We start from the raw sequence: 57,671 nt of genomic DNA on the forward strand, positions 1-57,671 counted from the left end.
GAATCTAGCCCAGATATAATCTGACAGGCACCGAGTCGAAAAGTGGGTAACTGTCAGATCAGGTCTGAATTAGTACAAGTAATGCCAACAACAAAACACTATTAATCTACAAACATCATTCGAATAAGGAATCAATTAAAAATCAATATACTGATGTTATCGAAGTTGATAACACCTCTATTTTAATAAACTTTGTTTCTGAGGGAGTTGGGGTTGGTGTCATTCCAAACTATCTTGTTAAAAGTAACTATATAGACAAAAACATCCGAATATCGCAAACTTTTGATATAGAACGTTCCATGTATATTGCCTACCCTTATCAAAACCCTTTGCCAAGAAAGCTAGCTGAGATATCTACTTTTATTCGGTCTGAGTTATCACAAGTATTGAAGAGTGAGTCATTTTAGGGCGGTTGTTCAGATTTAGAATTTTGCGTTGTCTACTCAACTAGGCCTAACGCTAATTTTTGTAACATATTATTTCAGCGGCATTTATTAACCCCCCATCTTTATGCTTGCTATCACAATGTGGGATGCTCTTCCGCTTTGTTATCAAGGTTTTGCGTGGAATAAATCACGTGGGGTAAATGATAGATTGACTTACATTAAAATTTTCATCAAAAGCAACTTTATATAAAATTGATTTCATACCAATCTATGTGTATCTTCTACCCATATCCCCACAATAACCAAGGAGAATGCCATGGATAAGCTACTCGCGTCTGCATTAGAAATTAAGCAGCGAACTATGGTGACTGGCTTTTTTGCTAGAAATGGATTCAAAATCGCTATGACCGATTTTGATGATGTCACTTTTGAGCGAGAAGGCGTGCAAGTTAACGTACATTTTGATCTGCAGTCAAACGCGGAGTCTGCATCTGTTTTATCTCATGAGGCATCAATCATTCCTGGCTAAAAACTTTTATTATCACCGATACACCAAGCCGAACATAAACGTTCGGCTTGTTAGTGACAAAAAATGATGAGTGCGAACAAGAGTTGTCGATCACTCGTCTAAATAGACGATTAATAAATCAGCTTCAACCTCGTTCACAACCTTTGGTATCGATGAAAAAAAGCGACTCAATAAGTTGTGATGATGACCACATACAACTAAGTCTATCCCCTCTTTTTTGACGATTCCCGATAGTTTTATATGAAGATCGCCGATTACTACCATGGTCTCGTTTACTGGATATAAGCATTTATCAGCGAGCTCTTGCAGCCTTCTTTCCAATTCTTGCTCTTCCTTCGCTTCCATGACTATGCGATCAACATCTACGTAAACAAATGAGAGTTTGCTGCTTGAGTTATCTGCTTGCATTATTGCTTTTTCGATAACGGCTTGGCTAGATTGAGATAAGTCGACAGCAACCAAAACGTGCTTATAACCCATCATTCCTCCCTAGGTTAGTTTTTGTTCTCATATTAAGTCTAGTCCACATAGAGCGAACACAACATCAAAACTACTGCTACATGATAGTTAAAGGAGTTTAGTGTAAAACAGGCAAATAGTTTTCATTACAACCTTGTTGCTTCCTCTCATCCAAAGATCAACGATGTTTTTCCAATTTCTTCTCTAATTATCGGACTATTTAACAGGAAGGATGCCAGGAAACGTTACGTTGTAATGCGCGTTACTGCTCTTGATTTCTACTACTCTTGAGGATTCATATTACCCACTTCAACGTCGCCTAGTTTAGTAAAACTACTTTAGATTAAGCATATTCAATATGTAACGCTCCGCTCAAATCCAGGAGACGTATTTCGGCTAAAAAAGCAGATCAATAAGATGAATTTCGATTCATCTATTACATATGTCTGCGAGTGCTTACTGTTCTTATATCGCTTATTTAATAACTCTAGTTTAATTATCGTTATAAGTTACGGTGTCTCTTTTTTCTTTTTTTAGCATAATCTTCTGTCTGAGAACGAAGCTCTCTTGGGCTTTGTAATTAAATTACAAGATCAATCGCGACCAATATGGTTGGCAGATTAAAAGACCGAGGTAAACAATTGATATAATAGAGTTTAACTTATAAGTTCTTTAAAAAATGCCTAACTACCTGCACTGTGTAAGCCAAGGTTAATATGATGAGGTAAAATTTTACTAACCCGCTATTTAGTTTTAAAGGTAATTGCACAAGATTACAATCATAGAGGTATAGTAAATTTTAGTTACAGCGTAACCAGGGTGGTGTTTGGGAGTGTAAAGGAATAGAAAATAGAAAGGCAAAAAAACAGGGCGTATGCCCTGTCCATGAATTGATTAGTTTTGTTGCTGTTGTTTTTCTGCGTACTCAGAACGAATCCGTTCGGCAACAATTTTGATAGCTTCTGCAGTACTTGTGCCCTTCGCCATCAATTCTTGAATTCTCTCTACAGCTTGTTGTTGTTCTTGGTGAGATAGAGGGGGTAAATCGTCAAACATAAAAAGCTCCTCATTTTGAGGAGCTGACTATAACGATTCAATTAATAGGTAGCAAGGAAATTAATGGATGCACCCATAGCGTTCTCGTTTGTGTACTGAGCTGCGATATCCAATTCGAACAACTTAAGTGGAGACAACCCGATACCAGCAGTAATGGTTCCTTCGTCCTTACTTCGAGCTAAGTTCTTCATATACCCTGCTCGTAATGCCATTTGACGCAAAATATCAAATTCAATACCAGCTCGAATCATTTGCGTATTATCATCAAAGGATGAAAAACGTTTTTCTTCGTTAAGATCGTAGTCAACACTCATCGTAAAGTAATCGGCAACAATCCCTGCCCCAACGGTGTATACAGGACGCATGCTATATTCGTATGATTTTATCGTATCGCTGCCATATTGGAATGATTTTGTTTTAACGTCTCTTCCGATCAAATTTTTCGCTGAAATACCGAGACGATATGGGCCAAAGAACCAAAGTGCGCCTGCGTCTAAGTTAAACATCGTTTCCGCGGTCTCATTTTCACGTAAGTCTTTAGTATCAAAATTCTGAAAACTCGTGGCGTATGAGTACGTGTATATACGCTGAAGTTTAGGAGTAACACCAAAAGAAAGGTGTTGGTTCATGAAATTAGTGTATTTAGCAAGTGAAATACCAGCTTCAGCCACGCCAATAGAAACACCTTGTACATAGCTATCATCTAATGGATTAGTACCTGAGGTATCAACATTTGGTTGTACGAATGATTCAGTGTATAGCTTACCGTATGCAGTTGCAGATAAGAATTTGTTGGGGATACCAATGGCAACGACACCACCAAGATCAAAGTCTGTCTTTTTCCCATCGATAGCATCCATCGATTTTTTGATTTCATCGACGTCTGTTAATTTGCTGATGCGTTCGATCTCATCAACTAGATCATATTGATCATCGTAGCTGCCACCAAAACTTGGCACGATCATGCCTGCATCGTCATTTCGACGATAAATCGCAGTAAGAGCGGGGTTGAAAAAAGGCGCAGTTAGATAAGTTGCTGATACGGTACCAACACCACCCATTGCATCACTACGAGCCTCTATCGCATAAGTAGCAGCAGAGGCAGCATTAGCGAAAAGAATAGTAGCAACAGAAGTGGCAAGAATTTTATATTTGTTTTTCATACTACACTTGTGATTTTAGTTCGTCCTGAACCTTTATCGGCACAAGTAGTATTTCTTTAACTATTCTTCCTGGGAAAGATCATAGGTTCGGCTAATAGTTTGAGCCTGCTCAACAATTATATCGCCCTGCCAACGGCGACTATTGATACTTACCGCCAATACGTATCTATCGTTTGGGACACCCGCTAGCTCCAATGAATTTGGATAGTTAGACTCGTAAGTCTTTTTCCACATTTGCTCGTACTGGCCATCAATGTAGTCATACAAACCGACTTCAAGTTGCGGTAATGGACAATGGGGATTACGAAGTGCGCTCTTTTCTACTTTCCAATTCTCTTTAGATGTCCAACGAACATATTGAGAAGAGTTTGAATCTCCAAGTATTACCCAAGTTCGATACTCTTGTTTATCAGTAGAAACAACGGTTAAGTGATATAAACCAGCTTCAAGCTTACCGGTTAAGTTATAGCGTTTCGAGTAACTACGCTCGTTGGCAAGTTCTGTCCCGTTCGGCTGTTGTTCATAGCTGAATGAACTGTCCGCGGATATAGAATCATCCACCCATCGATTAAATGAAATATTTTCGATGTCAGTTGTAGCTCTTAGCTTGATTACCAATCTAAATGTATCTCGCCCAGGGCTTTGAATAGTCTGACGAATAACGTTCACACCACTTATCCAATCAGGCAGCGTTACACCAGTGAGAGCCTTGCCACAGTTTTTAGATAGTGACTGACCAAGAAGATCATTAAGGTGAGGAGTCAAATCTTTACTTGGTTCCGTTTGCCAGAGTTCAACAAGAGAGTTGAACATACCCGCAAGATCATCTTCAAGTAAGTGTTGATGTGCCTGTGTTAAAGGCGTGTTAGTTTGAAACCAGTCCATTGCATGGACTGGTTTCACTAACGCTAATGAGAGAACTACAGGGAGTAGTATTTTCATTACGACTTATGCTTTCATCTTGTAGCCAACACCACGAAGTGTTTCAATTTCCAGTCCTGGCAGTTTTTGACGAAGCTGTAGTACATGTGTATCAACCGTACGTGTTGTCGGGAAGTGATTGTAACCCCAAACGTGGTCAAGTAGCTCATCACGAGTAAACACGCGACCTAAGTTTGACGCCAAAAATAGCAGCAAATCAAACTCTGTTCGAGTAAGCGTAATTAGCTCGTCTTTATAAGTCACTTCACGAGTCGAGCGGTCAATCTCTAAGTCTTTTGTAATCACTTTATCAGCGTTGCTTTGTTCTGCTGAATCCGGTGCTCGTAGCTGTGCACGGATTCTCGCAAAAAGCTCCGCCTCAGCAAAAGGCTTTGTTAAGTAGTCGTTCGCGCCGGAATCAAGGCCTGCAACTTTATCTTTTACGGTAACAAGTGCCGTTAACAAGATAACTGGTACGTCTTTAATCTGTTTCCATTCTGGGAGACATTGTACAGAGTCACCATCTGGGAGTTGGCGATCGAGAATTACCAAGTCAGCTTTTTTCCATTGTGGCTCTACGTCTGCAATACGCTCCACATGTAAACACTCATATCCTGCTTGTTCCAGGCTTACTAACAGGCCGTCAGCCAAGTTTTTATCGTCCTCAACGAGAAGCAGTGTCTGTTTCACAAGGTATCTCCAATATAAAAGTTGTAGGTGGTCCCATTAAGGACATTTTTCCGCCCATGCGGCCTACCATAGATTCAACGATTGTTAATCCAAGTCCTAACCCGCTCTTACTTACGAACGGTTTCTTCAAATTTGCCCAATCTTTAGCCGTTAGGCCTCCTGCATCTCGGACTTGGAATACTATTTTTTCTTCACTAGTTGAGACATCCAATTCAACCGGTGCGACACCGTACTTAAGCGCATTACGAAGCAAGTTATCGATACAAGTTCCTAACCAGTACACATTAACTTTAGCAGCCACATCTTCATTGATGTTAAAAAGCACGGCACTATCAAATTCTTCTTCGATCTTAAATTCTAACCAATCTGCAACGGATGGTACCCAGTCTGTTGCAAGCATTTGGTTATCAGATTGCAAATAATCTTTACTTGCTTCTGCCAATTGACGCAGGCGGCGCGTATCTTCACACAATCTGCGGAATTCGTCATACACACTTTCAGGCAAATGCTCGAACTCTCGACGAAAGCCTTCAACCGTTAGTGACAGAGATGCAATCGGTGTTCTGAGCTCATGCGTTAAAATTTGCAACACGAGCATTCTACTACGTAGTTCTTCTCGCTTGCTATTCCAACGGTACACCGCCCAACCAATCACCAAAAGAATATTGGCGATTACCAGTATGATCATACTGATCCGCAAAACTTGCGAGTGATCTTCTACATCCCAACAAATATTGCCTCGTTTAACAAAGCAACTTTTGCTTTGAGAGGCTAGAGCGTATGACAGACCCGCATTCGCTACGTTCTCTTGCCAGATATCTTTCTCGAAAACAAAGTAACGGTCACCACGTCTTAGCCAAAGTTCGTTACCTTCAATAAACATGCTCGCGCCTGCAATCAAAGCATTAATGGCGTCGTCATCCATGTTTTTCAAGCTTTCTAGCAACTCATCCCCTTCCTCGTTATCACGCTCTTTTATATGCATGTACTGAGATAGTTTGGGTTTGAGTTCTGGATACTTATCCACATAACGTGCCGCGTACGTCCCACCACCAGGGTGAATGAGACCACTACGCGAGAACCAACGAGGTGTCAGCTGCGTCCCTTTACAAATCGCTCTTGTAAATACTAAAGGCTCAGTAATTAAAGGACTTAATGGTAATTTGCCACGACAAGTATTCGCCAAGCTGTAAAGCTGTTGGATATCTTTTAACGGATAGTCAGACGTTTGCGGCAGAAGCGAATCTGGCGCAAGTAACTTGGTAGGATAATTTGATTGCAGAATACGAATATCGTACGACTTAAGAGCGACTTCATAGTTAAATAGCTCTGTAAACGTATCTATTCTTTCTGGTAGTGAATCGGAAAATGCAGGTGCCGAAAAAAGCGGCAATACAGTTGCAAAACCGAGCAAAAACTTTTTAATCAAACTGTTACCGTCACTTGTTACATTAGCCAAAACTATACATCAATCTACAAGCAATTGACATCTGCTAACAGAAGGATTTGCATTACTATAACATTGAAACGGAACAAAAAAGGGCCAGCGATTGCTGACCCTGTATAGTTTTAAATCAAGAATGGTTAAAGTGCTTTAAAAATAGACTCAACACTTTCTTTCGCATCACCAAATAGCATTGATGTATTTTCTTTGAAGAACAGTGGGTTCTGTACTCCTGCGTAACCAGTATTCATTGAGCGCTTGAATACCACTACGTTTTTCGCTTTCCATACCTCCAATACGGGCATACCAGCGATTGGGCTGTTCGGATCTTCCAGTGCGGCTGGGTTGACCGTATCGTTAGCACCGATAACCAATACGGTATCGGTTTCTGCAAAGTCATCATTGATTTCATCCATTTCAAGAACGATATCATACGGTACTTTTGCTTCAGCGAGTAACACATTCATATGCCCCGGTAGACGACCCGCTACTGGGTGAATCCCAAAGCGAACTTCAATACCTTGTGAACGAAGTACATCAGTAATTTCATGAACAGGGTATTGTGCCTGAGCTACTGCCATGCCATATCCTGGAGTGATGATTACTGATTTTGAGTTCTTCAACATCTCTGCAACTTCTTCAGCCGTTGTTTCACGATATTCGCCCTGCTCTTCGTCACCTGAAATCACTATCTCTTGACCAAAACCACCGGCAATAACACTGATAAACGAACGGTTCATTGCTTTACACATGATGTAAGAAAGAATCGCACCTGATGAACCTACCAAAGCACCTGTTACAATCAATAGATCATTTGCTAGCATGAAACCTGCTGCCGCTGCTGCCCAACCTGAGTATGAGTTCAACATAGAGACAACAACTGGCATATCAGCACCACCGATTGAAGCGACTAAATGGTAGCCGAATGCGAACGCGATCAAAGTCATCACAATAAGAGCGAACATGCTGCCATCTGCTTTTACGAAGTAGATCATAAGAAGCGTAGAAATAACAACCGCTGCGAGGTTCATTTTGTGCTTATGAGGCAGGTTAAGTGGCGACGAAGAAATCACACCACGCAGCTTACCAAATGCGACAATTGAACCGGTGAAAGTTACGGCACCGATGAACACACCCAAGAATACTTCTACAAGGTGGATAACATGCTCAGCATGTGTTGCTGCTTCTGGCGCATCTAGGTAACTGTTGTAGCCAACTAAAACCGCAGCTAAACCTACAAAGCTGTGTAGAATCGCAACCAGTTCTGGCATCTCGGTCATTTCTACTTTCTTCGCATAGAAAATACCGATCGCACCACCTATCGCCATCGCGATAATGATCCAACCAAAACCTTGCGCATCTGGGCTAAAGATCGTCGCTATTAGCGCGATCGTCATACCAGCGATACCGTAGTAGTTACCATTACGAGCAGACTCTTGCTTTGAAAGCCCCGCCAAACTCATGATGAAAAATAATGCAGCAACAATGTAAGCTGCTTGTACTAATCCTGCAGACATTGTGACTCCTATTTATCTTTGCGGAACATTTCAAGCATACGCTTGGTGACGGTGAAACCACCGAAGATATTGATACTCGCGATCAATACGGCAATAAAAGATAGGAATGAAACGACGCCATTACCTTGTCCAATTTGCAGTAATGCACCAACGACAATAATGCCAGAGATAGCATTCGTTACTGACATTAGTGGAGTATGAAGTGCATGGGTAACATTCCATACTACGTAGTATCCGACAACACACGCTAGAACAAATACAGTAAAGTGAGAAAGAAACGCTGCCGGAGCAACCGATGCTACCCATGCAAAGGCTCCAACAGCCGCTGCCACACCAATAATTTTCTTCGTTGGAGACGTAGGTTCTTCTACTTTAGGCTCTGGCTTTACAGGCTGTTCTTGTTTCACTTGCGGCTGAGCTGAAACCTGAATTGGTGGCGCTGGCCAAGTAACTTCACCTGCTTTCACCACGGTAACGCCACGGATAACAACATCTTCAAAATCAATATTGATGTTGCCATCTTTCTCTTTACAAAGCAGTTTTAGAAGGTTGACAAGGTTTGTCGCGTAAAGCTGAGAAGATTGTGTTGGCAAACGACCAACCATGTCAGTGTAACCAACAATTTTTACGCCGTTATCCGTCATGATAACTTGGTCTTTCACTGTATATTCACAGTTACCGCCATTAGCAGCTGCCAAGTCGACAATTACACTGCCCGCTTTCATGCTGTCGACCATTTCTTTGGTGATCAACTTCGGCGCAGGTTTACCAGGGATGAGCGCGGTCGTAATAATGATGTCAACATCTTTAGCTTGCTCTGCGTATAACTCTGCCGCTTTTTTGTTGAAGTCATCAGACATTTCTTTTGCGTAGCCATCCCCAGAGCCTGACTCTTCTTGAAAGTCAACGGTTAGGAACTCAGCGCCCATCGATTCAACTTGCTCTTTTACTTCTGGGCGGACGTCAAACGCACGGACAATGGCACCTAAGCTACCTGCAGCACCGATAGCCGCCAAGCCAGCGACGCCAGCACCCGCAACCAATACTTTCGCTGGAGGTACTTTACCGGCAGCCGTAATTTGACCTGTAAAGAAACGACCAAACTCATGAGCTGCCTCAACCACTGCACGATAACCAGCGATATTAGCCATCGAAGATAGCGCGTCTAAGGCTTGTGCACGTGAGATACGAGGAACGGAATCCATGGCAAGAACGTTAATGTTCTTACTGGAAAGTTGTTCCATCAACTCAGCATTTTGAGCCGGCCAAATAAAGCTAACCAGTGTTGCTCCATCTTGCAGTAACGCAATTTCGTCAATGCCTTGCTCATCATCCACAATTGGCGCATTAACTTTTAAAATAAGGCCAGATGCCCAAACTTCTTCACTAGAAACGATTTTCGCACCAGCTGCTTCATAAGCGGCATCATCGAAACTCGCTAGCACCCCCGCTTGGGATTCAATCGCGACATCGAATCCCAATTTTATTAACTGCTCAACCGACTTCGGCGATGCAGCCACTCGCGATTCACCCGCGAGTATCTCTTTAGGTACACCGATTTGCAAAACGCATACTCCTTGTATACATATCAATAAATTAGTCCCAAAACAGAGCGTCGCTCTACTCTAATTCTTTTTTATTTCTATCTGTTTACCACGCAAGACAATTGCAAACGAAAGATGATGTTTGGGGACACCCATTTGCACAATAACACCTTGACTAACAGCCCTGTTATTATTCTGTTTGTATCGAACGCGTCTCATTACTTCAAGTGTTTTGTAATTTAAATACTAAATTTCATTACATATAACGCTAAGTAATGAATGATTGTCACTCTGTGCACGAAAAATAACAACGCAACACCGTACTAGACTGAGGTCTAACCAGGTAACGATTAAATACTGACTTAACAGAGATTTAAGCGTTAAAAAGAAAGAGCCACTAGCATATACACTAACGGCTCTTTTTAAGATGACTGGAATCAAATTGCAGTAAATTGCTAGTCGAAGATTTTATCGCCCATTTGATCAATAAACATTTGAGATTTCTTCAACATAAGGTCATTGGCATCTTGCTCTGAGCCAAGCAAATCGGAGCGAATAAACCGATGTGTTTTCACTTCATCATTGTCATGCTTTTCTATTCGACCAGCGATGCGATATTGTCCGCCCTCTGAAAGGCTCTCTGGGTAAATAAGGAAACCTTTATATTCAACTGGTTCGATATTTTTGGCTTCAACCGTTTTCTCACTACCACCAAACAAACGCGAAAAAAATCCCACGATTCCTCCTTGGGTCAGCTCACTAGTCAACTGAGCGACTCTTACTTAATATTAACGTTAAGGATCGGTTTTTCATACCAATCCAACTCTTTGTCATCATCATAACTAGTATGGGAAAAAATTACAGGCACATCATACTCTCGGTTCTTACGCCTGTCTTCTTTCACCATTTCTGCGGCGTTTTTCACCGCTATATCCGCGCTTTGCTTAAACTGGCCTAATTTTTGTTCAGGAAGTGAAGACAAAAAATCAATATCATGACGGATATAGACAGGCTTGAGCTGGATAAGCGCAAGGCAAGCAATATCGGCTAACTGTTCGTTGTCATACTGTTCTAAAAATTCGGGCAAACTGAGAACCTGGCCTACTAAGGTTTCCATGTAATTGTGCACATCTGAGCTTATCTGCATCTGTAAATCTCCTTTTTCCTATGAAATGAGTATAGCAACGACTTGTTTATAACAACTTATTGATTGCTCTTAATTTAATCAATCTCTCTCTTTTTGCCGTAATGTCTTCCAAAATACTTGGGAAAAGGAACAAATAGACGTATTCTTGCTAGTTCTCAAAGTTCGAAATTCAATAACGGATAAATATCCATATTGATAAAACGATTTACCTAATCAATTATATAGTCAACTATTTTCAGGCAGTTTGTAATAGATGTCCTCATCGTCAATGACTTCATCAGGCTTCAGATTCTTATTCCCTTTTTTGCTACTGGGCATAGTGAGTTCGGGCATGGACAGCATTATTCAGATGACTCAGGCAAACTGGGGCATTGCCGCAAACTTGCCGTACATACTATTAGGTTGTGCGCTACTCCTTTGTTATTCATTTAAGCAAGGCAGAGAGTCCATGGTGTGCTTGGCAATGTTGCTAGCCTATTTCGTGATACAGCACCGCCTACAAGTCCCGCTTCAAAGTGGTACCGCTTTACTTGAGCTAACCATTTTAACCACGTTACTTCCTGTCTCGTTTCTTACGGTATTTTTGTTTAGTAAAGAAGGTTTTGACTCTAGAGCCATGTTGACTTACATCTTGATGTTAGCAATGTTCGTTCTTTGGTCTTATCTAACGCTAGCATATTACGTTGAAGGAGGGTTTGAACAATGGACAAGCGGTATTTTATTTATTGTACCTACGGTCTCTAAACTGCCTTTAATTCTTGTTTTATATTGCGTGGGTATTGTCTGTTTTCTTGGAATCCTTGTTTTAAAGAAGAATGAAATTATTCATGCGATGACCTACTCTGCCATGGTATTGGCGTCTGCGACGTTCATTTTCTTTGATGTGCAGTACATATCAAGCACCATGTTTACGCTAACAGGGCTGCTTATCATTATTTATGCCGCTTCCGCTAGCCATCAACTGGCTTTCACCGATAGCCTAACGCTGATTCCAAGCAGACGTGCACTTGATCTCGATCTAAAACACATGGGTAAGAAGTTCACGATCGCAATGCTTGATGTTGACCATTTTAAAAAGTTTAACGACACCTACGGTCACGATACTGGTGATGACGTTCTAAAAATGGTCGCTTCGCGCCTCACTAAAACCCCAGGCGGCGCAAAAGTTTATCGATTTGGCGGAGAAGAATTTACCATCGTTTTTAAAGGCAAATACGCTGACGAATGTAAGAACTTTTTGGAAGAAGCTCGCAAATCGATTGCAGAATACGAGATGATATTACGCGATGAAGAATCTCGCCCTGAGAACCATAAACAAGGACAAAAACGTCGTGGTAGCAACAGTTCGAAAAGAAAGTCGGTTTTTGTTACCGCAAGTTTCGGAGTTGCTGATAGCCGGAATGGGCAAGCTCCTCTGGACGTTATTAAATCAGCGGACGAAGCACTTTACAAAGCGAAAAAGGCCGGACGTAACTGCATAAAGCTTCGTTAGACCCTCACCAATCGTGAAAGTTAACAAGCTTGTCTGGGTTTAAAACAAAACCGAACTTCCCCATCAGCATAATAACTGCACTCATCGTTGCCACTATCCCGATGTTATCTATCTAATCAAAGGTATAAGGTATACGCCCGATTGCGACATTCCGTTCGCACTGTTTGCCTATCTTACTTTGAGTTAACTTTAAAAGAATTACCAAAACGTGACAACGCAACAAAAAAGTGGCATTCATAAGACTTTGTTTTAAAAAGAATTAACTACAGTATGTGTGTTTCTTCCCAAAGATTTTGATGTATATAGTGCTTTATCAACGGTTGCATACAAGTCTGATTGCACTTCTTTCCCTGTTGGTTGAAAAACAAAAACGCCCTGTGACACTGTCACTCTATTTGACACACTAGAATACTCATGTGGGTAATCGAGAAAATACATAGCCTCTTGTATACGCTCGGCTTCTCTTTCTGCTGTTTGAGTGTCGGTACACCCTAGCAACACAACAAACTCTTCTCCACCATATCGACCTACATATTCCCCAGAGCGACAAAACGTCGCCTTTAGTTGATTCGCAATCGCTTGCAAGCAACGGTCGCCTTCAATATGACCGTAATTATCATTAAACGGTTTAAAAAAATCGACGTCCAATAGAATCAAAGCCATTGGCATATTGTGACGGCCATGCCATGCAACCATCGATTCCAACTTATGGTCGATATAACGGCGGTTATAGAGTTTGGTTAGGCCATCTTCATTCGCTTGCTGAGTCAAAAGTTGATTAACTTGCTCTAATTGAGCTGTCGCTTGCTTAAGCTCTCGTCTCATATGAGCAATACGCTGCATTGCGATAAGTTTAGAGTTCAGTACCAGTTTATCTACCGGCTTAATTAAATAATCATCACCGCCCGCGTCTATGGCTTTAGCAATCATTTCTGGCTCTTCGTGACTACTCAAGAAAATAATTGGGATCCAATCCGGAAACGTTTCTCTTATATGAAGAGAGACTTCAAAACCGTTCATATCTGGCATTGATATATCGAGTAACACCAGTTCCGGATCAAAACTCTCGTAGGTATTTAACGCCTCTAGTCCACTACCTACGGCTTTTACAATATGTCCAAGTTGCTTTAGACGAATAGCCAACTGCATCCTGTCTAGCTGAACATCGTCAACCAGAAGGATTCGCATCGATGTCCCTGTCGGTTGCATAACGCGTTCCATTTTTAATTATGTCTTTATTAAACATATACCATACTCATAGAGTTGTTGCATTCGACTAATAATTAAGTGCTATATTTTTGTTTGAATATCACGGAATCCATTGCATAAAGCAGTTAGACTGGACGTTACCCTATCTAATCATGGCCTGTGAGCAGAAGTTCAACAAACTCATTCACTTTGGTCATCTTGCGGACTAATGGGTATAGCTATTTGATGCATTTGGTATTAATATTCCCGCCTTTTTGTAATGAGAGACACACCATGTCAGAAGCAACTAACAGCGAAAGCAAAAAAATCGATCTAGCCAGCATTTCTCCAGAGCTACGTAAAGTTATCGAATTTGACGAAGTTCCAGAGCAAATGTTCGAAATGGTTACCTCTATCCATGAAGTGTCTGAAGAAGCGGTACGTGAATCATGGGACGAAATGCCAGCAAGCGCACAGAACATTCTAGACAACTTTGAACAGTTTCATGCTCTAGTTTCTGTAGGCCAAGCATTCGCTGGTATTAATGTGATGGAAGAGTTTCCTACTCTTAATCTGCCAGAAAACATGACAGATGAAGATAAAGAAGAATACCGTGCTCAACTACTTGATAATGTGCTTCACAACTGTGTGAAAGACATGGTTAAGCAACTTAAGAAAGCACGTCGTGACCCACTTCTTAAGCGTGAATTCAAAGAAGTATTCGCGAAGTAATTCCGACATTCTTCTAGTAACAAAGGCCGCACTTTGCGGCCTTTTTTGATCATGAAGCGTAAATCAGTCTAAACGGTTAATGAGGCGCTAGTGCCATATCTTTTTGTGTCACACTGACACCTTTAATTTGTGCAAAAACACGGCTACCAACTTTTAGGTTGAGATCATCAAGGGCCCACGGTGTGATCGTTGCCCACAAATAACATTTCTCGTCTAGCTTGAGTGATACATTAATACTCTGCTTGTCATCGGCTGCATTAAACACCTCGATGGAATCGACAATAGCAGGCAAAATATTTCGAATCGACGTCGCCTTGGACTGCTCGAGCGTGATAGAAACGTCGTTGGCACGCACTTGCAAGCGTATTGGCGTGTCTGGTGTTCCGTCAATCTTTTGCACCCACAGGAATACATTAGGTGCAAGGCTGATACAAGTCAGTGCATAACGTTCATGATGTTCAGCAATCCGGCCTTCAAATAAGCTGCTTTGCTCTGAGAAAGATTGCCATGGGCGCATAGCATGAGAAGCCCACACTTCCTCAAGCTTACCTGAACTCGAAATTTTACCTTGGTCAATAATTGCAAGGTGCTGAGCAAGCCTTAAAATTTCCTGGAGACTGTGTGTGACATAGATAATAGGAATATTTACCTTCTCCGACAACTCCTCAAGAAAAGGCATTACCTCACGCTTTCTTGGCATATCGAGTGAGGCAAGTGGCTCATCCATCAAAAGCAAATTGGGTTTAGATAGCAATGCGCGCGCAATCGCAACACGTTGCTTTTCACCACCAGAAAGTGATACCGGAAAGCGCTTTAGTAACGGTTTGATAGACAAGAGTTCGGTGACTGCATCAAAATACTCGTCATCTTTTTCTTTAACGCCATATAACAAATTGCCTTGAACCGAATAGTGAGGAAACAAACGTGAATCCTGAAACACATAACCAATACCACGCTTGTGCGTTGGTAGGTTGATTCCCTGTTCACTGTCAAACAAAACATGCTCACCAACCGCAACATACCCTTGCCTTGGAGTGACCAATCCGCTGATGATGTTAATCAACGTCGTTTTACCTGCACCAGATCGTCCAAACAAGGCACTAATTCCGTTACAAGGTAACTTAAGTTTGATGTCGAAGTCAGTCTCACCAAGCATTTGTTTAAATTGGACTTTAATCGTCATTGCTTCGCACCCAATCTGCTTGCCGCTTTACGATTTAGCCATTCAGAGATCATTAATGTAGACAAGGCTAACGCGATAGAAATGATACACAGACGAGCCGCCTGCATTTCTGCACCTGGCGTTTCAATAAAGTTGTACATTGCCAGCGGAATCGTTTGGGTCTCACCCGGAATGTTAGAGACGAAACTGATCGTCGCCCCGAATTCGCCAAGACTACGAGCAAATGACAGCATCGTGCCCGTAATAATTCCGGGAATGGTCAGTGGTAACGTGACGGTGAGAAACACTTTTAAAGGAGAAGCGCCTAACGTAGAGGCTGCGTGCTCCAATTTAGGGTCGACGCTATCTAAGCTTAGGCGTACTGAACGAACCATCAAAGGCAAAGCCACGACAAGACAAGCGACTACTGCCCCTTTCCAATTAAAGCTAAAGACTACCCCTAAGTTTTCATAGAGCCACTTTCCAAGGAACCCTTGTCGTCCTAAAGAAATCAACAACAAATAGCCGATTACCACTGGCGGCAATACCAGTGGTAAATGAATTAAGCTATCGAGAATCGATTTACCAAAGAACGTTTTTCGAGAAAGTAGCCAAGCAAGAAAAACGCCGAGAGGAATCAGCCAAAGTACTGCGTACGCGCCTACTTTGAGGCTTAACATTAAGGCTTGGTATTCCAGTTCTGTCACGCTTCGTTCCTATAATTGAAGGCCGGTTTATTGCTGAAAGCCATATTGAGCAAAAACGCGTGCGGCTTCGTCCGATTTTAGGTACTGGAAGAACTGCTCCGACTCAGTAGAATCATTCACAATTGCAGCCGGGTAAACAATAGCCGCATGCGTATCACTCGCAAATTCGCCGACAATTTTGACTTTATCAGTTAACTGAGCATCGGTTTTGTAGACCACACCTAAAGGCGCTTCTCCACGTTCAACCAACGCCAAAGCTAAGCGCACATTCTTTGCTGGTGCGACGTGAGTTTGAACCGCTTTCCATACACCCAGTGTAGTCAATGACTCTTTCGCGTACATACCAGCAGGTACTGACGTCGGATTGCCTAAAGCAAGACGATTTCCATGCAATGCCTTCTCCCATGCCTTTGCATCAGAAAAGTTAAATGAGGTTAATTCTGAAGACTGAGGCGCAATCAACACTAAGCTATTGCGCACTAGATTTGTGACATTGTCACGATAAATGACCTCTTTATCGACCAAATAATCCATCCATTTCGTGTTCGCAGAAATGAATACATCCGCTGGTGCGCCATTGATAATTTGTCGAGCGATAGAAGAAGAACCACCATAAACGGGAGTGATAGAAACGTCATACTTTTCTTCAAAGTTTTGCGCGATCTCGTTAATCGCATTCGTCATAGAAGAGGCTGCATACACTTTTAGGTTCGTTGATGCGTTTGCTGAAAATGAAATGCTTAATACTACCGTAAGGCAAGCATACTGTTTCCATGCTTTCATAGAGATACTCCAATACAAGGCAAGCGAAAGAACAGGTTATTTAAATATAAAGTTCAATCAGTTAATGGGCTATTTAAACAAAAAATCAAGGCGCACATGTTGTTCTATCGCATCTGCGATGCGATTAATGCCTTGCTCCTTTAACTCTTCAAAGTCTTGTTGTTTGATTTGGGTGCCGTTTACCCATTCTGATACCAGGCTTAAGACAGCTGCCTCGTCAAAGAACCCGTGAAGGTAGGTTCCCATGATTTGGCCACACTCGCTGATCGCCCCCTCCGCTTCACCGGAACTGAATGTAAGAGGTTGCAGGCCCCGTACTTCACTTCGCCCTACGTGGATTTCATAACCCTTTACATTGGCTGTTTTGCCGTTAAGAGAAAGCTGTGCTTGTGTGTTTGTAAGCTGTTTGCTGTTAGTTAGCGTCGTAGTGATATCAAGCAAGCCAAGTCCTTCGCTTTGACCTGGTTGGCCTTCGACGCCGTTTGGATCATCAATCAAGTTTCCAAGCATCTGGTAGCCGCCACAGATACCAATCACTTTTCCACCAAGACGAATATGACGCAAGATATCTTTATCCCACCCCTGGCTTCTTAAATAATCCAGATCGTCTCTGACCGATTTGGTCCCAGGCAAAATAACCAGGTCGGCTTTATCTATTTTTTCGCCTTTACCTACATAACGTAGATTGATGTCTGGATTCAATCGCAGCACATCAAAATCAGTATGATTACTAATCCGGGTTAAAACAGGCACAACAACATTCAGTTTTACCTCAGAGTGCAACTCTTGCTGTGCAGTGATCGCGTCTTCTGCTTCTAAATTCAAACCATGAAGAAAAGGAAGTACACCAAGTACAGATTTACCTGTTTTTTCTTCTAGCCAATCGAGGCCCGATTGCAATAAACGAATATCACCTCGAAAACGGTTGATAACAAATCCTTTTACTCGCGCTTGTTCAGATTCAGAAAGTAACGCAAGTGTTCCGTACAAATGTGCAAACACTCCACCACGATCAATATCAGCGACAATGATCACTGGTACATCAGCGGCCTCAGCAAAACCCATGTTTGCAATATCGCCTTCTCGTAAATTGATTTCAGCAGGACTCCCCGCGCCCTCGATAATGATCGAATCAAATTCTTGAGTCAGACGAGAGAAGGAATCTAACACCGTGTCCATCGCCACTTTCTTGTAATCATGAAAGCCAGCCGCATCCATATTGGAAATCGCCTTACCCTGCAAAATGATTTGAGCACCTGTATCACTGTTAGGTTTAATTAAAACCGGATTCATATGTACGGTTGGCTCAATATTACACGCCTGTGCCTGAACGGCCTGTGCTCGACCTATTTCACCGCCATCTTTGGTTACCGCACTATTTAGTGCCATGTTTTGTGGCTTAAATGGGGCAACATTTATCCCTTTTCTTGCTAATACACGGCATAAACCTGCCACAAGGACACTTTTTCCGGCATCCGAAGTGGTGCCTTGAACCATTAAAGATGGGATCGCTGATTTCATGAACATTTGTAAGGAATAGAGGAAGATGAACAATCATAACGTCATCGTCCCCACTTACTCAAGCAAATGAATAGAATATGAATGTTGAAATCATCATTGGTTCAAACAAGCCCTGTTTTAATGACCCCATCAAAACAAACCGATGAGGATGTAACATGAAAAAGAATACAATTATCGCAACAATCACCGCCTTAGCTATTGCTCCTTCTATCGCGTTCGCGAAAGATAACACTCAAAACCAATCAAACTTGCAGTTTAACGGTCCTGTCACTGTGGAAAAATTGGATGCCTTGCTAAACGACTCCAATATGTTTACTGAAAAAGATGTGGTCGTTGAAGGTAACTTATTGCGTCAAGTTCGCGCGGATAAGTTTGTCTTTAGCGATGGTTCCGGTGAAGTGATGGTCGAACTCGATGACGATATTCAGCTAAATACTCCGATTGATCACACGACTAAAGTCCGTCTGTTTGGCGAATTTGAAGGCGGGAACAAACCAGAGATTGAAGTCGAACAACTCGTGGTCATGTAAAACAAACCCCGATTGCTGTGCATATCAACATGATGTAGTGACGATTACAGCTAAATAGTGACGGCAAGCACTTAAAATGATAGCTTTATCAATCTTGGTCTGCTTTTTGCAGACCATTTTTTTGTTCATTTTAATCATCTTGCCCGGAGACACCATGCTAGGTAAAGCTCTAAAGGTTGCAGCCTTTGGTTTGTGTGCTATTTTGCCACTTTCCGCACATGCAAATAATTTCAACTACAACACGATGGAATTTCGCATGGGCACTAGCCCTGGTACATTTGGTGGCGAGTTCAATACCTACTTTACAGAGAATACCCATTTCATTGCTCGCGCAGACAGTGAGTTTAGCGGAGACTGGGACATTGCTGGTGGTATAGGCTTTAATGGGCCAGCAGGCCAATTTGCAGATATTTATGGCCAAATGTTGGTACACAACATTAAAGAGAACGGCAGTGATAAAGTGGGTGACGAGTGGCGCACGGAAGTGAATATTGGTACTCGTATTTGGTTTATGCAAAATGTTGAGCTACATGGCCGTATCGGCCAAATCATAGATAATGACGATTCGAACACCATTTACAATCTGGGCGCACGATTCCACTCAACTCAGCAACTATCGCTTGGTGCAGATTTCAAAAATAATGGTGTCTATGGCCAGCAAATTGTAATGTCTGCTCGTTTTGCATTTTAGTGGACATGACTATGACTACCAGGGCATCACAAGCAAGCATATGATTCAATAAAAATGGCCTCCAATTTTGGAGGCCATTTTTTGTTAATCACGAATTATTAGCTTCTAGCAGAAACTAGCTGTAATACATCAGTTTTTAGCGGTTTTTTTAGGTTTATCTTGCACATATTTTTTCGATACATCTACAACGGCGATATCTCTAAAAAAGCTTCGACCAAGCAAAATTGGAAACGTCATATGTCCGCGATCGGCTAACGTAAACTCTGTCTTTTCTTTGTGATCCCCAACGGTAATGTAGGCTTTTACCACCGCTCGTTTATCCACCTCTTCTGACGAAGACTGCTTAACTTTAGCCCAGCGCTCAACGGGTACTTTAAATTCTTTGGTGTCTTTGTCACCTAAATCTATCTTAAATTTAACCCAGTCTTTACCATCACGCTCAAACGGAACAATGTCAGTCGCACTAATTGATGATGTTGTCGCACCTGTATCGACTCTAGCCTTGAAAGTCTGGTCAATTTCAGGAACATAAACCCATTCTTCAGAACCAAGAATTAACATGCCATCGGGTGTTTTTGTGACCTTGACTGGCTTCTTAGGCTTTGGTTCCGGCTTTTTCTCAGGTTTCGCTTCTGGTTTGGGCTCCACCTCTGGCTTTGGATCTACATCAGGTTTCACTTCTGGCTCGACTTTAACGGGCTCTTCGACCTTTGGCGACTCTGGCTCAACAGGTTCCTGCGTCGTTTGAGTTGACGTACAAGCAATTAAACTGCCGCTCATCATAAGCGGCAGAATCAGTTTCCAGTTTTTCATCCACACTCCAATTAAGCTTGAGATACTTTCTTAATTGCGTCCGCTACGTATGGAATATGAGTTTCGGTAAGTCCGGCAATGTTAATTCGACCATCGCCAACACCATAAATGCCATAATCTTCACGCAGTTGCGCCATTTGGTTTCCACTAAAGCCTAGCACAGTAAACATGCCTTTGTGACCCTCAATGAAATCAAATTGATCTGTATTATGGTTGTTTCTCAACTCGTTACACAAACTTTGACGAAGGCTAACCAAACGATGTTGCATTTCACTCAATTCTTGCTTCCAAACGGAAGTGAGATTGTCATCTTGCAGAATGGTCTTAACTAAAGCTGCACCATGGTCGGGTGGCATCGTGTAAGTCGAGCGAGCTAGAGTGAGGAGTTTACCTTTTGCATTGGTTACATCATGCATGTTCTTACCAACCACAATCGCTGCACCAGTTCGTTCACGGTACAGACCAAAGTTCTTCGAACATGAAGTAGTAATCAACATCTCTTCAACGTTATCTGCCATAAAACGAAGGCCTTTTGCGTCTTCTTCTAGGCCATCACCGAAGCCTTGGTAAGCAATGTCCACAAATGGGATGAAACCGTTCTTCTGCGACAATTCTGTAATGGCTTGCCAAGCAGAGAAGTCAATATCCGCACCAGTTGGGTTGTGGCAACAACCATGAAGAAGTACCACATCTGAAGGCCCAGCTTTCGCAAGATCATCCATCATTTTTTCGGTGTCTACTTGTTTCGTTTCCGAAGAGAAATAGTGGTAGAACTTAACTTTAAGGCCTGCTGCTTCCATCACTGGCTTGTGGTTTACGTAGCTTGGGTTGGAAATCCAAACCGTCGTATCTGGCTGTGCGATCTTCATTAGATCACCGAGCATACGCAGCGCACCACTTGCACCTGGCGTTTGAATTGCTGCAACACGATCCATTGCAGACGTTCCCGTCAGTAGCAAATCGATCATGCTTTTATTAAATTCTTCGCAACCTGCAAGACCAACATAAGACTTGGTTTTTTGAGTTTCAACAACGACATCCTGCGCCATTTGAATGGCTTTCATAATCGGCGTTTCGCCTGCGCTGTTTTTGTATACGCCAATGCCAAGGTCAACCTTGTTTGGACGTTCATCGTTACGGTATGCAACGGATAGAGATAAAATAGGATCTAATACGGGAGTTGGGAGATTAGAAAACATGAAAGTCATAACCCTTTGAAATTCAAGTACCGAACCTCACGTTAACACCATCGCAAAAAATGACGAAATGATTTTTCACTTATTTCATCAATTAGAGAACAAAATTCTGGATTGCGGTGAGTTTTGTGCGCTCTATCGTTCAGAAAAAGAACGATTCACTCCTCGTTGTACCAATCCACTCTACCGTTTTTTCTAAACTCTCTTGGTGTCATGGTCGACCACGCTTTAAAACGTGTACTAAAGTTAGCGCTGGTCGGATATCCGACTATTTCTCCAATATGCTGAATTGGCCATTCTGTTGAACGAAGTAACCTAGCAGCATATTCCATGCGCATACGCGTTAAATGTGCCATTGGGCTTCGACCAAACTGCTTTTGAGTCAGTCGATGCAAATGAGGCTCCGAACATGGATATAGAGCCGCCACCTGCTCAACGCTCCAATCCTTATGGAGCTGACGTTGGACAAGGTCAAATACACGCCGAAGCCTCAATTGGCTGCGTGATATCGACTCTGAGGGCGGCATGTTTAACATCAGCTCTAACTGAGCCACACTATGCTCACCTACCGCACCACCATAATCGATTGGAAGGTTAATGCTGCGTAGTAACGTTTGGATACATGCATACATCACTTCAGGTGTAGATGAAAGCTGGTAGCGAACATCGCATTCTAATATCGGCCACTCTCTATCAGGAGCAAGAAAAAGCCACGCGATCTGCCAAGGTTCTTCTTCTATGCCAAAACCGTTTTCAACACCTGCGGGTACTGTAATCAACGAGCCCGGTTCCAAATCGTATCGATAAGTCCCACTCTCTAGCCACCCTTTACCACGCACCGTATAGAGCAGCATGTGTTTCTTTTGGTTTTTACGATAAACAGAGAAGAAGTCACGACAAGTGGCAATGCCGCACTGCACAATGCCTCTCTCCTCAAGTGCTAATACTCGACTGTGATCAATAAACTCTTGATAAGTTTTTTCTGAAATCGCGTAGCGTTCTTGTTTATCTTCCATGATTTATTGGCTCACATGTGCGTTAGTAGAGAGTTTTACAAAGGTTTTGGATTCCTTTGAAAAATACACCGCCAAATCATGAGGATAAACTACTCGCATTAATCTTTAAGGAGAAATGCGATGCTCTTAACACGCGAATACATCGATAAAGCATTTTGGCAAAAGCTGATTACGATTGGCCTACCTGTTTCACTTCAGTCCATGCTTTTTGCTTTGCTCGGTGTCGTGGATATTTTCATGGTAAGCCTACTCGGAGAATCTGCAACGGCAGCAGTTGGAGTTGGAAATCGTATCTTTTTCTTCAACCTAGCGGTTGTCTTTGGCCTGTGCGGTGCAGTTACCGTACTTGCTTCTCAATACTACGGCTCAGGAAACCTAGCCGGAATTCGCAGAACGTTGGCGCAATCTTGGTTTATTTCCATTTTGGTGACGCTGCCGTTTATCGTTCTTTATGCGATTTTTGATGAAGAGATCGTCTCTTTTATGTCAGACGATCCTGAATACGTCACTTATGCAAGTGATTATCTTGTGGTTACGGGCTTTAGCCTCATTGCTACGGCGATAGTAGTACCGATTGAAGCGGTATTGCGCTCCGTGGGCCAAACCAAACTGGCAACCAACGTTAGTATCTCCGCCATTGTCGTTAACGTCGCGCTTAATTATGTTTTGATTTTTGGTTTATTTGGTTTCCCTCAATGGGGCGTATTTGGTGCAGCCGTAGGTAGTTTTGTTTCTCGATTTTTCCAAACCGCCGTCTTGATTTATTTTTTCTACAAACGATATGCTTACCTAATTCCGACTAAGTTCGATTGGGTACAAGGCCGCTTAAAACAGTATCGAAAAAAGTACTTTAAGGTTTCTTTACCCATGTTGGTCCACGATGCGCTTTGGACTGGTGGATTGATCGTTTACAGCATCATCTATGGTCAATTGGGCGTTTCAGAACTGGCGATCATCTCATTCTTATCACCGATTGAAGGGGTACTGATTTCAACCTTTATGGGATTTGCGGTCGCTGCATCCGTTCTTCTTGGGAATGATATTGGTGCAAAACATTATGACCGAGTCGAGAAAACGGCGTGGTGGTATGTGTTAACCAGCGCAATCTTAGCCACCTTGCTGTTTTTCCTAGTGTGGTTGAGCTCGCCCATGATTCATCACCTATTGGTACTGAGCCCGTTAACCGATGCAGACATGGCACTTAACGTATGTTTAGTCATGGCGCTAGGTATGATTTTGAGGGTGTTTAACATGGTTGGGATTGGCGGCGTACTAAAGAGTGGCGCTGATATTCGCTATAGCATTTTCATCGACACGTTCGGTCAGTGGGCTATTGGTGTCCCCCTTACTTATTACACAGGCATGGTGTTAGGGCTGCCTTTGCATTTTGTCTTGATGTCTCTGCTCGCGGAAGAGTTAGTGAAAGGCGTACTGACGACTTACCGTATTCAATCTAAACGTTGGATAAATAATATGGTTGAAGATGACCAATCGGTGACATCGTAACCAAAAAGACATTAACGAACTCACACCAAAAGGGCTCACCCGTTATGCACGCGTGAGCCCTTTTTATGTGCGGAGAATGCTTGATTAGATGTCCGTAAAGCGATGAATGATTTGGTTTGAACTGCCACGCCATTCGAGATTGAGGTCTTTCTTGTCTTGTTCAAACTTACCATCAATCAAAACATCGATGTATTGCACCACTTCCCTTTGCGCGTTATTCAGTTCCGTCAGCGTGTAGCCAGTCCAAACCCAAATGTCTTTACCTGGGCACTCCTCTCTCACCCTTTTCACTATCTTCAAAATATGAGGCACATTAGCAGGGTGAAGCGGATCTCCACCCGACAACGACAAGCCACGGCGTTTGATACGCGTGTCGTTTAAGTCAGCGATGATTTTGTCTTCCGCTTCTTGCGTGAAAAGTACACCAGAATCCAAACGTTGCGTCGACTGGTTATAACACCCACGGCACTGATGCACACAACCCGACACAAACAGCGTGCAGCGCGTACCCGGTCCGTTAACAACGTCAATTGGATAGTATTGGTGGTAATTCATAATGCGTCTCTGTGTTATCGCGAAAGAGAAAATCAACCTGTTTAAAGTTGATTTTCAAAGTGTTAAAACGAGTGGTAGTAAACCTTACAGGTGTTTAACTCGGCGCTTCACTTCTTCTTGCTTACCGAAGTTAAACGGGCGTGCATCTGGGCTGCCTAGGTAGCCACAAACTCGACGTGTTACTGATACTTTAGTTGAGTCATGGTTACCACAGCTTGGGCAAGTGAAGCCTTTACTTGTACAGTCAAACTCGCCGTTGTAGCCACACTCGTAGCACTCATCAATTGGCGTGTTTGTACCGTAGTAAGGCACTCGGGTGTAACTGTAGTCCCATACGTTTTCTAGTGCTTCAACGTTACGTTGCATGTTCGGGAACTCGCCGTAACAGATAAAGCCGCCGCTTGAGATTTCTGGGTAAGGCATCTCAAAGTCGATCTTGTCGTATGGGTTCACCTTCTTCTCAACATCTAGGTGGAAGCTGTTGGTGTAGTAACCTTTGTCTGTTACGCCTTCAATTACGCCGAACTCTTTCGCATCGATGCGGCAGAAACGGCTACATAGGTTTTCACTTGGCGTTGCATATAAGCTGAAGCCATAACCTGTTTCGTCAGCCCATTGATTCACAGCATCTTTTAGATGCTTGATGATCGCGACCGCTTTTTCACGCAAAACAGCGTCATCATAAACGTGCGCTTCTGTACCGAATAGCGCGTTAATTGTCTCGTGTACACCGATGTAACCAAGAGAAATAGACGCACGACCGTTTTTGAATATATCTGCGATTGAGTCGTCTGCTTTCAAGCGAACACCACATGCGCCTTCCATGTATAGGATTGGGGCCACACGTGCTTTCACGTTTTCAAGGCGAGAGATACGTGTCTCTAGTGCTTTACGAGCAAGACGTAGGCGGTCATTTAGAAGCTCGTAGAATTTCTCTTCGCTTCCGTTTGCACGGATAGCGATACGAGGAAGGTTCAAGCTCACGACGCCAAGGTTGTTACGACCTTCGTGAATCAGCTCACCGTTTTCTTCGTAAGTACCAAGGAAGCTACGGCAACCCATTGGCGTTTTGAATGAACCGGTTACTTCCACTACTTTGTCGTAGTTAAGAATGTCTGGGTACATACGCTTAGACGCACACTCAAGCGCAAGTTGCTTGATGTCGTAGTTTGGATCTTCTGATTTGTGGTTCAAACCATCTTTGATGCCGAATACAAGTTTAGGGAATACCGCTGTTTTACGGTTCTTGCCTAGACCTGCAATACGATTCTTCAGAATCGATTTCTGGATCAGGCGGGATGCCCAGCTTGTACCAAGACCAAAACCGAACGTAACGAATGGGGTTTGACCGTTCGCTGTATGCAGCGTGTTTACTTCGTATTCTAGAGATTGAAATGCGTCGTAACACTCTTTCTCAGTGCGCGCTTTTGCGAACTCTTCTGGCTCAGCAATGTTCCACTCTTTTGCAATCTCTAGGTGTTTCTCGTAGCTTGTGATTACGTACGGTTCTAGAACCTCATCAATACGGTTGATGGTTGTACCGCCGTAAATGTGGCTCGCGACTTGAGCAATGATTTGTGCTGTTACCGCTGTTGCAGTCGAAATTGATTTTGGCGTATCAATCTCAGCGTTACCCATTTTAAAACCATGCGTCAGCATGCCTTTAAGATCGATAAGCATACAGTTAAACATTGGGAAGAACGGTGCGTAGTCTAAATCGTGGTAGTGAATGTCACCCACTTCGTGCGCTTGAACCACATCGCGAGGAAGAATGTGCGTCTTCGCGTAGTGTTTCGCTACGATACCAGCCAACAAGTCACGTTGAGTCGGAATTACTTTGCCGTCTTTGTTCGCGTTCTCGTTGATTAGATCCAGATTACTTTCTTCAATCAAACCTTCGATTTCGCGAGTTAGTGCACTTTGCTTCTCACGAGCGATGTCGCGATCGTGGCGATATTCAATGTAAGAACGCGCTAGGGCTTTGTAAGGACCTTGCATGAGTTCATTTTCGACTAAGTCTTGAATCTCATGGATGTGAACTTCATCGTGTTCTCTTAACTGTAACTCGACAGCAAGAGCCACATTAAGAGCATAAATAGCGACATCTTTATCTTTGTTTTCCGCTGCTGCTTCAACTGCTGCTTGGATACGATCCCTGTTGAACGGAGCTCTTGATCCGTCGCGTTTGATTACGATTGGTTTCACTTTGTTCTCCTTACCCGAGCATACTCACAGAGTTATCCACAAACACACTATATGGGGTTATTTTTTATTCTGGCAACACAATATATTGTGGCGTATTTAACGAGAAGCACCACTCGAAAACATTGATTTTGATCAATAAAGATTGGCTAGCGAACAAGAAGAAATCGATCTTATTGGCGTTGATCTCAGTTGCGAAGAAAACCATGAAAATTGCAAAATTGGTACTAAATCTACTTGCTATTTTTGGAGGTCTTGTAGGATAAAGGATGGAAAGGAATACGCTAAAAGATAGGAGTGCAACAGGCCAAAATGCGATCACTTTTTGTTACGTTAATATTACTTTTTAGTTCTCTTTCATTTGCTCAAAACTCCATCAATCTAACCAGTTGGAACATAGAATGGTTATCTATAGATGGTGGAAAAGTGTCGAGAACACCACAAGATTTTGAAAAGCTGACCCACTATGTGGATAAAACACAAGCCGACATTTTTGCTTTTCAAGAAGTCGAAAGTGCTGCTGCCATCCAAAAAGCCGTTGGCAATGACTTCACTATTTATCTTTCCGATCGTTCAAACGCCTCCAACCGACACCTTCAGTTTAACGACACCAACCAATACACAGGCTTTGCCGTGCGCAATGGCGTAAGCGTATTAGACAAGCCAGACTTCTCTATCACACGAGGCAACAGCAAGCTTCGCTTCGCGAGCTACCTTGTTTTAAATCCAAACCAAGAAAACGAGACTCACCTACTCTCTGTACATCTGAAAGCGGGTTGCAGTGGCGCGTATCGTAATAACCGCGATTGTAAGATAGTGAAACAACAAGGACAGGCACTAGCTAAGTGGATAAAGGCGCGCGAGGACAACAAACAACATTATGTCGTGCTTGGCGACTTTAACCACAACTTGGGTTATCAAGGAGATTGGTTGTGGGACGTGATATCGGACAATACTAGTGCAAAGCTAGTGACTAAAGACACTAAAGCGGAATGTAAAGTGCGCTCTAATCGTAATCCGAATAAAACCCACCAATTCCGCTCGGTGATAGACCACATCATTGCGAGTGGTGATTTAAAGGCGTCGTCTGGTGTTCAAACCGTTTTCAAAACACAAGATGTACTCGACTATAAACTGAGTGACCATTGCCCGGTTTCTACGACACTCACTTTTTAGCGTTTAAGTACTCTTTTTAACGTTGAAGTACTTTCTTTATTGACGAACCACTCTTTTAGCGGTGAATGACCCAACCAACATTGCCGCTATAAAGAGCAGAACTTGTGTGTTGCCAGTAAAAAGGCTGGCAACCGCAGGACCAGGACACACACCCAGTAAGCCCCAACCAATACCAAACAGTGCTGCACCACCGACTAACTTTTTGTCTATCGTTTTAGAAGTCGGACAGACAACCTCATCACCAAACACAGATTCGCTTCTTGGCTTTATTAATAAAAGATAAGCAGGAACGAACACAACAAGTGCTCCGCCCATAACGAAGGCTAAGCTTGGGTCCCATGAACCGGTAATATCAAGAAAGCCGATCACTTTTGCCGGATCTGCCATACCAGAGACCACCATACCAATACCAAAGAGCACACCAGAAAATGCAACAACGGACATTTGCTTAATACTTTTCATTACGTGAGTTTTCATAACGACACTATTCCTCACGATACTAGCAAGACGGTTAACATGGCTGTGGCCATAAAAGTACACGTCGCGACCACAGAACGGATTGAGAAACGCCCTATTCCACAAATGCCATGGCCACTAGTACAACCATTGCCGATACGCGTACCAACACCGACTAACAAGCCAGCAACGATAACTAAAATAAGATCACCGCTGTACTGATCTGGTACATGCCCGCCAAGAACATAAACAGCAAACAAGCCACCTAATACCATCGCAATTAAAAAAACAATTCGCCAAACGCGGTCTGCGCTCTCAACGGCACCGTTTAAGATCCCACTGATCCCAGCAGTCTTGCCAGTAAATAGCATCAGTGTTATCGCTGATACGCCAACTATTATGCCGCCCAACAGCGACATCCAAGGAACTTCAAACATAGCAACCGCCAAACTAATTACTTACAGAAAACTTGCTTAAAGGCCTCAACCAACGGACCAACTCTTTCATCAGAAATTGAATAAAATACCTGCTGAGAAACTTTTCTAGCTTTAATAATGTCGTGCTTTCTCAATACGGTGAGATGTTGTGAAAAAGCAGATTGGCTTAATGATGAACCTTCAAACAGTTCACCAACCCCTTTCTCGCCTTCAATCAGCTTACACATCACGATTAGGCGCTCTGGATGAGCCATAATTTTAAGCAGCTCACTCGCTTCGGTCGCACTTTGTAGCATACTGTCGCCCATTCTTATGCCTCTTCATTACTACATTACATTTCATTAGATATTACTAATTAATATTATTAAGTCAATGCTAATGTAGATTAAATAACATTAGACTTAGCTAATTTATTTAAGTAAGGTGTAGGCGTTTTCGATCATTCAGCAGGAGAAATCCATGAGCAAAATCGTGATTATTGGTGGGGTTGCTGGCGGTGCATCTGCAGCAGCTCGCGCTCGTCGTCTTAGTGAAGACGCAGAAATCATTATGTTTGAACGCGGTCCATTTGTGTCATTTGCAAACTGTGGCTTACCCTATCACATTGGTGGCGATATCCAAGAGCGCAGCAAACTGCTTCTTCAAACGCCTGAGAGCTTTTTAGCGCGTTTCAATGTTGATGTCCGTGTGATGAACGAAGTGGTTTCTATTAACCGTCAAGACAAAACGGTTACGGTTAACAATTTGCTTGATGGCTCTGAATACCAAGAGAGCTACGACTTTCTTCTACTCAGCCCTGGCGCAGGTCCAGTTGTGCCGCCTATTCCGGGTATTGATAACCCGTTAACGCACTCGCTGCGCAATATTCCAGATATGGATCGCATCATTAAAACGATCGAAACCAACAAAGTTGAACACGCTACGGTCGTTGGTGGTGGTTTTATCGGTTTGGAAATGATGGAAGCCTTCCACCAGCTAGGCATAAAAACCACATTAGTTGAAATGGCGGATCAAGTGATGACGCCCGTTGACCGTGAAATGGCTGGCTTCGCACATGCTGAAATTCGTGAGAAAGGCATCGACCTTAAACTTGGCGTCGCACTTGAGTCGGTGAAATTCGTACCTAACGAGCACGTGGCAAGTTTCGACTCTGGTGAGAGCGAAAAACACCAACATCTAGAAGGTGAATTGGAATTAACACTAAACAATGGTGAAAGACTCACCACCGATATTCTGATTATGGCAATTGGTGTTCGCCCCGAGACCAAATTAGCAAAAGAAGCTGGCTTAGAAATCGGCGCTCTTGGTGGTATTTATACCAATGAATACATGCAAACCAGCGATCCTTCGATCTACGCTGTCGGCGACGCGGTAGAAGAGAAAGACTTCGTGACTGGCGAGCAAACTCTAGTGCCACTTGCGGGCCCGGCAAACCGTCAAGGCCGAATGGCAGCAGACAACATGCTTGGCCGCCAAGAAACTTACCAAGGTACGCAAGGCACGGCGATCTGTAAGATTTTTGATTTAGCCGTCGCTTCTACTGGTAAAAACGAGAAACAGCTGAAACGTGAAAACATCGCTTATGAAAAAGTGTATGTGCATACAGCAAGTCACGCGAGTTACTACCCAGGTGCAGAAACCGTGTCATTCAAAATGCTGTTTGATCCAGTAACAGGTAAAATATTAGGTGCGCAAGCAGTAGGTAAAGACGGTGTTGATAAACGTATCGACGTAATGGCAGTTGCTCAGCGTGCTGGTATGACGGTAGAGCAACTGCAACACCTCGAGCTAACTTACGCGCCACCTTATGGCTCTGCTAAAGATGTAATTAACCAAGCGGCGTTTGTGGCAAATAACATCATCAAAGGCGATGCGACCGCAATTCATTATGATGAAATGGATTCACTGACAGAAGACCAACTGTTACTTGATGTTCGTAATCCTGGTGAATTGGAGTCCGTTGGTTATCTTGAAGGTGCAATTAATATTCCTGTCGATCAACTACGTCGTCGCATGCACGAACTTCCTAAAGACAAAGAGATCGTGATTTACTGTCAAGTTGGGTTACGCGGTAACGTAGCATACCGTCAGCTGGTCAACAATGGTTACAAAGCCCGCAACTTGATTGGTGGATACAGAACTCTCAAATTTGCTCGCTTATAACTTGATAATAAAAAAGAGAAAACCACGTGCTTGGTTTTCTCTTTTTTTGCAGGAAAGAAAGCGTAGATCATTCACCTTCAATTGCCAAACGGACTGCTGCTTGAGCATGGATAGAAGTGGTATCGAGTAGTGTAACATCGGTGTGACTTTGGTTTACAAGTAAGGCAATTTCAGTACACCCGAGAATCACAGCTTCAGCTCCCTGCTCTTTTAGTTTTTCAATAATTTGCAAGTATATCGTCCTTGACTCCTCTTTGATTTCACCTTGGCATAACTCTTTATAAATAATGTTATGTACTTTAGAGCGGTCGTCTTGATCGGGAATGATGACATCAAGCCCATAGAGGTCTGAAAGCCTTCCTTTATAAAAGTCTTGCTCCATTGTGAATTGAGTACCAAGGAGTCCGACCTTTTGAACCCCTTTCTCACGAAGTAACTCAGCAGTCGCGTCTGCGATATGTAGTATGGGGATATTAATACTGGCTTCAATTTGAGGCGCAACTTTGTGCATTGTGTTAGTACAAATAAGAATGAAGTCAGCGCCCCCTTTTTCTATTGAAGATGCAGCATCAGATAGAATGCTTGCCGTTTCTTCCCATTTACCTTGATGTTGAAGCTTCTCTATCTCTGAAAAATTCACGCTATACATACAAATTTTTGCAGAATTTAGGCCGCCTAACGCCTCTTTTACTCCTTCGTTGATCAATTTGTAATAGCTAAGCGTCGACTCCCAGCTCATACCACCTAGAAGGCCGATAGTTTTCATATAACTCTCCAATCGTTATACACCACCGTGTCAGGGGGGTTACAAACAAAATTAACCACTTAAATAAGAAGCATTCAAGCGTATTCACTATTGAGCATTGGGTAACACGAAAATAAAATCATTCCCACAAGGACCGCTACGCGATTCTCATATATCCTCGCAATATCGTTACCGCATTTCCAGAAAGCTTAACGTGCTCAGTGCTTAACAACTCTGTATGGACGACCCCACTTCTCTTGGAGGCTTGGAAGCCTTTCAGTTGCTTTTTGTTGAGCTTTTTAGCCCAGTAAACACATAAAGCGCAATGTGCAGAGCCTGTAACTGGGTCCTCGTTAACACCCACCCAAGGCGCGAAGTATCGAGAGACAAAATCGGCGTCAGTGCTTGATTGAGCAGTGATGACGACGCCACGGCCTTTTTGTTTAAGCAGCGCACCAAAATCAGGGTCGAGCTGTTCAAGCACAAATTCATCATTAATGACGATCAACTGCTTATTATCAAACTGACCGTAGGCGACTACATTGGCGGCATCTAGCCCCAAACCATGAAGTAAGTCTTTGTTAATACTAGCTCGCATATCTAAAGTTGGAGCAGGAAACACCAAATGAATTTCTTCATGATCGAGTTGTGCGGTTAAAACCCCAGATAGCGTAACGAACTCAATCGTATCTCCAGTATTATATAACCCCTGCTCTTTCAGAACGTGTGCCGTTGCAAGTGTGCCGTGTCCACACAAAGTAACTTCCGTCCTCGGTGTAAACCAACGAAGTTGCATTGTACTAAGTGACAGAAATGCCGTTTCAGATAACGACATCTCAGCCGCGATGGCCAACATCGTTTCCTCATCAAGGCTTGACTCTGTGATACAAACACCCGCGGGATTGCCTTTGAAAACCTCTGATGTAAACGAGTCAACCTGAAAAATTTTAACTTCCACGAAGTATCCTTAAGTTCTATCAAACACGTAATTCTGTATCACGTGATTTTTAATATCTGTTGTTTGAGCGAAAAAACCTATGAAATTTTCTACCAACCTTATAGGTCTTGTTGAAAGCGCTAACAAACAGGAGAATGTAGTTAATTATGCAAAACGTAAAAAGCCATCATCAATGTGACTCAATTGGATATCTTATCGGAGTTTTCGGCGTTTCTTTAGTTCTAATATGGATTGGTATTTATAAATTCACACCTACAGAGGCCAAGCTTATACAACCGCTCGTTGAAAATCATTTTCTGATGAGTTGGTTGTATGATGTGATGTCAGTTCAAGCCGTATCAAACATCATTGGCGCAACAGAAATCATTGTCGCTATTGGGCTAATCGTTGGCCTTAAAAACACACGAGTCGCTTATTTTTCTGGCATAGCCGCCGCAATTATTTTTCTTGCGACACTCAGCTTTCTAATTACGACACCGAATACATGGAAAGTGTCTGATGGGGTTTTGGTGACAAACTTCTTTTTAGTAAAAGATATTCTATTTTTAGCCATTGCGATTAGCGTCATAGAACGAAACAAGCCAAACAGAGAATAACTCGAAATAGTTCGAAATCTTGTTTTTCCAGAATGTAGCCTGAAAGGTGTAAACGACTTACAAGTCGAATGGTTCTGTCAATAACTCTAAACAAAGGCTCTTAAATTTAGAATGTTTAAGAGTCTTTGCCTTCTAATGATGCGAAACAACATCCTAGCGTAAAGTGAAAAGAAAAGCCTTTTACTCCACTACTGAGGTTTATTGATACTTTGCCGAAGTAATGAACTCACCAAATGTCTCGCACCATACAACAACCGTATTGTATTCAGAAATTGAAGTGCTTTGAGGAACCTCAACAATGAAGTTATCGAACGTTTTGACATCACCAATTAAGCTCATCTCAGATTTAAGGTCATTAAACTCTTGTTCCGTTTCGACAAACTTAGGAGATAGATAGAGTTTATAGTCTGGTCCGGGAGCGAGTTTTCCTACCAACGTAATGACTTCAGAACTCAAATGAATTTCTCCCTCTCCCCAATGAAAAGCGTCGCTACCTTTGAGTTCCCTCTTAAACACTGCGCTGTATTCTGCGCCTTGCTTACTCTTAGCAACTTGCTCATCAGTCGGTGCAGGTGGTGCAATAAGGATCGGTAAAGTATAGATACCTATCGCAATGCCAATAGAAACTGCCACTAAGTGACTGATTGTTAATTTAATTATATTTTTCAAGGTCATAAGCATCTTCTTATTAGTTTTACTACTTGAAATTAGATTCAAATCGGCCTTATCTGTCTATTATCGAGCAGCATAATGTCATTAACATTATACACAAGCTATGCGCACTAAATGCAGACTGAGCGCAATTAAAAACGGCTGATAATTAATATCAGCCGTTTGCTTATCGGAAATGTCGTTGTGCCAGTTTAGTCACTATTCCGCTTCCACCAAAGCGATCTTATCGGATGTCGATTTTTCCAATTTTATCGCAATAAACTTGGAGGTTGGCGTAAACGTTCTATCCCCATAACTGTCCAAAGGAACCAATGGGTTTGTTTCTGGATAGTAAGCCGCCGCCTGACCTGCTGGTACATCATAGGCAACAAGCGTAAATCCGCTCACACGGCGCTCAACGCCATCTTCCCACAATGACACCATGTCCACTTTGTCGCCCGGTTCAAAACCGAGTTTACGAATATCCGCTTCATTGATAAACAGCACTTCGCGCATACCAAATACTCCACGATAACGGTCATTCAAGCCGTAAAGTGTCGTATTGTATTGGTCGTGTGAGCGCATGGTTTGCAAGATCAAATCTGGCTTTTGGCCTTTTTCGAGTATCGCTTCGCTGATCAACTGCTTCGGCAACTCGCTAGAGCTGAACTGTGCTTTGCCGCTTGGTGTATTCCATCGACGCTCGGCAGCTGGGTTTACCAAGTGGAATCCACCCGGGTGTTTAAGCTTATGGTTAAAGTCGGTAAAGCCCGGAATCGTGTCGGCAATCAAATCGCGAATACGGTCGTAATCTTCAATCGCCCACAACCAATCAATTGGTTTTGCTCCAAGTGTAGCATTGGCAATACCGGCAATAATCGCTGGTTCTGAACGCAAATGCTCCGAACGCGGTTTTAGCTGACCAAATGAAATATGTACCATGCTGAAGGTATCTTCAACCGTCACGCCTTGTGGGCCAGTCGCTTGCTGATCAATCTCAGTACGGCCTAAGCACGGAAGAATAAGCGCATCTTTACCTGTGACAAGGTGAGAACGATTTAACTTCGTCGAAATGTGTACGGTTAAATTACAGTTTCGCATCGCGTTGTGCGTACGTTCTGTGTCTGGGGTTGCTTGTGCAAAGTTGCCGCCCAAACCGATAAATACTTTCGCTTGCCCTTCTTCCATCGCTTTAATGGCTTGCACAGTGTTGTGGCCTTCACCGCGCGGGACGGCAAAGTTAAATCGACTTTCAATGCGATCCAACAACAGCTCTGAAGGTTTTTCATCAATGCCCATCGTACGGTCGCCCTGAACGTTACTGTGACCACGCACTGGTGAAAGACCCGCGCCCGGCTTACCAACGTTACCTCGTAACATTTGCACGTTTGCGACTTCTTTAATGGTTGGTACAGAGTGACGATGCTGAGTCAACCCCATCGCCCAACACATGATCACACGTTCTGCACGTCGATACATGCTCGCCACCATCTCGATTTCACTTAAATCAAGACCCGATTGTTCCGCGATGTGTTCCCAAGACGTTGCATCCACTTCAGCCAAATACTTATCAATACCTGTTGTGTGTTGCTTGATGAATTCACGATCAAATACCGCTTTGCCACCGATTTGCAATGCCTCGCGTTCCCATTGCAACAAGAATTTCGCGATGCCACGAAATACTGCCATGTCTCCGCCCAAAGCAGGACGCAGGTACGCCGTGTTTGTAGGCTCTGAGCCGTTACTCAACATCTCAATCGGCATTTGTGGGTTTTGGAAACGCTCTAACCCACGCTCTTTCAGCGGGTTTAGACAGATAACCTGTGCACCACGTTTTACCGCTTCGCGCAGAGGTTCCAGCATTCGTGGGTGATTCGTGCCTGGGTTTTGACCAATCACGAAAATCGCATCAGCTTCTTCAAAATCATCAAAGATCACCGTGCCCTTACCAACACCAATGGTGTCTTTCATCCCGATTGCACTGGCTTCGTGACACATGTTGGAACAATCTGGGAAGTTGTTGGTACCGAATGCGCGGACAAATAGCTGATACAAAAACGCCGCTTCGTTGCTTGCACGACCAGAGGTATAAAACTCCGCTTGGTGCGGTGAATCCAATTGGTTGAGATGTTTAGCCACAAGAGAAAAAGCCTCATCCCAAGAGACAGGCACATAGTGATCAGATTCGGCATCGTATCGCATTGGGTGCGTGATACGGCCTTGGTATTCCAACCAGTAATCGGTTTGCGTTGAGAGAGAAGAAACGCTGTGATTGGCAAAAAACTCAGGATCAACCAGACGATTGGTCGCCTCCCAGTTTACCGCTTTCGCGCCATTCTCACAGAAATTGACTTTACCGCTATCTGGCGACTCACCCCATGCACATCCCGGGCAGTCGAAACCGCCATTTTGGTTGGTTTTGAGCATAGTGCGAATGTTTTTAACTGCATTTTCACTGCCCCACCAACTTCTGGTTACGGCTTTCAGTGCACCCCAACCACCAGCTGGACCTTTGTATGCTTTTATTTGTTCTTTTTGGCTCACGACTTTACTCCTCGCAGATATACCAGCAAGCAGGGTGCCCGTGAAAACAAGCGCGTTATTTATTGAGATAATGCGGAAGTATTGAAGGGCTTAGTTTCTAATCCATGTATTTTTTAATCCAAATAAGTAACCACTCAACATGCTCTCGCCTGTCCGAGCGTTTACTTATCTAGATTCTTGATATCGGATACCCGCCTACTGTTTCTAAGACTGGTAGATTCAATTTGCATTGCTGCGTCTTGATCTAAATCAAAGATTAAGTCGATATTCAATATGCGTCCAATTGATAATCCTGACCGAGTGATAAACAAAATCTATGACGAATTTTTCCACTGACGGTTATCACATTTTTAATCAATACAATTTATGAGGTTAATCGTTTTACCATTCGATTCCACCTAGTTCGATTAACGAACTCAATAAAATCGGCACTCTTGATAATAGATAATATCTATCACACTATAGATACTTTAAATTTGACCCTAATTAATATCAGGAATAGCCTTGATTCAGATCAATTTTGAGTGTGGTTTTATTCTTGACTTGGTTTTGGTTTTCCATTCCCTAGTTAAAACGCTCCAGCGCTTAAAAAGTACGGTAGTGCTGTGCCCTTTTTAGGGAGTTCCCCCGTACATGTGACTCACAACGCAAGGTTAACAAGCCATTATGGATATCAAACAACTTAAATATCTCATCGCACTTGAACAGACCAAACACTTTGGTCAAGCCGCCGCATTGTGCCACATTACGCAGCCTACCTTGTCCATGAGGATCCGAAGCTTAGAGGAAGAACTCGATCTCGAATTAATCCAAAGAAGTCAACGATTTGAAGGATTTACTGAAGCCGGAGAACGCATTTTGGCTTGGGCAAAAACCGTCTTAGCAGCTCATGATGGATTGCAAGCCGAAGCCGCCAACTGCCGTGGTCAATTGGTCGGCTCTCTTCGGCTTGGAATGGTGCCACTCGCCAGCCAAAACCCTATGCAATTGCTCAAACCATTAGCTCAACAGTTCCCTGAGTTACGCTTTCAAATACTCTCCATGACGACCGAACAGATCATAGACCAACTCAATCGAAATCAACTTGATTTGGGGATGTGTTATGTCGATCAAGTTAACACCGCTTACTTCGATGTTATCGAGCTAGATTCAACCAAACTTGGCGTTTTATTCGATGAGCGTCATTTTGATTTTGCCGAATCTGAAGTGTTATGGGAGTCACTCAATAACATTCCGCTAGGGCTGCTTTCGAAGGGCATGCACTATCGCCACTCCATTGATCTTAGCTTTGTGAGTAAAGGGCTGGTTCCGCAAACCGTCATTGAAAGTAACTCCACCTTTCACTTGATCCAAGCAGTAACCAGTGGCCTTTGTTGCGCCATTATGCCGCTGAATTGTGGATTGGAAGAGTTGAACGATACGCTTCGCATTATCCCTATCGAAGAAGCCGCCGTTCACGCCCCGCTAGGTTTGTTAAAGCGAAAACAAGAACCCTTCTCCGCGCTAACGGATCAGTGCTTCGCAGAAGCAAAAAACATTTTTAATCGATAACAAGAATCCACACGTCAATTTTTGGCATACATAACGGCTTATGAGGTGATTTCATGAGATGTACTACTCAATCTTATTTTGAACTGTCCGATTTCAATCAAGCACCACCTCAACCAAGTGCGTTCAATTACCGAGAATTGATTGATGGCCGCCCAGTGCAACAAATGTCGCTGGCGAGTGAATCCGCCTTAGCTATCAGCTACAACGGCATTAGCCAAGCGGTCATGATGGTGACGCCAGGCCATCTGGAAGACTTCGTGAAAGGATTTAGCCTAAGCACAGGCATCGTCCACGACTTCAAAGAGATCAAAGACATTGAAATTGGTGGCGATCACGAATCTCACTATGCGGAAGTGGAAATCAGCAACCGCGCTTTCTGGGCGCTAAAAACACAACGTCGGAATCTTGCAGGCACAACCGGATGCGGCATTTGTGGCGTCGAGGCTCTGGAACAAGCTTTGCCTGATTTAGCACCGCTGACACCGTCTCTTCCTCCGCGCTCCGATGTATTCGAAGGGCTGCGAGACAAAGTCGCACTGCATCAAGAAGCCGCACGTGAATCTGGCGCGTTACACGCCGCCTTATTTGCAGATTTACAAGGCAACATCAAGTTGTGCCGAGAGGATATCGGCCGCCACAACGCGCTAGATAAGTTGATTGGCGCATTAGCCAACAATCACATCGAGCCTCAAAGTGGCTTCGCTATCATGACAAGCCGTTGCAGCTTGGAGTTGATCCACAAAGCCGTTCGCGCGCGTATCCCCACTCTGGTTTGCTTATCTGCACCTACAGCGTTAACCGTCGAATGGGCAAGAAGAAACCATTTGAACCTAATTCACTTACCAAAACACGGCTCGCCGCGTCTATACAGCCCTGCGCCTTAACACGTCAACCTAGCCGAATTCCTAATATTTCTAACAGAGACCTCCGGGTTTCTGTTGTTTGCTTCTCATTCCCAATTGATACTTAGCGACAAGCCACTATTCTCTCCAACCAAACGTGCTCACCCCTTGTCTGCACTAAGCTTACGCATATTAACCCGCTTGCATTTGAACGCTTTCCAATCCGATAAGAACCCAGTCAAAAACCCATAGATTAGTAAGGATTTTGTGTGACTCTTTTCACGCTTTTCCTCCTTCCTAGGCATTTCTAGGAATTTTTCCTAGCCGATCTAGGCAACCATCTCATGTGCCTCACAAAACCACTCTCTAGAATTCCGCTCAGTCAAAGGTAACAAGAGCGCATAACGGTCTCCGTTGTGTTTCTAAAACAATTACAAGAGAGTTCATCATGTTAAAATTCCTCGAACAGGTGCGGAAGCCGACACTCGATCTTCCTGTCGAAGTTAGAAGAAAGATGTGGTTTAAACCGTTCATCCAATCTTACTTGGTCGTATTTATCGGCTACCTAACCATGTACTTGATTCGTAAGAACTTCAATGTCGCGCAAAACGACATGATCTCAACTTACGGTTTGAGCATGACAGACCTAGGTCTTATTGGCCTTGGCTTCTCCATCACATACGGCATCGGTAAAACCGTTGTGTCTTACTACGCTGACGGTAAGAACACCAAGCAATTCCTCCCTTTTATGCTGATCCTTTCTGGTCTTGCAATGCTTGGTTTCAGCTTCAGCATGGGCGGCGGTAGTGCAAGCCTGTTCTTGATGGTGGCTTTCTACGCTCTGAGTGGTTTCTTCCAAAGTACTGGTGGCCCTTCTAGTTACTCAACCATTACAAAATGGACACCTCGTAACAAACGCGGCTCTTACCTAGGCTTGTGGAACATGTCACACAACGTTGGTGGTGCGGGCGCAGCGGGTGTTGCTCTTTTCGGTGCCAACTACCTATTCGACGGACACGTAATCGGAATGTTCGTGTTCCCTTCTATCATCGCGATCATCGTTGGTTTTATCGGTATGCGCTTTGGTAGCGACTCTCCAGAAGCTTACGGTCTAGGTAAAGTAGAAGAACTTTTCGATGAAGCAGTGAGTGAAGAAGACACCGCCGCTGAAGAAAACCAGATGACCAAAAAAGAAATCTTTGTTGAATACGTTCTTAAAAACAAAGTTATCTGGCTACTTTGCTTTGCCAACATCTTCCTTTACATCGTTCGTATCGGTATCGACCAATGGTCAACGGTATACGCGTACCAAGAACTTGGTCTGTCAAAAGAAACGGCAATCTCTGGCTTTACTCTATTCGAAGTCGGTGCGCTTGTGGGTACTTTGATGTGGGGTTACTTATCTGACTTAGCAAACGGTCGCCGCGCATTGGTTGCTTGTGTGTCTCTTGGTTTGATCATCGTATCGCTTGAGTTCTACCAACACGCCACTAGCGAGTTCATGTACTTAGCCTCACTATTTGTATTGGGCTTCTTGGTGTTTGGTCCGCAACTTCTTATCGGTGTTGCCGCGGTTGGTTTTGTCCCTAAAAAAGCAATCAGTGTGGCTGACGGCGTAAAAGGTACATTCGCTTACCTAATCGGTGACAGCTTCGCGAAACTTGGTCTCGGTATGATTGCAGACGGTACACCTATCTTCGGCTTAACAGGTTGGAAAGGTACCTTCGCAGCTCTAGATACCTCCGCCATGATTTGTATTGTTTTGCTTGCTTTCGTCGCTATCGCGGAAGAGAAGAAGATTCGACACGCGAAGAAGCTTCAACTTGCACAAAACCAAGCCTAACTTCTCTGCGCGCTTTACTTCGGTAAAGCGCGCAAGATCATTAAAATGAGTTGATCAATTCAGTATCATTAAAGGTTTTTCTATTGGCTCCTGTTGGAGCTTATTGTTGTTAGTCGTCTGCTCTATTTGGTTGTAATAATGATTCATGTTGCTCTAGTTGATGATCACGTCATCGTGCGTTCAGGTTTCGCACAATTATTAAATTTAGAAAGTGATATTACCGTTGTCGGTGAATTCGGCTCTGTCGCCGAAGCGCGCAAAGGCTTGCCTGCGGTACACCCTCATGTCGTCATCCTAGATATCTCCATGCCAGATGAAAGCGGCTTAAACTTTCTTAGCGAAATACCAACTGGCATTGCCTGCGTGATGCTTAGCGTGCATGACTCCCCTGCGATGGTGGAAAAATCACTAAAGCTAGGTGCAAAAGGCTATCTTAGTAAACGCTGTAGCCCAGACGAACTTATTCAAGCCGTGAGAACCAGTGCTTCTGGCGGCTGTTACCTCACATCAGATATTGCACTTAAACTTGCAACGCCTAGCGACAACACCACCTCTCTATGCCAACTGACAAAACGTGAAAACGAGGTATGTCAGCTACTTGCGACCGGGTTGGATGTAAAGTCTGTCGCGGCAGAGCTTGGCTTGAGCCACAAGACCGTGCATGTGCATCGTGCGAATGCCATCGACAAACTCGGCGTGAAAAACAACGTTGAGCTCGCCAAACTATTTTCTCAAGAGTCCTTTTAATGCGAGCTTACGCTGTTACCACCATTTGCGGACTATTTGTTATGGCTTGCGCCTGGTTCTGCTTATGGGTGATTGCCTATTACTTTGTCAATGATCCCGAACTGGCGATCTTATTGTTTCCTTTCGCTTTACGATTAGGTGTCACCCTACACACTCGCACCGCTTATTGGCCGACGATTTACCTTTCGGAGTGGGGACTTTCCATCGCACTTGCGATGTTACTGGGTCAACCGCAGTGGCTTACCGTGCTGATTGCGAGCATTGCCAGTATCCCGGTCACTCTGATTGCGAAAAAATACTACTACGGTGACCAAAACCGCCACTTAGCCGTCATGGGCATTGTGATCATCATTACCGCCTTCATCAACGTAATGGCGGTCGGATTTCACGTGCCTTCTGTTTACATGGTATGGCTGGCTAGCATTTCTGGAGGCTTGCTCGTGGTGCCTATGTGCTACCTGTTGTGGAGCTATTTGTTCCAAAGTCGTTGGTCTCCGCTTAGCTCTCTCCTACTTAGTAATGCCGTTGTATTTCAGGTGCGCCATATCGTGCTTTATGCGCTGCTTTTGATCGGCAGTATTTTGGTGCAAACCAGCTTGCCTGAAGAGCTAAAACGATTTGCGCCGTTTTGTATGGCGATTCCAATCATCGTGCTTGCTCTGCGTTACGGCTGGCAAGGTGCCCTACTCGCCACCATGCTCAACAGCATTGCGCTGATTGCGGCTCGCAGCGGCGTATCGAATCTAGAAATCACCGATTTGTTATTATCTCTCTCAGCGCAAACCATCACCGGCATTATGCTCGGCTTAGGGGTTCAGAAACAAAAAGACCTCAATCACAAACTGCGCGGCGAACTTGCACGCAATCAGAATTTGTCTCGCCAGCTTATCAAAGCGGAAGAATCGGTAAGACGCGATATTGCGCGCGAGCTACATGACGAAATTGGACAGAACATCACGGCGATCCGCACACAAGCCAACATCATTAAGCGGGTAAATAACACAGAAACACGCGTAGGTTGCGCAGACATGATTGAAGGGCTTTCGCTCAACGTGTACGACACCACTAAGCGACTGTTAAGCAAGCTAAGACCAAAAATGCTGGATGATTTGGACTTGAAAGAATCCGTCGAGCAACTGACGCGAGAGATGGAATTCGCCAATCATGGAACAACTGTTCAACTGAACTGGCAAGGCAATTACACCAGCCTGAGTGACACACTCAAAGTCACCCTATTCCGTTTATGCCAAGAGTCATTGAATAACGCCGCCAAGTACGCAGGAGCGCAGTTGATCAATATTGAGCTGACAATTGGAGAAGCTGCGGTGTCACTGATGATTCACGATGATGGTGTCGGCTTCAAAGTTCAGGACAGCATGAAAGGCATGGGCGTTCGTGGCATGCAAGAGCGTGTGCACGCGTTAGGTGGAAAAATGGTTATCTACTCCACCAGCGATCAAGTGACTGGCACACAAATCAGCATTACTTTACCTAAGGTGTAACTCAAGATGTTTGGATTTTTACGTTCACCTAAATTTACTCAGCCGAGTCTGAGCAACGAGCAAATCGACCAGCGTTACCGCCATTGGCGTTTGCACATTATGTTGGGGATGTACATTGGCTACGCAGGTTTCTACTTTACCCGTAAGACCTTTAACTACGCCGCACCAGCGATGATTACCGATCTTGGCTTAGATAAAGGCGATTTGGGTCTTATCGGTACGCTTTTCTACATTACTTACGGCTGCTCGAAGTTTATTTCCGGTACGATTTCAGATCGCTCTAACCCTCGTTATTTCATGGGATTAGGATTGATTGCGACAGGTCTGGTCAACATCGCGTTCGGCTTTTCTAGCTCACTCGCAGCTTTCATTACTCTGTGGATCTTAAACGCCTGGTTTCAAGGCTGGGGCTGGCCTTCATGCTCCAAGCTGTTAACCACTTGGTATTCACGCTCCGAGCGTGGCTTCTTATGGGCCATTTGGAACACCGCACACAACGTTGGTGGCGCGCTGATCCCTATTTTGGTGGGCTATTTAACGTTGCACTACAGCTGGCGTGAAGGCTTTATTCTACCCGGCATCATCGGGGTATTACTCGGTCTATTCGTTTGTTGGCGATTGCGCGACAAACCCACAACAATGGGTTTACCAAGTGTCGGCCAATGGCGCAACGACGCATTAGAACTTGCGCAAGAAAATTACGGACGTGGCCTCACCTACCGCGAAATTCTGAAATCGTACGTATTTAACAACAAATACATCTGGCTACTCGCGTTCAGTTATGTGTTGGTTTACATCGTCCGAACCGCAATCAATGACTGGGGAAACCTGTACTTGACCGAGCAGCATCACTATAGCCTGATTAACGCCAACGCTGCTCTGTCGATGTTTGAAATCGGCGGTTTTGTTGGTTCATTGGTTGCGGGTTGGGGCTCAGACAAACTCTTTGGCGGTAACCGTGGGCCAATGAACTTGCTGTTCGCGATTGGGATTTTCTTATCTGTCTCTGCGCTTTGGCTAATGCCTCTGACCAACTTTGCATTCCAAGCAGCGGGATTGTTCTCCATCGGCTTCTTTGTCTTTGGGCCACAAATGCTGATCGGTATGGCGGCAGCTGAGTGCTCTCACAAAGATTCTGCCGGCGCGGCAACAGGATTCGTGGGCTTGTTCGCCTACATGGGCGCAGCATTGTCTGGTTATCCACTGGCGTTAATTCTTGAAGAATATCATTGGACGGGTTTCTTCATCACCATTTCAGTTTGTGCAGCCGTCATTGGCCTTTTGTTGCTGCCATTTTTGCAAGCGCAACCATCACGAAAACCACTCGAACCAAAGCCTCGGTTGTAAATCGACTTATCGCCCTTCGGGCAAATTGGCGAGTGACCTAACCGCGCTCGCCCTCCTTATTTAACGTATCTCTGCTCAATTTTTCTTCCGATTCAGTTCGGAGGGTTAACTATGGGAAAAATTCATGATTTTGAATACTATTTCATCGCATAGCTTCTTTCAAATGAACAACAAAATCCAAAACTACGCTTGGGGAAGCACCTCTTCTATTCACGATTTGTTTGGCTTTTCTAACGAAACGAATGAGCCTCAAGCAGAAGTATGGATGGGTACTCATCCAAACGGCTGCTCTGAAGTTCAGGTTGAGCAAAACACGCTGCCTTTGTCTGAACTGATCAAACAAAACCAACCCGCTTATTTATCAGCAGAAACCGCAGCAAAATTTGGCGACCTGCCCTTTCTGTTTAAAATCTTAGCGGCCGAACACGCACTGTCGATTCAAGTTCACCCAAGCAAGCAAGATGCCGAAATAGGCTTCGAAAAAGAGCAAAGTGCCGGGATCCCACTAAACGCAAGCCATCGTAACTACAAGGATCCAAACCACAAACCTGAGTTGGTGTACGCGCTGACAAGTTACCAAGCCATGAACGGTTTTCGCTCGTATGCCGAGATTATTGAGGCATTTAGCCTTTGCGATATCGATGAGCTACGCGCGCCTCTTGACACATTCAAACGCGAAATCAACTCACAAGGTTTACGAGATTTCTTTGTGCACATTCTGACCATGGAAGGCGAAACAAAAGAGCGAGCACTGAAACAGCTTCTTGCCTGCGCCTCACGTCAATCAGAGCATGGCACTGACAGCGACGTTTTCCAACTCATCTTGGATCTATCCACTCAATACCCCGGCGATGTCGGCTTGTTTGCACCATTGCTGTTGAATGTCATCACGCTGCAACCGGGCGAAGCGATGTTCCTGAGCGCAAGAACGCCACACGCTTACATTAAAGGAACGGGATTAGAGATCATGGCGAACTCAGATAATGTTTTGCGTGCAGGACTCACTCCGAAACATATGGATGTTGAAGAACTGGTTAAATGCACAGATTTTGTGACTAAGCCGTTTAACAGCCTTGTTCTTAAACCCAATGCCAATGGTTGCCAAAGCCTTTATCCGGTCCCAGTGGCAGACTTTAGTTTCAGCATTCTTAACCAACCGAACAATGAAGTGGTTGATGCCAATAGCGCAGAGATTTTGATGGCGATTGATGCCGACCTGACACTCATCAGTGATAACGGTGAGACGTTAACCGCCGCGAAGGGACAATCTGTATTTGTTCCTGCTTACGTTGGCCATTACCGTATTCAAAGTGCGGGACGTGTGGCTCGCGCCTTCAACTAGTTTTTGAACAACCGATTCAAACTAACGTCTGACCCAAGGGACTGGGTTAGACAATTTATTCCTTTCATAGATTGAACCATTCCGCTTTTAAGGCGCTCATGCTTACACCTTGTCGAATCCAAACACCTACAGTCCAGTTTCTCTAAAAGCCATAACCTCCCGGATCTGCCATTTACTGCAACATTCATTGTCAAAACCCATTTATGTCCGGTAAATTCGTCGCTCCAATATCAAATCACTTGGATAATAAAGGCGCTTGCACAGTGGTATTTGTTGCAAAACGTATAATCAACGTTGTAATCAAAGCCTCAATCACTACAATCTCTGGTTCGATTTTTCAGTTAACGTTTGTATGCCGAAGTTAAACCAAGATAACCCTGTTCAAAGCTCCGCCCTTTCCGATATCGAAACCAGCAGTAAGATTCAATCGGCATTAGAACCGAAGTTTCACAAGCCAGAGAAACGTCTCTGCTTAAGCCCTGGCCTGTCGGATAAGCATTTGGCGCGCCGTTGGCAAGTATTGGAACACGTGACCAATAAAGATCATCTCCTTGATCCTTTCACGCAGTCACATTGCGATGCTTACTCCAACAACATCGAGCACTTCATTGGTACTGTTAATGTGCCGGTCGGCATTGCAGGCCCTTTGCGCGTCAACGGCTTGTATGCGAACGATGACTTTTTGGTTCCGCTCGCAACGACAGAAGCCGCGTTAGTCGCTTCCTACAACCGTGGCGCAAATCTTATCACCGCCGCTGGTGGCGCGAGCGCATTGTTACTAAGTGAAGGGGTGAGCCGAACACCAGTATTCGCCTTTAATCACCTTGCTGACGCCGGCCAGTTCGTCAGTTGGGTTGTGACCCAGTTTGACGTATTTCGTCAAATTGCGGAATCCACCACCTCACATGGCAAACTCAAAGACATCAATGTAAATATCGAAGGAAACCATGTTTATTTGGTCTTTGAATACGTGACTGGTGACGCTTCCGGACAAAACATGGTGACCATCGCGACAAACGAAGTGTTCCATCATATTTTGGCGACCAGCCCAATCAAACCAACTCAAGCATTCTTGGATGGCAACTTATCAGGCGACAAAAAACCAAACGCACACACACTGCGCTCGGTACGCGGTAAGAAAGTATCCGCCGAAGTGACCATTCCTGCTGAGTTGGTGGAAAAATATCTGCATACGACGCCGGAGTCTATGGTTCAATTTGGCAAAATGACCACGGTGGGTGGTTTACTCAGCGGGACAATTGGCGTCAACGCGCATTACGCAAATGCCCTTGCCGCGCTTTACATTGCTTGTGGTCAAGATGCCGCTTGCGTTGCAGAGTCTGCCATTGGAATCACTCGTATGGATGTGGACGCTCAAGGCAACTTGTACGCGTGCGTGACCTTGCCAAACATCATGGTGGGAACGGTTGGCGGTGGTACTGGCCTTCCAACGCAAAAAGCATGTTTGGATATTTTGGGTTTGCACGGCAACGGCAATGCGAAAGCGTTAGCCGAAGTCGCAGCTTCGCTTTGTCTGGCTGGCGAACTCTCGATTGTGGGCGCATTTTGTGCCGATCACTTTTCTCGTGCTCACCATAAGCTTGCCCGAAAATAACCTTTGTTGCTTTGTACAAGAGAACATCCGTGTGGTTTTCTCTTGTGCAAACCAATGGACTTTATTTATTGGCTCAATAATTTCTTGAAACTAACTTAAGCCTTAACAAACATACCAATCTCTTGTTAACAGTACTTTAGCTGTCCCCCTTCTATATCCATTGCGATACCTCTGCTTGTTACTCTTCATTGGCCATATTTAATATCAGTATCTTAGAAAAAATAGCATCAAAAAATTCTAGCACTATAGTACCAAATTCATCGTTTGAGTTTTTTGTTCACCACTTATTGCTACTATACTCGCCTATGCAGCTGCTTGATTTTCATAAATTTACTAAACAGCTCAAAAGAGCTTAATAACTCCCGTTAAATGGACTTAAATCGTTACTTCGGGTAAGCGAGTTAACTATGAGACGTCAGAAGCTAAATAAAATCTCTGCTTGGGTACTAGGATTGGCTATCTTATTGCTGAGCCATGTGTCTAATGTATCAGCACAAATACAGCAATCCCCATCCGATCAAACCGTTGCGCGTTTTCTCTATCAAACCTCTTTTGGACCAACACCTGCGTTAATTAATGAGGTTAGGGAAAACGGGTTAGAGGATTGGATACAGAAACAAATCAACCTGCCAGCAACCTACCATCAACCACTTTATCAAACGCCTTTTTCTAAAGGCCTACAGTCAAACCGAGAAAATGCTTGGTATCAAATTGTTGTTACTGCTGAAGATCAGCTTAGGCAGCGAACGGCTTATGCATTGAGTCAGATCGTAGTCGTTTCTCGTTATGGCGGCGTTCTTTCCAGCAAACCTACAGGGTTAGTGAATTACTACGATCTGTTGGTTGAGCATGCGTTTGGCAACTACCGAGACCTGTTGTATGACGTTTCCATCCATCCAGTCATGGGGAGCTATTTGTCTATGCTCGGTAGTGCAAAAGAAAATAGTGCGACAGGAACGCTTCCCGATGAGAACTTTGCTCGAGAGTTAATGCAGTTATTCACTATCGGTTTGTATGAACTCAATTTAGATGGCAGTAAAAAGCTAAACCACGCAACAGGCAAACCTATCCCCACGTACAATCAAACTGATATTCAAGAGCTCGCGCGAGCATTAACTGGATGGAAAAATTCCGACATCGCATTCGTGAAACCGATGCGAGTTATCAGTCAAAGACACGACACCGGCGAGAAGCGATTTCTAGGGAACGTGATCCCACCGGGTCTAACCGCACAAGAAGAGCTTTCAAAAGTGATTGATATGTTGATGTCTCACCCAAATGTTGCTCCATTTGTTTCAAAGTTACTTATCCAACGTTTGGTCAGTTCAAATCCAAGCCCAGAGTACGTCGCGCGTGTTGCTACGATATTTAACAACAATGGGGAAGGAGAAAAAGGCGATCTAACCGCCGTTGTTCGAGCCATATTGCTCGACCCTGAAGCATTAGGGATGACGGATACCCCGCCTATAAAAGTGAAAGAACCGATACTGGTCCTGACTAATTTTCATCGAGCATCAGGTTTTACGGTTAAAGGATCACGTTACGAAGACGCAACAACGATGATGAACATCGCTAATCAAGGGCCGCTTCGTTCTCCTTCCGTGTTTAATTTTTACTCTCCAGACTATCAGCCGTCTAACGAGTTTACGGAGTCTGGTATTAACTCTCCAGAGTATGAACTTCTCAATTGGTCTGTTTATACCGATTTGGTCAACTATATGTTAACCAGCACTCGTAGAGGAGATGGTGATTCCTACCACTTCGATCTTAACGAGTTTTATCTTCTTCTGGACAATCACCGTGCCTTAGTCGAATTGGTTAACGAGCGTTTCTTTGCTGGAACGGCTTCTGCTGAATTGAAAGAGCTCATGCTCACCGCCCTGAATGATTATCGTGGGGACTATGTGCCAACAACAAAACTCGCTCTAGTGATATTTACCGCCATTTCTGGCGACGAATTCTATATTCAGGATTAGGAGTGAATTATGGATATTTCACGACGACATTTTATACAAAGCACGCTATCGATGGGCGCACTAGCCTCTCTTAGTCTGCCAGGTTACTCTCTCGCAGCGCCATCCAATGACTTTCGAGCATTAATATGTGTGTATTTAGCAGGCGGAAACGACGCATTCAACACCATACTGCCATTATCGGAGGCGCACTATCATCAATATTCCAAAGTCAGAGGCCCACTCTCTGTCGCCAAAGAAGACATACTCCCTATCAATTTGAGTGCTGTCGATAGCTCAAATCACCCAGTGAAGCTCGGCTTACACCCAAAGTTAAATGCGTTAACTTCCGTTTTCGAACAAGGCGATGCCAGCATCGTGCTCAATAGTGGCATTCTCAACCATCCCGTCACCAAACAAGCTATTGAGCAAGGTGAAGCATCACTTCCCGAGCAACTGTTTTCTCATAATTCTCAAACAGACGCTTGGTTACTTGGTGGAATGAGCGAGTCTAAAAATCTTGGTTGGGCTGGCAGAATGTTGGATGTATTAAACTCTGAATCAGAAATAACACCGCTATACAGTGTGCATGGCAACTCGCTTTGGTTACGGGCAATGGAACACCGCCAAACCGTCCTGAAAAAAGATCGCGCGGTTCAGCTTACCGCGATTGATAACCCTTTATACAAAGGTATCTATGATCGCCTTCTCTCTCATCAAACTGACAATCCATTTAATGGTCATTTTAATTTGATGGTTGATGAGTCGATGGTAATGAGCAGTGTACTGAGCGAGCAACTCAACCACATTGCTGACGAGCCGCTGTTTACGTCGTCGACGCTCGGCAAGCAGATGCAAACCGTGTACAAATTGATAGCAAGCCAAGATGTCCTGAAGCAGCAACGACAAGTCTTTTTCGTTAAACACTCTGGGTATGACCTACACGATTCGCAACTGGCACGTCATCCAGTGTTACTTGAGGATCTCGCGACAAACCTTTTAGCAATGTATCGTGCGGTCGAACGGTTAGGGCTAAACAAGCAAGTCACCTCCTTCACTATGTCTGACTTCGGTCGACGGATGATGAGCAACGGAAATGGTACCGATCATGGCTGGGGTGGCCATCAACTATTAATTGGAGGCGCGGTAAATGGGAAACAACCTATCGGTACATGGCCGGAACTAATACTGGGCGGAAACGATGATTACTCTCAAGGCCGACTCATACCCAAAATTGCCGCTGATCAAGTTGGTTCAACACTAGCGCAGTGGATGGGCGTGAGTGATAACGCTGCACTGGAATACGTGTTCCCGAACATCCGTAATTTTACCCATTCAAACCTGGGTTTTATGTCGTAAGATATTTTACAGGTAGCTGTAGAACACATCATCAAATAAGGGAGCCTCGCGCTCCCTTACCCATCTTATGTTTGCAGAGTGTCCGTTACACCTCGTCTCGACGGCGTTCGTTGCACAGCTTAATTGCGCGCTCTAACAACTCAAGTGCCGATTGCTTACATTCAGGTAATGCAGCATCACTCTCAGAAATTGGCGTTACACGGTCACCCCATTTCAATACTGCCGCCCCCCATGTCAAACCTGCACCAAACGCAGCAAGAAGCATGTTATCACCAGGGTTAACTCGACCTTGCTCTACCGCTTCACACAATGCAATTGGCACCGTCGCAGCTGAAGTATTGCCATAGTTTTGAATGTTAACAAACGCTTTGTCGTGTGGAATTCCAGACAGGTCACACAAGGTTTGAATAATACGAATATTCGCTTGATGCGGAATCACAACATCGATTTGTTCCGTCGTTAACTGTGATGCTTTCAGTACGGTTTTCGCAGCTAGCCCCATGCCTTTTACTGCACGTTTGAAAATTTCTTGTCCTACAAAGTTGAAATCCCAGTAACCGTTGTCTTCCGCAAAGCGATCCATACAAGTGCCAAACTTTGGTACGGACAGAATATCGCGGCCTTTTGCGTCACAACCGATTTGAGACTGTAGTAAACCCGTTTCTTTTTCCGTTCTTGATAACACAACGGCGCCCGCACCATCACCAAATAGAACCGCGGTATCTCGCATTGCCCAATCGATGTAGAAAGACAATCTTTCCGCACCAATAATGATCGCGTTACGATAGTTACCTGATTGAATCAAACGTGTGCCCGTTTCTAGGCCATAGACAAATCCCGTACATGCGGCATTTAAGTCAAAGGCAGCGGCTGCACGAATACCTAGGTTCTGCTGTACCTTAGACGCGATATTTGGAATCAATGAATCTGGTGAACAAGTCGCCACAATGATTAAATCCACGTCTGTTGCATCGACGCCTGCTCGAGCTAATGCATGTTTAGCAGCAACGGTCGCCATGTCTGACGTGTTTACATGACTAATACGGCGGTTTTCGATACCAGTGCGGGTACGAATCCACTCATCGGAAGTATCGAGGAAAGTGCTAAGATCATCGTTAGAGAGCACGGCTGGCGGAACACATTTCCCCCAACCTGTAATTTCAGCGTAATAATTTGTCATCGCAGACCTATTTATTGTTGTATTTTAATAAAATTTCTTAGAACCTTAGGCTCAAATATAAACCTGCGCTGCGTTATTTCGGCAGGTTAAAAAATAAGTATACAAATAATGAGGCTGACTGGTAAGTCATGTTTTCATCAATACGTAATAAAGGAAGAAGTCATGTCATCGTTTAAAACTCGCTGCCCTTCGTGCGGCGGTCTAAATCGTGTCCCTAATGAGCGCGTTGCCGAATCTGCAACTTGCGGTAAATGTAAAAGTGCACTTTTAGACGGCTCGCCTATCGAAGGTACACAAGATAACTTTTCTGCTCTATTACAAAGTGATATGCCTGTTGTAGTAGATTTTTGGGCCCCATGGTGCAACCCGTGCGTTGGTTTTGCTCCTGTTTTCTCTGATGTTGCTCATGAGCAAGCCGGAACGGCTCGTTTTGTTAAGATTGATACCGAAGCTCAACAACAACTTGCGGCGCAATTTGGTATTCGCAGTATTCCTACCATTATGGTTTTCAAGAATGGTCAACGCGTTGATATGATCAATGGTGCGTTACCTAAAACTCAATTCGATCAATGGTTAAATCAAGTACTTACTAAATAATCTTCCACGCCAACCTTGTTTGTAGGTTGGCGTTTTTATGCAACTTATCAACCTATCTAGTTAACAAATATTATTTGTCGAAACGACTTAAATTTATCATTTTACTTGCCTAACTATTAGCCTCATATTCGCGCCGAATAACCCTTAGATTTCATTTAACTTATAGGCGCAAAACAGTGGAAAACACAGTCGTTCCTGCAGCATCACCACGAGTTACAGTTCCAGTCGTCGCACTGTCTCTTTATGCGGTGGCTTCGGGCTATTTAATGAGCTTGATCCCTCTCATGCTCGGTGAATACAACATCTCAGCAGATTACGCGAGTTGGTTGGCGAGTGTGTTTTATGGCGGCTTATTAACCGGTGCTATTTTTATTGAACGTATCGTACGTCAAGTTGGTCACCGTAACGCGTTTATTGGTTGCTTGGCCGTATTTTCGCTAACTATCGTCACACTACCCGTGTTTGCTAACGGATTGATGTGGCTTGCCGCTCGCTTTATTGCGGGTATCGCGGTTGCTGGTGTTTTTGTCATTGTTGAATCTTGGCTAATGTCTGGAGACGAAGCATCGCGTGCGAGACGTTTGAGCTTGTACATGCTATCGCTTTATGGTGGTTCAGCATTAGGCCAGTTTGGTATTGGCGTGCTTGGCGTAAGTGGCGGCGTTCCGTTTATTGCGATCACGACGTTGATCCTAATGGCGATGCTGGTGCTAATGTTCATTGAGTGTGAGCAGCCAAACAGCCATGAATCAACCGCTTTATCATTTAAGCAAATTGCCAAACTAAACCATGCAGCAATTATTGGTTGTGTTGTTTCAGGTTTGACCTTAGGTGCGATCTACGGATTAATGCCAGTTGAGTTAACTAACCGTAAAATTAGCCATCAAGACATTGGTACATTGATGGCGCTAGTGATTTTAGGTGGCATGCTAGTTCAACCAATGGTGACCGCGTTAAACAAATACATGAGCCGCACAGTGCTAATGGCGTTTTTCTGTATTTTGGGTATTTTTTCGATCGGTATGACCTTTATTTCCTCGTCAGCCGTGGTATTGGCTGCTGCATTATTCTTTTTAGGTGCAGCTACTTTTGCCTTGTACCCGATAGCAATCAACTTAGGTTGCGAAGGACTTGATGAACGCTTTATTGTCTCTGCGACACAAGTCATGCTGTTTAGCTACAGCATCGGCTCTGTTGCTGGTCCTGTTGTCGCTGATAAATTCATGGGCCAAGAACACGGCTTGCTAGGCTACTTGTTTGCCGCTTTGGTTGCGACTGGCGTATACATGCTACTTGCTGCGAGCAAAACCAAGCAGCGTATGGCCGCTGGCCTCTAGCCACGCCGCTTCTACTCAACGAACTCAACGAAAACGAGGGCATGTTGCCCTCGTTTTTTATTCTTCGCATTTTTTTTTAGATAAACGCTTGTGACGGTTTGACGCGTTCGCTGCAGGCTTTTCCGGTACCATGCGCTTTTCATGAAGCAAATGACGAACCGCCAAGATGGGATGTTTCAGTAACATTCTGGGGCCAGAGTAACGCATGACCAAACGCATTTGTTCTTTCGGCTCTGGTTTGTAGCAGTGAATCGGACATTTATTACACGTCGGTTTATTCTCTCCATAAGGACAGCGGTCGAGGCGCACTTCTGTGTATTCAAGCAGCTCACGACATTCTGAGCATAAGTCACGTTTTGTTCCATGATGGTCATGACAGTAAACCTCTACCATGGCTTTTACTGTCTTAAATTCAGTGGCGAGTTTGCCAAGTAAAATATCGCTCATGCGCTATCCAAAAATCACAACATCATTGTGTAAAGTTCTAACGTGCGGCCATTATCATATTGCTGCTCAACTCGTTCAAACTCAAAGCCCAGTTTTTTGAGCAAACTTATACTACGAATATTGTCATTGTTGGTGATGGCAACCAAATTATCGAGTTTCATTTCCTCTCTAGCGTATTCCAGCACTGCGGTTGCAGACTCCGTTCCGTAGCCGTAGCCATAAGCGGAAGGTAAAAATCCATATCCGAGATCATAGTGTTGTAATGTGTCACGTTTAACCAACCCACAAATCCCGATGGGTTGCCCATCTTCTTTCTTCTCTACAACGAGTAAACTCACGCCTTTAATTTGTTGCATGCGTAGCATGTTTTCTTTTATGTAACGCGCCGCTTCATATTCGGTACGAATTTGTTTGTCTCCGACAAAACGGTAGAAGTCTGGGTGGTTATAAAGTTCTAGTATAAATGGTGCATCATCTACACTCACAAGACGCAGTATCAAACGTTCGGTGTACAGTGTTTTCATTTGGGCTCCATTAAAACGCGATAGATGATTGGACATAGGAACGTACTTGAATTTTGCGACCGATACCGGCGCTTATTTAGTTGTAACTTGATAAAAAAGTAACTATCCTGCCTCGCTAAATTAAAGGACCACCACCATGAACCGCAAGAAGAAAATCAATCAGATCTTGAAAGCGAAGCAGAAGAAGCATAACGCTAAGCTACATAAGAGCAATAAGCCGCGTTATATCTCCAAAGCTGAACGCGCGAAAATGGAAGCTGAAGAACAAAACCAAGCTTCAGAACACACGGAAAACGTTGTAGACACAGCGAAGACAGATCAAGCCTAAAAGAAAAGCCGCTTCAAGCGGCTTTTTTGATATTCGGAGATAGTTAGCTTTAGTATTCGACACTGTAGTTCAGTGTGAATGTGCGACCTCTTCCTTTGTAGTCGTACGCTGCTGCATCGTAGTGTGCTGCATAAAGAATCTGCGCACGTTGTCCCCAAGCGGTTGTGTAGTCTTCGTCAAATAGGTTTTGAATACCAAAACCTAACTGCCCGATAGGTAGTGTTACGTTACCAAGAAGATCAAACGTAGTGTATCCATCTAGTTTATTGTTTGCGTCATCTTCGTAATCAAACATCGTCTGGCTTTGTAAACGTACTGAATAGCCATCCTGATAGTAAGCCGCCCACGCGTTCGCTTTTGATGTACTTGCTTTACCCGCACTTAGATCTTCCCACTTACCGTTGGTTTTCAGCTCAGAAACCACATAGTGACCTGATGCACCTAACAAAATATCACGGTTTACCCAGTAGTTAATGTTTGCTTCGGCACCGTATACACGTTGCTCGTCATCAACATTGGTGATTAGGAGCGTCTTCTTGTCATACTTGATTGAGTTATCCGACACCGAGTAGTAACCCGCCGCTTGCAGTGCGACAGTATCCGTATCTAATCGGTAACCAATTTCATAGCTGTCCGTTTTGATGCCCGACATTTTTGAGTCAGATACATTAATGCTATTGTTCAACGCGTAGTGACCATTTGCATCCGCGGCATCGTAGCTACCTTGGCCGTAGTACTTTGCAGGATCAGCGAGTTCGAAACCTTGAGAGAAGTTCGCCCAAAGCTGAGATTCATCGTTAAGCTGATAAATGGTGCCCAAATTAAATAAGCTCACAGAGTAGTCAGTGCTGCCACCTGGTACCGCATCCGCTGATACACCATTACCCGATGCGATCTTCTTTTGTATACTATAGGCAACAAAATCATCAATCTTATTGTCCATGTATTGGTAGCGGTAGCCTGCTTGTACTGACCAATCTTGATTGATTTGGTAATCCCCCTGGACAAACATTGCGTAAGACGCCACATCAACATCAGGGTAACGCCCCACTTCGGCATAGGTTCGATTAATTAAGTTCCCAGAGCTGTTCGCAATGGTTGGATCGAACAGAGCCTGGTTACTTTCAAAACGGTCTAAGTACGCATCGACACCATAAACAAGTTTGAATGACTCCCAGCTTTTAGCTAACGCTAAGCGCCCAGCAAAAACTTCTGTTTTTTGTTGAGAGGCACTTTGGTAATAAGGAGTAAAGGTTTGGTCTTCACTACGGTAAGATAACTCGCCTATCAGTTGATGACCGAATACGCTGTCGTGAGCGTAGTTCGCACTTAAGAGAACTCGCTCTGTACCATGTTCACGGTCGGAATCGAACCCCTCTCGTACATCAACAAATTTATTGTTAACAATGTACAAACCGTATGGCGAATCTTGCTGGCTGTCATAGTATTGTGCGACAAGGTTTAACTTGCTGGCATCGGAGATTTGAATCTCGGTCGATCCCATAACATCGAGCGTTGAATTATACTGCAAAGAGCCCTGTGAAATGTCTGGGGTGACAATGTCGCCATTTGCGTCAAATGCACCTTGTGTCTCGGTGTACACAACCGAACCTCTAGCGGTAATTCGCTCATTACCACCCGAGATAGACTGAGCGAGTTTGTAATCAAAGTCATCGCTGCTATTAAAACCTGTAGTGCCACTCACGTAGGATTCAAACGACAAGTCATCCGAGTACGCTTTCTTGGTGATAATGTTAATAACACCACCAGTAGCGCCTGCCCCATAAATGGAGGTTGCACCAGATAGTACTTCAATTCGCTCGATGTTGAATGGGTCTATTGCGTCTAACTGACGACTAATCGGGCGAGAAGACTGTAACGAGACACCATCAATCATTACCAACATTGCTCTACCGCGAAGGTTCTGACCATAGTTAGTTCGACCACCGGTGCCGACGTCTAAAGAAGGGATGGTTGCAGAAAGAATATCACCCAGTGTCTTGCCCGCACGATATTGCTGAGCAATCTCTTCTTGGCCAACAAACCAAACCGTTCCTGGAATATCGGAGATCGATTTCGGCATCACACTGCCTACAACAACCAATTGCTCATCGCTCGGAGTCGATGTTTGTTGAAGATCTTCTGCTGCTATTGAGCTAACTGCGTATCCACTGCTCATCGCAAGTACGATGAGATTGAAAGAAAACGTCCTTTTCATCATTGTATTTATCTTTTTGTTGTCAACAAGAGCATGCAATGATACTTATTCTCACTCTCAAATCGAGCACTGTTACACAAGTTAAATAAATGTTAATTAAGAACCTTCTTGCTCATAAGCTGTCGATTTTCCTCTAAACGAGGACAATCTGCACAAAGCTTTCTGCCTTCACACTTATAGACTAAACAACAACTTTTTCTTACTAACTTTAGCGGCTGATCAGATTCCGTCTCATGAAGTGAGCGGCTATTATCAACATCCAAA

54 protein-coding genes and 1 pseudogene (1 of these 55 running past the window's edge) are annotated in these 57,671 nt (G+C 44.0%); 23 read left to right on the forward strand and 32 right to left on the reverse strand.

Going from position 1 to position 57,671, the window contains the following annotated elements; all coding sequences use genetic code 11:
• Positions 1–77 precede the first annotated feature (77 nt).
• Together R7F07_RS10605 and R7F07_RS10610 are read left to right on the forward strand one after the other, a co-directional pair.
• Positions 78–407 (forward strand): annotated as a pseudogene (locus tag R7F07_RS10605) (LysR substrate-binding domain-containing protein); the annotation flags it as partial.
• A gap of 295 nt (positions 408–702) precedes the next feature.
• A complete protein-coding gene (locus R7F07_RS10610) occupies positions 703–915 on the forward strand; it encodes a hypothetical protein (RefSeq protein WP_005376260.1) in 213 nt (70 codons plus the stop codon).
• Positions 916–1,005: 90 nt separating this feature from the next.
• Here R7F07_RS10610 and R7F07_RS10615 read toward each other — a convergent pair whose 3' ends face one another.
• From R7F07_RS10615 to R7F07_RS10660, 10 genes are all read right to left on the reverse strand, one after another.
• On the reverse strand, positions 1,006–1,395 hold the full coding sequence (locus R7F07_RS10615; RefSeq protein ID WP_017634770.1) for a universal stress protein: 390 nt from the start codon (positions 1,393–1,395) through the stop codon (positions 1,006–1,008).
• Between the two features lie 873 nt (positions 1,396–2,268).
• A complete protein-coding gene (locus R7F07_RS10620; RefSeq protein ID WP_005376257.1) occupies positions 2,269–2,430 on the reverse strand; it encodes a YoaH family protein in 162 nt (53 codons plus the stop codon).
• Positions 2,431–2,471: 41 nt separating this feature from the next.
• Positions 2,472–3,593: a conjugal transfer protein TraF gene (locus R7F07_RS10625; protein WP_053349901.1), complete on the reverse strand. Its 1,122-nt coding sequence runs from the start codon at positions 3,591–3,593 to the stop codon at positions 2,472–2,474.
• Positions 3,594–3,653: 60 nt separating this feature from the next.
• Positions 3,654–4,535 carry a DUF2861 family protein gene (locus R7F07_RS10630; protein ID WP_053303637.1) on the reverse strand — a complete coding sequence of 294 codons (882 nt, stop codon included), beginning with the start codon at positions 4,533–4,535 and terminating at the stop codon, positions 3,654–3,656.
• A 6-nt stretch (positions 4,536–4,541) separates the two neighbouring features.
• A complete protein-coding gene (gene vxrB, locus R7F07_RS10635) occupies positions 4,542–5,204 on the reverse strand; it encodes a response regulator transcription factor VxrB (protein WP_005376251.1) in 663 nt (220 codons plus the stop codon).
• Positions 5,179–6,633: a sensor histidine kinase VxrA gene (gene vxrA / locus R7F07_RS10640; protein ID WP_025767766.1), complete on the reverse strand. Its 1,455-nt coding sequence runs from the start codon at positions 6,631–6,633 to the stop codon at positions 5,179–5,181. The genes vxrB and vxrA overlap by 26 nt, the downstream gene beginning before the upstream one ends.
• A 155-nt stretch (positions 6,634–6,788) precedes the next feature.
• A complete protein-coding gene (gene pntB, locus R7F07_RS10645) occupies positions 6,789–8,165 on the reverse strand; it encodes a Re/Si-specific NAD(P)(+) transhydrogenase subunit beta (protein WP_206969441.1) in 1,377 nt (458 codons plus the stop codon).
• Between the two features lie 8 nt (positions 8,166–8,173).
• A complete protein-coding gene (locus R7F07_RS10650; RefSeq protein ID WP_054579595.1) occupies positions 8,174–9,730 on the reverse strand; it encodes a Re/Si-specific NAD(P)(+) transhydrogenase subunit alpha in 1,557 nt (518 codons plus the stop codon).
• Between the two features lie 434 nt (positions 9,731–10,164).
• Entirely contained in the window at positions 10,165–10,446 is a 282-nt protein-coding gene (locus R7F07_RS10655) for an HlyU family transcriptional regulator (protein WP_005376244.1), read from the reverse strand.
• Between the two features lie 41 nt (positions 10,447–10,487).
• Complete coding sequence (locus R7F07_RS10660) at positions 10,488–10,856, reverse strand: late competence development ComFB family protein (RefSeq protein ID WP_053303639.1); 369 nt, start codon at positions 10,854–10,856, stop codon at positions 10,488–10,490.
• A gap of 253 nt (positions 10,857–11,109) precedes the next feature.
• On the opposite strand from R7F07_RS10660, the gene R7F07_RS10665 reads away from it, so the two are divergent.
• Positions 11,110–12,348: a GGDEF domain-containing protein gene (locus R7F07_RS10665; RefSeq protein WP_031777241.1), complete on the forward strand. Its 1,239-nt coding sequence runs from the start codon at positions 11,110–11,112 to the stop codon at positions 12,346–12,348.
• Between the two features lie 249 nt (positions 12,349–12,597).
• Here R7F07_RS10665 and R7F07_RS10670 read toward each other — a convergent pair whose 3' ends face one another.
• Positions 12,598–13,557: a diguanylate cyclase gene (locus R7F07_RS10670; RefSeq protein WP_017634619.1), complete on the reverse strand. Its 960-nt coding sequence runs from the start codon at positions 13,555–13,557 to the stop codon at positions 12,598–12,600.
• A 273-nt stretch (positions 13,558–13,830) separates the two neighbouring features.
• On the opposite strand from R7F07_RS10670, the gene R7F07_RS10675 reads away from it, so the two are divergent.
• Entirely contained in the window at positions 13,831–14,268 is a 438-nt protein-coding gene (locus tag R7F07_RS10675; protein ID WP_005376232.1) for a DUF3069 domain-containing protein, read from the forward strand.
• Between the two features lie 76 nt (positions 14,269–14,344).
• Here the strand turns inward: R7F07_RS10675 and modC are convergent, their stop codons facing one another.
• From modC to R7F07_RS10695, 4 genes are all read right to left on the reverse strand, one after another.
• Complete coding sequence (gene modC / locus R7F07_RS10680) at positions 14,345–15,451, reverse strand: molybdenum ABC transporter ATP-binding protein ModC (protein ID WP_017634620.1); 1,107 nt, start codon at positions 15,449–15,451, stop codon at positions 14,345–14,347.
• Positions 15,448–16,137, reverse strand: coding sequence for a molybdate ABC transporter permease subunit (modB, locus tag R7F07_RS10685; protein ID WP_017634621.1), 690 nt, complete (start codon positions 16,135–16,137; stop codon positions 15,448–15,450). The genes modC and modB overlap by 4 nt, the downstream gene beginning before the upstream one ends.
• 27 nt (positions 16,138–16,164) lie before the next feature.
• Positions 16,165–16,920 (reverse strand): molybdate ABC transporter substrate-binding protein, encoded by a 756-nt coding sequence (modA, locus tag R7F07_RS10690; protein WP_115386648.1) that lies wholly within the window; start codon positions 16,918–16,920, stop codon positions 16,165–16,167.
• Positions 16,921–16,989: 69 nt separating this feature from the next.
• Positions 16,990–18,441, reverse strand: a complete 1,452-nt coding sequence (locus tag R7F07_RS10695) for a cobyric acid synthase (protein ID WP_115386931.1) — start codon at positions 18,439–18,441, stop codon at positions 16,990–16,992.
• Between the two features lie 155 nt (positions 18,442–18,596).
• On the opposite strand from R7F07_RS10695, the gene R7F07_RS10700 reads away from it, so the two are divergent.
• Positions 18,597–18,971, forward strand: coding sequence for a YgiW/YdeI family stress tolerance OB fold protein (locus R7F07_RS10700; protein ID WP_115386649.1), 375 nt, complete (start codon positions 18,597–18,599; stop codon positions 18,969–18,971).
• A 154-nt stretch (positions 18,972–19,125) separates the two neighbouring features.
• A complete protein-coding gene (locus R7F07_RS10705; RefSeq protein ID WP_017634623.1) occupies positions 19,126–19,662 on the forward strand; it encodes a hypothetical protein in 537 nt (178 codons plus the stop codon).
• 129 nt (positions 19,663–19,791) lie between these two features.
• On the opposite strand, the gene R7F07_RS10710 is transcribed toward R7F07_RS10705, so the two are convergent.
• The 3 genes from R7F07_RS10710 to R7F07_RS10720 form a co-directional block, all read right to left on the reverse strand.
• Positions 19,792–20,475, reverse strand: a complete 684-nt coding sequence (locus R7F07_RS10710; protein ID WP_005388032.1) for an ATP-dependent zinc protease — start codon at positions 20,473–20,475, stop codon at positions 19,792–19,794.
• An 11-nt stretch (positions 20,476–20,486) separates the two neighbouring features.
• Positions 20,487–21,674, reverse strand: a complete 1,188-nt coding sequence (locus R7F07_RS10715) for an aromatic amino acid transaminase (protein WP_047101084.1) — start codon at positions 21,672–21,674, stop codon at positions 20,487–20,489.
• 155 nt (positions 21,675–21,829) lie between these two features.
• Complete coding sequence (locus R7F07_RS10720) at positions 21,830–22,687, reverse strand: AraC family transcriptional regulator (RefSeq protein WP_025767758.1); 858 nt, start codon at positions 22,685–22,687, stop codon at positions 21,830–21,832.
• A gap of 120 nt (positions 22,688–22,807) precedes the next feature.
• Between R7F07_RS10720 and R7F07_RS10725 the strand changes: the two genes are divergently transcribed.
• Positions 22,808–24,193, forward strand: coding sequence for an MATE family efflux transporter (locus tag R7F07_RS10725; protein WP_115386651.1), 1,386 nt, complete (start codon positions 22,808–22,810; stop codon positions 24,191–24,193).
• A gap of 84 nt (positions 24,194–24,277) precedes the next feature.
• Here the strand turns inward: R7F07_RS10725 and nrdG are convergent, their stop codons facing one another.
• Together nrdG and nrdD are read right to left on the reverse strand one after the other, a co-directional pair.
• On the reverse strand, positions 24,278–24,748 hold the full coding sequence (gene nrdG / locus R7F07_RS10730) for an anaerobic ribonucleoside-triphosphate reductase-activating protein (RefSeq protein WP_017634628.1): 471 nt from the start codon (positions 24,746–24,748) through the stop codon (positions 24,278–24,280).
• A gap of 84 nt (positions 24,749–24,832) precedes the next feature.
• Complete coding sequence (gene nrdD, locus R7F07_RS10735) at positions 24,833–26,953, reverse strand: anaerobic ribonucleoside-triphosphate reductase (protein ID WP_005388026.1); 2,121 nt, start codon at positions 26,951–26,953, stop codon at positions 24,833–24,835.
• Positions 26,954–27,262: 309 nt separating this feature from the next.
• On the opposite strand from nrdD, the gene R7F07_RS10740 reads away from it, so the two are divergent.
• Entirely contained in the window at positions 27,263–28,126 is an 864-nt protein-coding gene (locus R7F07_RS10740) for an endonuclease/exonuclease/phosphatase family protein (RefSeq protein ID WP_025767757.1), read from the forward strand.
• Between the two features lie 36 nt (positions 28,127–28,162).
• Here R7F07_RS10740 and R7F07_RS10745 read toward each other — a convergent pair whose 3' ends face one another.
• Genes R7F07_RS10745 through R7F07_RS10755 form a run of 3 tightly spaced genes read right to left on the reverse strand, consistent with a single transcriptional unit; the run spans position 28,163 to position 29,327 of the window.
• Positions 28,163–28,603, reverse strand: coding sequence for a YeeE/YedE family protein (locus R7F07_RS10745; protein ID WP_017820171.1), 441 nt, complete (start codon positions 28,601–28,603; stop codon positions 28,163–28,165).
• Positions 28,604–28,617: 14 nt separating this feature from the next.
• Positions 28,618–29,031: a YeeE/YedE family protein gene (locus R7F07_RS10750; RefSeq protein WP_373417491.1), complete on the reverse strand. Its 414-nt coding sequence runs from the start codon at positions 29,029–29,031 to the stop codon at positions 28,618–28,620.
• A 5-nt stretch (positions 29,032–29,036) separates the two neighbouring features.
• Positions 29,037–29,327 carry an ArsR/SmtB family transcription factor gene (locus R7F07_RS10755; protein WP_005376206.1) on the reverse strand — a complete coding sequence of 97 codons (291 nt, stop codon included), beginning with the start codon at positions 29,325–29,327 and terminating at the stop codon, positions 29,037–29,039.
• 151 nt (positions 29,328–29,478) lie between these two features.
• On the opposite strand from R7F07_RS10755, the gene R7F07_RS10760 reads away from it, so the two are divergent.
• On the forward strand, positions 29,479–31,182 hold the full coding sequence (locus tag R7F07_RS10760) for an FAD-dependent oxidoreductase (protein ID WP_017820173.1): 1,704 nt from the start codon (positions 29,479–29,481) through the stop codon (positions 31,180–31,182).
• A gap of 67 nt (positions 31,183–31,249) precedes the next feature.
• On the opposite strand, the gene R7F07_RS10765 is transcribed toward R7F07_RS10760, so the two are convergent.
• The gene (locus tag R7F07_RS10765; protein WP_176311566.1) at positions 31,250–31,948 is read right to left on the reverse strand and encodes an aspartate/glutamate racemase family protein; all 699 of its coding nucleotides are present in this window, start codon (positions 31,946–31,948) and stop codon (positions 31,250–31,252) included.
• 136 nt (positions 31,949–32,084) lie between these two features.
• Complete coding sequence (locus tag R7F07_RS10770) at positions 32,085–32,885, reverse strand: PhzF family phenazine biosynthesis protein (RefSeq protein ID WP_171342942.1); 801 nt, start codon at positions 32,883–32,885, stop codon at positions 32,085–32,087.
• A 146-nt stretch (positions 32,886–33,031) separates the two neighbouring features.
• Between R7F07_RS10770 and R7F07_RS10775 the strand changes: the two genes are divergently transcribed.
• Positions 33,032–33,481 carry a YkgB family protein gene (locus R7F07_RS10775; RefSeq protein ID WP_005376100.1) on the forward strand — a complete coding sequence of 150 codons (450 nt, stop codon included), beginning with the start codon at positions 33,032–33,034 and terminating at the stop codon, positions 33,479–33,481.
• Positions 33,482–33,679: 198 nt separating this feature from the next.
• Here R7F07_RS10775 and R7F07_RS10780 read toward each other — a convergent pair whose 3' ends face one another.
• Both R7F07_RS10780 and R7F07_RS10785 read right to left on the reverse strand, forming a co-directional pair.
• Positions 33,680–34,156 carry a DM13 domain-containing protein gene (locus R7F07_RS10780; protein WP_171342943.1) on the reverse strand — a complete coding sequence of 159 codons (477 nt, stop codon included), beginning with the start codon at positions 34,154–34,156 and terminating at the stop codon, positions 33,680–33,682.
• Positions 34,157–34,351: 195 nt separating this feature from the next.
• A complete protein-coding gene (locus R7F07_RS10785) occupies positions 34,352–36,676 on the reverse strand; it encodes an FdhF/YdeP family oxidoreductase (protein WP_171342944.1) in 2,325 nt (774 codons plus the stop codon).
• Positions 36,677–37,342: 666 nt separating this feature from the next.
• On the opposite strand from R7F07_RS10785, the gene R7F07_RS10790 reads away from it, so the two are divergent.
• The 10 genes from R7F07_RS10790 to R7F07_RS10835 all read left to right on the forward strand — a co-directional run bounded on the left by R7F07_RS10790 (position 37,343) and on the right by R7F07_RS10835 (position 50,776).
• The gene (locus tag R7F07_RS10790) at positions 37,343–38,227 is read left to right on the forward strand and encodes a LysR family transcriptional regulator (protein WP_005460961.1); all 885 of its coding nucleotides are present in this window, start codon (positions 37,343–37,345) and stop codon (positions 38,225–38,227) included.
• A 53-nt stretch (positions 38,228–38,280) separates the two neighbouring features.
• Complete coding sequence (gene fdhD, locus R7F07_RS10795; RefSeq protein WP_017447522.1) at positions 38,281–39,111, forward strand: formate dehydrogenase accessory sulfurtransferase FdhD; 831 nt, start codon at positions 38,281–38,283, stop codon at positions 39,109–39,111.
• Between the two features lie 406 nt (positions 39,112–39,517).
• On the forward strand, positions 39,518–40,912 hold the full coding sequence (uhpT, locus tag R7F07_RS10800; protein WP_021707729.1) for a hexose-6-phosphate:phosphate antiporter: 1,395 nt from the start codon (positions 39,518–39,520) through the stop codon (positions 40,910–40,912).
• Between the two features lie 138 nt (positions 40,913–41,050).
• The gene (uhpA, locus tag R7F07_RS10805; protein WP_005376090.1) at positions 41,051–41,659 is read left to right on the forward strand and encodes a transcriptional regulator UhpA; all 609 of its coding nucleotides are present in this window, start codon (positions 41,051–41,053) and stop codon (positions 41,657–41,659) included.
• Positions 41,659–43,161: a signal transduction histidine-protein kinase/phosphatase UhpB gene (gene uhpB / locus R7F07_RS10810; protein WP_158173094.1), complete on the forward strand. Its 1,503-nt coding sequence runs from the start codon at positions 41,659–41,661 to the stop codon at positions 43,159–43,161. The genes uhpA and uhpB overlap by 1 nt, the downstream gene beginning before the upstream one ends.
• 6 nt (positions 43,162–43,167) lie before the next feature.
• Positions 43,168–44,508, forward strand: a complete 1,341-nt coding sequence (locus R7F07_RS10815) for an MFS transporter (RefSeq protein WP_005480243.1) — start codon at positions 43,168–43,170, stop codon at positions 44,506–44,508.
• Between the two features lie 124 nt (positions 44,509–44,632).
• Positions 44,633–45,850: a mannose-6-phosphate isomerase, class I gene (gene manA, locus R7F07_RS10820; RefSeq protein ID WP_158173095.1), complete on the forward strand. Its 1,218-nt coding sequence runs from the start codon at positions 44,633–44,635 to the stop codon at positions 45,848–45,850.
• A 352-nt stretch (positions 45,851–46,202) separates the two neighbouring features.
• Positions 46,203–47,465 (forward strand): hydroxymethylglutaryl-CoA reductase, encoded by a 1,263-nt coding sequence (locus R7F07_RS10825; RefSeq protein WP_005376082.1) that lies wholly within the window; start codon positions 46,203–46,205, stop codon positions 47,463–47,465.
• A gap of 407 nt (positions 47,466–47,872) precedes the next feature.
• Positions 47,873–49,441 (forward strand): DUF1800 domain-containing protein, encoded by a 1,569-nt coding sequence (locus tag R7F07_RS10830; protein WP_171342945.1) that lies wholly within the window; start codon positions 47,873–47,875, stop codon positions 49,439–49,441.
• A 9-nt stretch (positions 49,442–49,450) separates the two neighbouring features.
• Positions 49,451–50,776, forward strand: a complete 1,326-nt coding sequence (locus R7F07_RS10835) for a DUF1501 domain-containing protein (RefSeq protein ID WP_158173096.1) — start codon at positions 49,451–49,453, stop codon at positions 50,774–50,776.
• A gap of 85 nt (positions 50,777–50,861) precedes the next feature.
• Here the strand turns inward: R7F07_RS10835 and R7F07_RS10840 are convergent, their stop codons facing one another.
• Positions 50,862–51,956, reverse strand: a complete 1,095-nt coding sequence (locus tag R7F07_RS10840) for a ketoacyl-ACP synthase III (protein WP_086047382.1) — start codon at positions 51,954–51,956, stop codon at positions 50,862–50,864.
• Between the two features lie 162 nt (positions 51,957–52,118).
• Between R7F07_RS10840 and trxC the strand changes: the two genes are divergently transcribed.
• A complete protein-coding gene (gene trxC, locus R7F07_RS10845; RefSeq protein ID WP_053303657.1) occupies positions 52,119–52,553 on the forward strand; it encodes a thioredoxin TrxC in 435 nt (144 codons plus the stop codon).
• A gap of 176 nt (positions 52,554–52,729) precedes the next feature.
• Entirely contained in the window at positions 52,730–53,890 is a 1,161-nt protein-coding gene (locus R7F07_RS10850) for an MFS transporter (RefSeq protein ID WP_017634647.1), read from the forward strand.
• A 57-nt stretch (positions 53,891–53,947) separates the two neighbouring features.
• On the opposite strand, the gene R7F07_RS10855 is transcribed toward R7F07_RS10850, so the two are convergent.
• Both R7F07_RS10855 and R7F07_RS10860 read right to left on the reverse strand, forming a co-directional pair.
• Positions 53,948–54,337, reverse strand: a complete 390-nt coding sequence (locus R7F07_RS10855) for a nitrous oxide-stimulated promoter family protein (protein WP_171342946.1) — start codon at positions 54,335–54,337, stop codon at positions 53,948–53,950.
• Between the two features lie 14 nt (positions 54,338–54,351).
• Positions 54,352–54,861, reverse strand: coding sequence for a GNAT family N-acetyltransferase (locus R7F07_RS10860; protein ID WP_005387984.1), 510 nt, complete (start codon positions 54,859–54,861; stop codon positions 54,352–54,354).
• Between the two features lie 136 nt (positions 54,862–54,997).
• Here R7F07_RS10860 and R7F07_RS10865 point away from each other — a divergent pair, with 136 nt between their 5' ends.
• Positions 54,998–55,189, forward strand: coding sequence for a DUF2986 domain-containing protein (locus tag R7F07_RS10865; RefSeq protein ID WP_171342947.1), 192 nt, complete (start codon positions 54,998–55,000; stop codon positions 55,187–55,189).
• Positions 55,190–55,238: 49 nt separating this feature from the next.
• Here R7F07_RS10865 and R7F07_RS10870 read toward each other — a convergent pair whose 3' ends face one another.
• The gene (locus R7F07_RS10870) at positions 55,239–57,410 is read right to left on the reverse strand and encodes a TonB-dependent receptor (RefSeq protein ID WP_005376064.1); all 2,172 of its coding nucleotides are present in this window, start codon (positions 57,408–57,410) and stop codon (positions 55,239–55,241) included.
• A gap of 89 nt (positions 57,411–57,499) precedes the next feature.
• On the reverse strand, positions 57,500–57,671 hold the final stretch of the coding sequence (locus R7F07_RS10875) for a siderophore ferric iron reductase (RefSeq protein ID WP_042520969.1). The gene runs 566 nt beyond the window's last position; the window shows 172 of its 738 coding nt (coding positions 567–738); its start codon lies beyond the right edge, outside the window; its stop codon occupies positions 57,500–57,502.

Source organism: Vibrio sp. YT-16, from assembly GCF_033337405.1.
Classification (GTDB): domain Bacteria; phylum Pseudomonadota; class Gammaproteobacteria; order Enterobacterales; family Vibrionaceae; genus Vibrio; species Vibrio alginolyticus.

Bases quoted from the DNA above. Each gene is read 5' to 3' on its own strand.
- R7F07_RS10630 (WP_053303637.1), bottom strand. From the start codon at position 4,535: ATGAAAATACTACTCCCTGTAGTTCTCTCATTAGCGTTAGTGAAACCA.
- R7F07_RS10755 (WP_005376206.1), bottom strand. From the start codon at position 29,327: ATGGGCGACAGTATGCTACAAAGTGCGACCGAAGCGAGTGAGCTGCTT.
- R7F07_RS10665 (WP_031777241.1), top strand. From the start codon at position 11,110: ATGTCCTCATCGTCAATGACTTCATCAGGCTTCAGATTCTTATTCCCT.
- R7F07_RS10835 (WP_158173096.1), top strand. From the start codon at position 49,451: ATGGATATTTCACGACGACATTTTATACAAAGCACGCTATCGATGGGC.
- uhpT (WP_021707729.1), top strand. From the start codon at position 39,518: ATGTTAAAATTCCTCGAACAGGTGCGGAAGCCGACACTCGATCTTCCT.
- trxC (WP_053303657.1), top strand. From the start codon at position 52,119: ATGTCATCGTTTAAAACTCGCTGCCCTTCGTGCGGCGGTCTAAATCGT.
- uhpB (WP_158173094.1), top strand. From the start codon at position 41,659: ATGCGAGCTTACGCTGTTACCACCATTTGCGGACTATTTGTTATGGCT.
- R7F07_RS10815 (WP_005480243.1), top strand. From the start codon at position 43,168: ATGTTTGGATTTTTACGTTCACCTAAATTTACTCAGCCGAGTCTGAGC.
- R7F07_RS10725 (WP_115386651.1), top strand. From the start codon at position 22,808: ATGCTCTTAACACGCGAATACATCGATAAAGCATTTTGGCAAAAGCTG.
- R7F07_RS10780 (WP_171342943.1), bottom strand. From the start codon at position 34,156: ATGACCTTGAAAAATATAATTAAATTAACAATCAGTCACTTAGTGGCA.
- R7F07_RS10720 (WP_025767758.1), bottom strand. From the start codon at position 22,687: ATGGAAGATAAACAAGAACGCTACGCGATTTCAGAAAAAACTTATCAA.
- R7F07_RS10765 (WP_176311566.1), bottom strand. From the start codon at position 31,948: ATGAAAACTATCGGCCTTCTAGGTGGTATGAGCTGGGAGTCGACGCTT.
- R7F07_RS10860 (WP_005387984.1), bottom strand. From the start codon at position 54,861: ATGAAAACACTGTACACCGAACGTTTGATACTGCGTCTTGTGAGTGTA.
- R7F07_RS10695 (WP_115386931.1), bottom strand. From the start codon at position 18,441: ATGAAATCAGCGATCCCATCTTTAATGGTTCAAGGCACCACTTCGGAT.
- nrdG (WP_017634628.1), bottom strand. From the start codon at position 24,748: ATGAATTACCACCAATACTATCCAATTGACGTTGTTAACGGACCGGGT.
- pntB (WP_206969441.1), bottom strand. From the start codon at position 8,165: ATGTCTGCAGGATTAGTACAAGCAGCTTACATTGTTGCTGCATTATTT.
- R7F07_RS10870 (WP_005376064.1), bottom strand. From the start codon at position 57,410: ATGATGAAAAGGACGTTTTCTTTCAATCTCATCGTACTTGCGATGAGC.
- R7F07_RS10700 (WP_115386649.1), top strand. From the start codon at position 18,597: ATGAAAAAGAATACAATTATCGCAACAATCACCGCCTTAGCTATTGCT.
- R7F07_RS10790 (WP_005460961.1), top strand. From the start codon at position 37,343: ATGGATATCAAACAACTTAAATATCTCATCGCACTTGAACAGACCAAA.
- R7F07_RS10840 (WP_086047382.1), bottom strand. From the start codon at position 51,956: ATGACAAATTATTACGCTGAAATTACAGGTTGGGGGAAATGTGTTCCG.
- R7F07_RS10660 (WP_053303639.1), bottom strand. From the start codon at position 10,856: ATGCAGATAAGCTCAGATGTGCACAATTACATGGAAACCTTAGTAGGC.
- R7F07_RS10615 (WP_017634770.1), bottom strand. From the start codon at position 1,395: ATGGGTTATAAGCACGTTTTGGTTGCTGTCGACTTATCTCAATCTAGC.
- modC (WP_017634620.1), bottom strand. From the start codon at position 15,451: ATGACGATTAAAGTCCAATTTAAACAAATGCTTGGTGAGACTGACTTC.
- R7F07_RS10715 (WP_047101084.1), bottom strand. From the start codon at position 21,674: ATGTTTTCTAATCTCCCAACTCCCGTATTAGATCCTATTTTATCTCTA.
- modA (WP_115386648.1), bottom strand. From the start codon at position 16,920: ATGAAAGCATGGAAACAGTATGCTTGCCTTACGGTAGTATTAAGCATT.
- R7F07_RS10710 (WP_005388032.1), bottom strand. From the start codon at position 20,475: ATGAAAAACTGGAAACTGATTCTGCCGCTTATGATGAGCGGCAGTTTA.
- R7F07_RS10705 (WP_017634623.1), top strand. From the start codon at position 19,126: ATGCTAGGTAAAGCTCTAAAGGTTGCAGCCTTTGGTTTGTGTGCTATT.
- R7F07_RS10855 (WP_171342946.1), bottom strand. From the start codon at position 54,337: ATGAGCGATATTTTACTTGGCAAACTCGCCACTGAATTTAAGACAGTA.
- R7F07_RS10620 (WP_005376257.1), bottom strand. From the start codon at position 2,430: ATGTTTGACGATTTACCCCCTCTATCTCACCAAGAACAACAACAAGCT.
- R7F07_RS10745 (WP_017820171.1), bottom strand. From the start codon at position 28,603: ATGAAAACTCACGTAATGAAAAGTATTAAGCAAATGTCCGTTGTTGCA.
- R7F07_RS10610 (WP_005376260.1), top strand. From the start codon at position 703: ATGGATAAGCTACTCGCGTCTGCATTAGAAATTAAGCAGCGAACTATG.
- R7F07_RS10740 (WP_025767757.1), top strand. From the start codon at position 27,263: ATGCGATCACTTTTTGTTACGTTAATATTACTTTTTAGTTCTCTTTCA.
- manA (WP_158173095.1), top strand. From the start codon at position 44,633: ATGATTTTGAATACTATTTCATCGCATAGCTTCTTTCAAATGAACAAC.
- R7F07_RS10865 (WP_171342947.1), top strand. From the start codon at position 54,998: ATGAACCGCAAGAAGAAAATCAATCAGATCTTGAAAGCGAAGCAGAAG.
- fdhD (WP_017447522.1), top strand. From the start codon at position 38,281: ATGAGATGTACTACTCAATCTTATTTTGAACTGTCCGATTTCAATCAA.
- R7F07_RS10670 (WP_017634619.1), bottom strand. From the start codon at position 13,557: ATGCAACCGACAGGGACATCGATGCGAATCCTTCTGGTTGACGATGTT.
- R7F07_RS10675 (WP_005376232.1), top strand. From the start codon at position 13,831: ATGTCAGAAGCAACTAACAGCGAAAGCAAAAAAATCGATCTAGCCAGC.
- R7F07_RS10775 (WP_005376100.1), top strand. From the start codon at position 33,032: ATGCAAAACGTAAAAAGCCATCATCAATGTGACTCAATTGGATATCTT.
- R7F07_RS10825 (WP_005376082.1), top strand. From the start codon at position 46,203: ATGCCGAAGTTAAACCAAGATAACCCTGTTCAAAGCTCCGCCCTTTCC.
- R7F07_RS10625 (WP_053349901.1), bottom strand. From the start codon at position 3,593: ATGAAAAACAAATATAAAATTCTTGCCACTTCTGTTGCTACTATTCTT.
- R7F07_RS10760 (WP_017820173.1), top strand. From the start codon at position 29,479: ATGAGCAAAATCGTGATTATTGGTGGGGTTGCTGGCGGTGCATCTGCA.
- uhpA (WP_005376090.1), top strand. From the start codon at position 41,051: ATGATTCATGTTGCTCTAGTTGATGATCACGTCATCGTGCGTTCAGGT.
- R7F07_RS10830 (WP_171342945.1), top strand. From the start codon at position 47,873: ATGAGACGTCAGAAGCTAAATAAAATCTCTGCTTGGGTACTAGGATTG.